Origin of the sequence: Caballeronia sp. LZ029, from assembly GCF_031451275.1 — a bacterium.
GTDB lineage: Bacteria > Pseudomonadota > Gammaproteobacteria > Burkholderiales > Burkholderiaceae > Caballeronia > Caballeronia jiangsuensis.
The window spans coordinates 672,660-729,878 of record NZ_JARUXO010000004.1 but is presented as its reverse complement, the minus strand read 5'-3'; the positions used below and the strand labels follow the sequence as shown (position 1 = coordinate 729,878).

Here is a 57,219-nt window from a genome sequence, read left to right as displayed (position 1 = left end):
GAACATGAACAGATCGGCCCATTCATGCGCCCAGCGCGCGAGCGGGTCGATTTCGTCGCATTCGCAGACGGCGACGCCCCAGATGGAACCGATCGCATGCCAGCGTCCCAGCAGCCTGATGCCCTCGGGCGGCGCGCCGCGCGTTTGCAGGAATCGTTCGGCCGCCTGTCGTTCGACCTCGGGCTGCGCAGTCCAGTTGACGATGAATAGCATGGCTCGATCCTCCTGTTGGAACGCCATGAAACGGCGCGGGGCGCCGGGTCGCCTCCGCATCGGCACATCGGGCCCGACGCGGTTCATCCAGTATAGGAGGCCGCGATCGAGCCAGCCGTGCATTGCATCGCGGCTCGTCGCGATCGATGCGCATGGCGGTCAATGCATCACGACGACCGGCGCCGCGAACACCGGCTGCGCATAGGTGATCCTGACGGCCGGCGCGACCGCATAAGGCGACACGACGACGACGGGCCTCGGAGGCGGAGGCGGAGGCACTGCGACCGCCACGGGCGCGACGACCACGGTGCGCGCGGGCACATAGTAATAAGTCGGCCTCGGCGGCGGCGCGTAGTAATACACGGGACGCGGCGGCGGCGCATAGACGACGGCGGGCGCGACATAGGAAACCTGCACGCTCGTTCCGGCCAACGCGGATTCCGCGCAGGTCAGGCTGATGGCGGCGACGGCGGAAACGCTGAGCAAACGGATGTTCATGGTGAAGTCCTCATGCATCGTGAGTCATGGATTTCGGCAGCGTGAACGAAACACATCTGCCGGCGATGAGAACGATAGCGAAGCGTCGCCCGGAACGTGAGCCATAACTTGTGTCGCCGCATGTCGTCGCAATCTCGCATGCAATCCGGCGACATGATTCGTAGCATTCACGAGATTGCGTTCGCCGCGCGGCTCAATAGAATGACATCACCGTCGACATTCATTCGTACCCGGACCAGGGAGAGAGCCATGCGAAAAATTCTTGTCATCCTTGCCGCATGCGCGGCGTGCGCCACGTCGGGCGGCGCGTTCGCGCAAACCGCCACGCAGCCGATGGGCGCGAGCCCGCGCGTCGAACACGCGCTCGGGCAGTTGCAGACGCGCTTCTCGAGCGCCAACACGACGCACGACGGCAAGCTCACTCGCGCGCAGGCATCGGCCGGCATGCCGATGGTGGCCAAGCACTTCGACCAGATCGACACGCAGAAGAACGGCTACGTGACGCTGCCGCAAATCGAAGCCTTCATGCGCGAGCACGCCGCGCAACGCTGATCCGGAGCATCCATGGAAATCCTGCCGAAGATCATCGTGCTCGACGACGAAGCCGAGTTGCGCAACATGCTGCAGCGTTTTCTGAGTTCGCAAGGTTTCGAGGTGCGCGTCGTCGAGAATGGCAAGCGGCTCGACCGCTACCTTCAGCGCGAGCCTTTCGATCTGCTCGTGCTCGACTGGATGATGGAGCCCGAAGACGGCCTCTCGGTCTGCAAGCGCCTGCGCGCCGAAGGCCAGACGCTGCCCATCCTCATGCTCACGGCCAAGGGCGATCCGGTCGACAAGGTGATCGGACTCGAAACCGGCGCCGACGATTACCTCGCCAAGCCCTTCCTGCCACAGGAACTGGTCGCTCGCGTGCGCGCGTTGCTGCGCCGCCAGAAGATCGCCGCCGGCGATCCGACGCACACGCAGCAGGTCGTCCGCTTCGGCGAATTCCGTCTCGATCTCGCCAAGCAGAAGCTCTATCGCAACGGCGAGCCGTTCGAAATGCATTCCGCGCAGATGCAATTGCTTCACGCGCTCGGCTCGTCGCCGAACCGCGCGGTGAGCCGCGACAACCTCATCGCACGCACGCGCGGCCGCGATCACGACGCGCTCGATCGCAGCATCGACGTGCAGGTGCTGCGGCTGCGTCAGATCATCGAGGAAGACTCGGGCAAGCCGCGCTTCATCAAGACCGTCTGGGGCGTCGGCTACATGCTGCTCGCCGAAATCGAATCGTGAGCGCCGCGCCTCGCGTACGCCCTGTGTCGCTCGTGCCGCGCTCGCTCTTCGCGCGCAATATCCTGCTGCTCGTCGCGCTCGTCGCGGTGAGCCAGGTGTGCGCGATCGCGGTGCTGCTGCACTTCATCCAGACGCCGCGCATCGAGCGGGCGGCCGCGACGTTCGCGAGCTATATCGTCACGCTCGACACGCTCCTGAAAACGACGCCGCCCGACGCCGCGCAAACCGTCGCCGCGCATCTCGACATTCACGCCGAGCTGCCCGCCGGCGCGCACGAGACGGCGCCGGGATCGCGCCTGCGCTTCTATCAAACGTATCAGCGGCAGACGTTCGTCGAGAGCTTGCGGCGGCATCTGCCCGCCGACATGCTCGTGCGCTGGCAAGGCAGCGACACGGCCGACGACGGCCAGCAGCGATTGTGGATCCGCGCGCATCTGTCGGGCGAGCCGCGCTGGCTTGCGCTGCCGGTGCCCGAAGCCGCGCACGACGACGGCCTCGTGACCGCCCTCCTTCTTTCGCTCGGACTCGGCGCGCTCGCGTTCGCGACGGCCTATGTGATCCAGCGTCACCTGAATCGCCCGCTCGCGCATCTCGCCGATGCCGCGCGGCTCGTTTCCGCGGGCGGCGAGCCCGGCGTCCTGCCGACGGACGGCCCGACCGAAATCGCGCAGGTGAGCGGCGCGTTCAATCGCATGACAGCGGCGCTGAAGGAAGCCGAAGCGACGCGCGCACTGATGCTCGCGGGCATCTCGCACGACATCCGCACGCCGATGACCAAGCTGCGCCTCGCCATGGCGATGTCCTCCATACCGTCGAAGGACGCGTCGTTCGCGGCATCGGCGGAGGGCTATCTCGACACCATCGACACGATTCTTCAGCAGTTCATGGACTACGCGGGCAGCGGCGCGAAGGAGACGCCCGTCGTCGGCGATCTCAACGCGCTCGTTGCCAATCTCGCCGCCGATTTCGCGGGACTGGGGCACGAGTTCGCGCTCGATCTCGGTGCTATCGAACCGTTCCCGTTCCGTCCCATCAGCATGATGCGCATACTCATGAACCTGATGCAGAACGCGGTGCTGTACGGCGTCGTCGGGCTGGAAGTGCGCACGTGGACGGACACGCAGGCGAAAGCCGCCTGCGTCGTGATCGCGGATCGCGGCAAGGGACTCGGCGGACAGGATCCGGAAGCGCTCAAGCAACCGTTCAAACGCGGCGGCGGCGAAGGCCAGCCGAAAGGCACGGGGCTGGGTCTCGCGATCGTCGAGCGCATCGCGCGGCTGCACGGCGGCACGCTCGAATTGCGCGCGCGCGAAGGCGGCGGCGCGGAAGCGCGCATCGTGCTGCCGCTTTCGGGTGTTGCGGCGAGCTAGCGCTACTCCGTTGCGTGAGCGTCGTCGGGATCGGCGATCGCCTGCTTGTCGCCGCCCTGCTGCGCCGCCTGCGCCTGTTCCTCGACGACCGTCGATTCGCGTGCGAGCGGCGCGATCGCCTGCAACGGGACCAGCGGTTGCGCACGCGCGTTGACGCCGGCCGGGCTCGGCTCGTTATCGTGGATCAACGCGCGGATGCGCGGATAAATCTGCCGCTCCCAGCGCTTGCCGTTGAACACGCCGTAGTGCCCGACGCCCGTCTGCACGTGATGCGCCTTCAGGTAAGGCCGCAGCTTGTCGCACAGATCCTGCGCGGCGAGCGTCTGGCCGACCGCGCAGATGTCGTCGCGCTCGCCCTCGACGGTAAAGAGCGCGGTGCGCCGGATCGCCGACGGATCGACCTTGCGGCCGCGCACTTCGAGCTGCTTCAACGGCAGCGCGTGCCGCTGAAAGATGGTATCGACGGTTTCCAGATAGAACTCCGCGGTGAGGTCCATCGTCGCGAAATATTCCTCGTAGAAAACGCGGATCGCGTCCGCCTGCGCGGGGTCGCCCTTCGCGCGCTGATAGTGCATCTCCTCGAACGATTCGAGGTGACGCGGGAGATTCATCGACATGAACGCGCCCAGTTGCACGAAGCCCGGATAGACGCGCCGCATCGCGCCCGCGAAGCCGAACGGCACCATGCCGATCAGATTGCGCTCGAACCATTCGATCGGTTTGCTCTTCGCGAGCTCGTTCACGCGCGTCGGATTCACGCGTGTGTCGATCGGACCGGCCATCAGCGTCATGCTGGCCGGCTCGGCGGGATGCCGGTCCTCGGCCATCAGCGCGACCGCCGAGAGCGCCGCGACGGTCGGCTGACACACCGCGAGCAGATGCGTCCCCGGCCCGATCGTTTCGATGAAGTCGATGAGGTGGTGCACATACTCGTCGAAGCCGAAACGGCCGTGCATCAGCGAGACGTCGCGTGGATTGCGCCAGTCGGTGATATAGACGTCGTGGTCCGCGAGCATGGTGCGCACGGTGCCGCGCAGCAGGGTCGCGAAGTGGCCGGACATCGGCGCGATGACGAGCACGCGCGGCTGCGCGACGGATACCTCGTCTTTGCGGAAATGCAGCAGGTCGCAGAACGGCGTGCGCGCGGCGACCTCTTCCACGACGCGCATCGGCTTGCCATCGACGTTCACTTCCGCGATATCGAAGGCCGGGCGAGTATGCGTGAGCCCGGACAGCTCGATCAGCTCGCAGATCGCCGTGAGGCCGCGGCCCTGCGGCGTCGCGCCGATCTCCTTCCAGACACGCAGCGCGCCCTCGACGAGCGCGGCGGCGTGGCGCATGGGCAGCATCGAATCGGACCAGGCCTGATAGCCCGCGTAAGCAAAGGGATTCATCTCTCTTGCACGCGGGCGGCGCATGCGTCGATATGGAGCGTCGAAATAAGGCAATAGCTATGCCAGTCGACCGAGGCGGCGGCTCACCCGACTGAACAATTGGCATACCCTTTGCACTGTTACCATTCACGAGCGCGTTTTGCCGCCTTTCGGTGCCAACACGCACCATGCTCGATCCGTCCTGGTGCACGACGTCCGAGGAGACGCTCATGGCGAACGCCACGCTCACCATCAGCAGCAAGAACTATTCGTCCTGGTCGCTGCGCGGCTGGCTGCTCACGAAGTTCAGCGGGCTGCCGTTCGATGAAGTCGTGATGCCCGCCGACGATCCCGGCGCGCGCGCCGAGCTCCTGCTGCTCTCGCCATCGATTCTCGTGCCCTGTCTCTTTCATGATGGCATCAAAGTCTGGGACACGCTCGCGATTGCGGAATATCTGAACGAAGTATGTCCCGATGCCGGACTGTTGCCGAAGGAACGCGCCGAGCGCGCGCATTGCCGGGCGATCTGCGGCGAGATGCATTCGGGCTTCGCCGCGCTGCGTTCCGCCCTGCCGATGAACCTCAAGGCGCACTTTCCCGGCTTCAAGGTGTGGGCACGCGCGCAGACCGATGTCGAGCGCATCGTGACCATCTGGCACGAGTGTCTCGCGCAATACGGCGGTCCGTATCTGTTCGGCGAACGTTCGTGCGCGGATGCGATGTTCGCGCCGGTCGTCACGCGCTTCGTCACCTACGACGTGAAGCTCGACCCCGATATCGTCGCGTATGGCGAGCGCATTCTCGCGATGCCGGAAATGCGCCAGTGGATTGCGGATGCACAGCAGGAAGCCGAAGAAATCGACGAGCTGGATATCGAATTCTGAACGCCGCACCGCGAACGCGCCGGGTTGTCCTTTCCTTCGTCCGTGAACCATACTGGGTTGTAGGAGGAAATTCCTCATGGAACCGTCTATCGATCCAGGCGCTTCGGCGAGGCGCGCCGCGCCGACGCTGCACGTGCGCTTCTCCGACGCCGACGCCATTCCGTTTCCGACGCGCACCGTCGAGCGCGGCGACGCGCTTTACTGCATGGGCGAGCCGCTGCGCAGCGTCTATACGGTGCAAAGCGGATGCTTCAAGACCGTCGCGACCTTTCCCAGCAGCAACGACGACAGCGCTCCGCACACGCAGGTCACGGGTTTCCACTTCGCGGACGAAACGCTCGGTCTCGACGGCGTGTGCACCGGCCGGCACGAAAGCGACGCCATCGCGCTCGAATCGAGTGTCGTGCGCATCATGCCGGTCGGCATACTCGAACCCTTGTGCCGCGAGTACGCGGCGATGCAGCACGAACTGCTCGCGATCATGAGCGCGGAAATCGTGCGCGCGTCGCGTCTCGCGCTGATGCTCGGCACGATGCCCGCGCGCGAACGCGTCGCCGCCTTCCTGCTCGACTTCTCAGAACGGCTCGACGCGCGCGCCTCGTCCGTTGGCGACCCGACGAACGAACTGATTCTGCCGATGACCCGCGCGGATATCGGCAGCTATCTGGGCCTGGAGCTGGAAACCGTGAGCCGCACGCTTTCGAAGCTGCAGCGCGAGGGCGCGATCGGGCTCAATGGGCGGCAGGTGCGCATCGTGGATCGCACGATGCTCGAACATCACTGACGAACGTTCGTCGACTTATCCGAACTAAGCGCGCACCGTGAGCACGGCCGCGCCCGTGAGCCTGCCTTCGCGCAGATCGGCAAGCGCGCGGTTCGCCTCGTCGAGCGGATAAGGCGTCGTGTGCAGATCCAGATGAAACTGCCCGGCGATGTCCATGAACGCGCGCCCATCCTCGCGCGTGAGATTCGCCACGGACATGACGCGGCGCTCGCCCCATAGCAGTTCGTACGGAAACGAAGGAATGTCGCTCATGTGGATGCCGCCGCACACCACGGCGCCGCCCTTCGCGACCGCCTTGAGCGCCGCGGGCACGAGCGCGCCGGCCGGCGCGAAGATGAGCGCGGCGTCGAGTTCGTCCGGCGGCGTCTCGTCGCTGCCGCCCGCCCAATGCGCCTTCAGATCGAGCGCGAGCCGTTGCGCGGCGGTATCGCCCGGACGCGTGAACGCGTAGACCGAACGCCCTTCATGGTTCGCCACCTGCGCGACGATATGCGCGGCCGCGCCGAAGCCATAGATGCCGATGCGCTGCGCATCGCCCGCCATCGCGAGCGTGCGATAGCCGATGAGTCCCGCGCACAGGAGCGGCGCCGCTTCGACATCGGAATAACGCTGCGGCAGATGCAGGCAATAGCGCGCATCGGCGACGACACGTTGCGCATAGCCGCCGTCGATCGTATAGCCCGTGAAGCCGGGCGTATCGCACAGATTCTCGCGGCCCGCCGCGCAGTAGCGGCACTGCCCGCATGTATGACCGAGCCACGGCACGCCCACGCGATCGCCGGGCGCGAAGTCCGTCACGCCAGCGCCGAGTTGCGCGACCGTTCCCACGATCTCGTGTCCCGGAATCACCGGCCGCTTCGGATGCGCGAGTTCGCCGTCGACCACATGCAGATCCGTGCGACACACGCCGCACGCACGAACGTCGATGAGCAGTTCGCCCGCGCGCGGCGCGGGATCGGGCATATCGAGCATCTGCAGAACGGGAGCGTTGCCGTCGAAAACCATTGCACGCATGAGTACGTCTCCTGAATTTTTCGATATTGCAGTGCAGCGCTTTGCGTTGCGAGCGGTGCGACACATCGTGCGCGTCAGCAATGCCGTGGGGCGCGCGAAGCCGGCGTGGTGCACGTATGCACGACCAGCGAGCGTCGATGTAACGTGACATCGCCCGATGATGCGCCGCGTTCATCGACCGTGGATCGCGCGTGCATGCGGCAATGTGCCTCCGATGCTTGTCTCCGAAGCGTCAGATTGTCGTACTAAACTAAAGCCATGCAGTTCAGAAGCGAAGCGGCATTTCGGCATCGGTCTTGCTTTACTGGTTCGACTGTCATCGCTGTTGCAGCGCGGCGCAATTCACGGTCGCATCGGCGATGGAACCCATTACATGCGCGGCGTTAAAACTTATCCGCCGCGCGCAGTTCGAACCTGTCATCGCGGTCCGTTTGGGCCGCGCAGTAACGCTTAACAATACGCGCGGCGCAAGCCGCCATTCATCGACGACGCTCATGGCCAGTGCGAAAGTGCTGAGCGTCTCGTCCATCGAATCGTTTCATGGAGGATGACATGCGTATCACGGTCAAGCTGGATGGTTTCGAAGGCGCTCAATCGGCGGCCTACGCCATCCTGTGGCTCGACAAGGAAACACGGCGCTGGTCGCGCGAGGGCCACCAGGCGGTCGAAGTGCCGGACTGGGGAGGCTTGCGCTCAGGTTCGAACGGCACGATGATCTGCGGCCAGCAGGTCGGCGAGCCGATCTGCGTGCTGGAGCGCCTCGACGTCGACGCACCCGACGGCCCGTGCGAAGGCCTCGCCGGACGCGTGCTGTGGTATGCGGACGGCACGGCGACGAAGAGTACTGGACGCTGGCACGTGCAGTGCATCGACCGCGAACAGATCAAGGCGGAGCACGGTGTCTTCGCCGGCGAGGAGGGAATCTGATCGACGTGCGGGAACGTCAGGGCTCGTCGCTCGGAAACGGTGTGAGCATCACGACGAACGACGCAGCCCCGACGAGAATCGCGAGCACGCCGTAATACATCACGGCCGTCTCGTCGAATAGCAGGCCGCGCAACGAAGCATGGATGCCGCCCAGCGTCACGAACACGGCGCCCAAGGCCGCGACGATGCGCCCTTCACCATTGATCATGATGTTCTCCCGAGCATCGGACGGCGCTGGCCGCTCGCGTGGTCGCTTCTCGCGGCCACATCGGGTTCTATGCCGATATCGCGCCGGCATGATTTCATGGTCGTTTGCGCGGCGCGGCATGCGTTGACCTGCATCAACCTGCTTCGCCGGCACGCTCCCCGGCGATAACGATCGCTCGTTCTGGTGTTTTCCCTTGCCCCATTTCCGGCGCTTATATTGGTAGTATCAGGTGCTCGTTGCGCGTTGGCATGATCTCGCGCGCACGGCGCATGCTGCCCGGGTCATCCTCGCCTTTGCCCGCAAGAATGGCTCGCATTCGACCGACAGAACCCTGGGGAGGCACGATGAATCAAAATTTCAGCGACCCGTTCAGCCAGTTTGCCGCCATGTTCCAGCAGTACCAGCTTCCGGGGTTCGACGTCACTGCGATCATGGAATCGCGGCGCAAGGATGTGGAAGCGCTCGCGGCGACCAACCGCGTCGCGTTCGGCGGCATGGAAGCGCTGCGCGACAAACAGGTCGAAATTCTGCGGCGTACCTTGAGCGATCTGGAAAACATCGCAAAGCAATTCGCCAATACGTCGACGCAACCCCCGTTCAACGCCAATGAAGTCGTGCAACGCGCGCTGCACAACGCGCTCGCCGACATGCAGGACATCGCGCGCACCACTCAGCAGACTCAGGCGGAAGCCTATGCGCTCGTCAGCAAGCGTATGGAAGACGCGCTGAAGGAACTGAAGGCGTCTATCGAGAAGCCCAAGAGCTAGCCTCGCGCGTCTCTGACGAGGGCCGGCGTCCGGTAACGGCGAGCCGGCCTTATTTCTTTCCCTGCGTCGTGATCTGGAAAATATCGACGGCCACGCGATCGCGGCCGTACTTGCCCGTCAGCGCGGCAAGGCGTTTCTCGACGGCACGCAGATATTCGGGCTTCGCCTCGCTGTCGGGGCGCGCCGAATCGAAGAGCGGCGCGGGCGTGACCGTCAGCACGATCATCTCCGAACCGAATGGCTTGCCGACGACCCAGTCGCCCATCGTGCCGATGGTCGCCGTGTAGTTCGCCGGCGCCTGGTTGTCACGCGAGCGCGTATTGGGCAGCAGATGCACGACGCTGCCATCGAGCATGAAGTAATCGACGTTGACGTAAGACTCGAACGCCGGCGTCATCAGATCGATGATCAGCGGATCGCCTTCGATGAGACGTGTCGCGCGCGAACGCGTGTGCACCGACGCGGGCCGGCCCGACTGCCGGTTGGCCGTCCAGAACGGGCCGTACACCTTGAGCAGATCGCACTTGTCGTCGGCGACCTGCTGCACGCCGAAGTTCGTCGTCTTCACGCCCGGCACGCGGCCGAGCGTTTCCTTCAGGCGCGCGAGACCGAACTTCTGCGACACGAAGCCCTGCACGTCGACGGTCTGATCGTGCACCGACGCGACGAGCGCCGAACACGGCACGCTCGCGAGCACGGGCGTGACGGCTGCCATCGTGAGTTCGGGAACGGGTGTCGGCGGCGCTGCGGGCGTGATCGCCACCGCGGAAGCCGGCGCCGCGTTCTCGGGCGCGTGCGTGGTGACCGCGCCTGTGGCGCTTCCTTCCGATGGACGCGACGGCGTTTCGCGCGCGCTTTCCTCGCCGCGTCCCGACTGATCGTAGAAGTAATAACCCGCTCCGGCGATCAACGCCGCCACGACCGCCGCCGCGCCGATCGCGAGTTTCGGCGCGCCGCCCTTTTTCTGCTTGCGGCCCGTGGCCGGCGCGGCGTGCTCCTCGGCGATCTCTTCGAGGAATTGCGCGACGGTCGGTGTGCGCGCCTCGCGCTCGAACGCGAGCGCGGCCTTCAACGCTTTCCACTGCCTGTTGCCGAGATGCTCGGGGCGCTGCGGCTTCATGCCCGCGCTCCTCGCCTGCAGCGCGGGCACGCGGTCGAACGGATGCTTGCCCGTCAGCAGTTCATACGTGATGCAGCCGAGCGCGTAGATATCGTCGCGCGGATCGGGTTCGCGATGCTCCATCATCTCCGGGCTCGCGTACGCGGGTGTCATCGCGCCGAGACTGCCGGGATCGAACACGGTGGCTTCGGATTCTTCCTCGGGCCGCTGAATGACGCGCGAAATGCCGAAATCGATCACCTTCACTTCCGACGTGTCCGTCAAAAACACGTTGGGCGGCTTGAAATCGCAGTGAACGAATCCGCGTTCGTGCGCGTAGGCGAGCGCGTTGGCCATGCCCTTGAAGATCGGAAAGACCTCGGAGAACGGCATGCCCTTGAAATTCGGGTTCCGAAGCAATCGGGACAGCGGCTGGCCGGAGAGATATTCCATCGTCAGATAGACGATCTGGCCGTCGCGGTCGAAGTCGTAAACAGTGACGATGTTCCGGTGCGCGAGCTGTTGCGCCTTGCGCGCCTCGCGTTGGAGCGCGATCAGCGATTTCGGATTGCCGCGGAACTGGAGATTGAGCACCTTGATCGCGACATACGGCCGCCGATCCGACGCTTCGAGCTTGCGCAGATCGAGCGCCTTGTACACGGTGCCCATTCCGCCGATGCCGAGACATTCCTCCAGCACGAAGCGGCTGTTGAGCGTGTCGCCGACGCCTTTCATCTGCTGATCGTGATCGACCATCACCTGCGTCGCCTGGCTGCCGGTGCCGCTGCTCGGATCGCGCGACTGCGGCGGCGCAAAGCCGGGTGAGGTCTGCAGGCGCGTCTCGTCGCGGCTCGCGGGGCCCGTGGGGGAATCGGCTTCCGGACGCATGCGCCCCGTATGCTCGATGCGGCGGCGGATGGCCGCATAGATGTCGGGAGGCAACGGTCGCGCCGCATGCTCCTCGTCGAGGATTTCCATGAGCCGCTTCGCCGGAGTCTGCTCGGTCGCCAATGCGCCGTCCACTCCCGCGAAGAACTCGTCGCGCGACCCGCCGTCGCCCCGAAAAGTACGAATCGCTTGCGCAAAACTTGTCATCTGTGCGTCGCGATGCGTCTCCAATCGATCGAAACTACTTGTAGTAACAAAACCCCGGTGCTCGTTCGATACTAGCCTTCACATGACGCTTTCGCAAATGGCGTTTTCGATCATGAGCGGCATCGCGCACATGTCGTTCGGATACCGACACATCGGTGGCGAGTGTCGGCGCGGCGGCGGCAGATCGCGCGCTGCATCATTGTTCCGATCATGGATGGCACCGGATAAAACGCTGGCAATTCATGGCCTTGCGCGATTTATCCGGGTTTGAACCGCGCCTTGGCACGGCTTTCGCAAGAGAAATAGCGAACGTCCTTGCGGCAAAAGGCATGCGCCTTTCGCCGCCATCGGCGTTTGCCGACCGAAGTATGGCGCGCCGGATCGTGGAGTCGGTCCGGCGCGGCAAGGCGGATTGTCTATACTCGACTACGACTCCCCATTCTGGAGGAAACATCCATGGCCGTCCTCAAAATCAGGGATCTCGCCGACAGCGTCGAACTCGACAGGCAGGCGATGCATACGATCGTCGGCGGCGCGCGCGAGGGCTCGCGGGCGTCGTTTCGCATCCGGCCCGCGTCGAACACGAATCGTGTCGTCGATTATCCGGGCGTGCCGGTGAAGGACGTGCCGGCCGCCCAAACCGGGCCGTTCACGACCAAGATCGTGACGAAGACGTAACACCATCAGCGAGGGATTGCATCTCTCGCTGCGTCAATGGCGCACCGGCACGCCGGTGCCCGTCATCCCGCTTCCGAACGACGTACCCAGCGAACGCGCCGAGCGCTTGACGAGCGCGAGGCGCACACGCTCGCGCCCTTCTCCTTCGACATCGCCGAAATAACGCGTCTTGCCGGCGACCACCGCGCCGACCGGCAGGCCGTCGAGATACAGCACGCGATTGCCCGCGAGCGCCGGCACCTTCTCGCCCGGCAGCAAGGTGCCGACGAGATTGAGCGGATCGACCGCCGATAGCGCGACGAACGCGCCGTCCTTCGGCCGCTTGCGCATGTCGCGCAGGAGCGGCACCGCGTCGGGCAGCGCGAACTGCTCGCCCGCCAGCCCGGCGACGAAGCGCCCGCCGCGAATCTCGCCACGCGCTTCCAGCCTGTGATAGACGCGCAGCAGGTCGCGCCACGGCGGCAGCCATTGCGCCTCGCGCTCCAGAAGCCGCCAGAACACGACCCCATAGCGCCGCAACAGCGTCAGCGCGACGTGCTCGATATCGGCTTCGTCGCGCGCATCGTCGGGCTTCGCGCGGCGCAGGAGCGCCCAGCGCCCCGCATCGTCCATTCCGCCGATGAGGAGGCCGCCGCGCCTCGGACGACGCGCGAACGCGTTGCGCTTCGCCGCGGGCGCGAGGAGCGCGCGCAGGCCCGCGAAGCTGTCGGCGTTGACGAGCCCGAGCGCGACGAGTTCGCCGAGCGCGTCTTCGAGCTCGGTGCGCAAGAGCCGCACGTCGTCGAGCAGTTCGTCGAAGAACATCGCGCCGTGGGCTTTCAGAGCGTCGAACACGCGTTCGGCGCGCGACGAAAGCTGCGGCGCTTCGTCCGGGCGCATGAGCCCGTTCCACGCATCGAGATGACGGCGCGGCAGCAGCACGATCGGCGTGCCGCGCACCGGGCCGCCCGACGCACGCGAACGGCCCGCCGGTCGCGTCCACACCAGCTTGCCCGCGCGGCAGAGGTCGTCGAGCCACATGCCGGAATAATCGGCGATGCGCGCCGGCAGGATTTCATCCTCCCATGCGACGGCGGGCGCCTCGAATCCTTCTAGCTGCTCCAGCACGGCGCCGAGCGCGTCGCGGCCCTCGCCACGCGCTTCGGGCGCGACGCGCTGCCACTCGAGCAGAAAGCGCATGAAATCCTGGCGCTCGACCGGCTCGATCTCGCGACGCAGCCGCCGCACCGTATAGCGATGAATCCGCGCGAGCAGATGACGCTCGCACCATTCCTCGGCCTGCGCGCCCGGCGTGAAACGTCCGCGCATCACGTAGCCCTGCGCTTCGAGCCGCGTCAATGCGAGCGCGATCGCCGATGCGGGCAGCGCGAGCGGACGCGCGATCTCCGGCACCGTCAGCGGTCCGAATCCTGACAATCGTGCGCGCACGATCTCGACGAGCGCATCGTCGGGCGCCCAGGCGTCGTCGAAACCGGGCGGCGGGTGCAGCGCGGGATGCATCGGCGCGTGCTCATAGACGGCGCGCACGCACGCGAGACGCTCGACGGGCGTCCACAACGCGTCGTGCTCCGCGATCCGCAAGCGCGTCGCGCGGCCGGAGCGAGCCAACGCGTCGAGCCATGCAAGCCATTGCGGGTCGCGTTGCGCTTCGGTCTCGGCGATGCAGGCGAGCGTCGTCAGCGCCTCGTGCATTTCGTCGGCGCTCGTGACGTCGGGCCACGCTTCGTCGCGCACGCTAGCGATCGCCTCGGGATCGAGCGCGCCGAGATCGTCCGCCGAGCGCGGATCGGTCCAGCGGCGCGCGAGCACGGCCTGCGTGCGGCGTTCCTCGATCGGCGCATCGTCGAGAAAAGCGTACGGACGCGCCGACAGAATCTCGGCGGCGAGCGGCGACGGCGCAGGCAGTTCGCGGGTGACGAGCCGCACATCGCCCGTTTCGATGCGCCGCAAGAGCGCGAGCCACGCGTCGCTGTCCATCGCGTCGTGCAGACAATCGTCGATGGTCTGCTCGACGAGCGGATGCGCCGGCACATCACGTTCGCCCGCGATGTTCTCCGCACACGCGACCTGATCCGGAAACACGGCCGCGAGCAGATCCTCGCTTTTCATGCGCTGCAGTTGCGGCGCGACCTTGCGCCCGCCGGTGTAGCGCGGCAGCGCGAGCGAATTGGTCGCGTTCCAGCGCCAGCGCACGCCGAACAGCGGCGCGTCGAGCAGCGCCTGGATCAGCACGTGTTCCGCCGTCGCCGATTTCAGATAGCGCCACACTTCGTCGAGCGCGAAGCTGTGGCTGCCCGTCAGCGACAGCACGATCGCGTCTTCGGTCGCCGCCGCCTGCAATTCGAAGTTGAACGTGCGGCAAAAGCGCTTGCGCAGCGCGAGACCCCACGCGCGATTCACGCGGCTGCCGAACGGCGCGTGGATGACGAGCTGCGTGCCGCCGGATTCGTCGAAGAAGCGCTCCATGACGAGCGTGTCCTGCGTCGGCAGCACGGTGAGCGCGGCACGCGAGCGCGCCAGATAATCGACGATCTGCCGCGCCGGCTCGTCACCGATGCCGCTTTCCCCCGCGAGCCACGCGACGGTGGAATCCACGCCGTCATCGAGTCGCGTGTCGATGTCGGCGCGCAGACGGGAAATCGCGTGCGAAAGCTCGTCGCTGCGCCCCGGCGCCTCGCCGAGCCAGAACGGGATGTTCGGCGGCTGGCCGTTGGCGTTTTCCACGCGCACGCGCCCGCCTTCCACGCGCATGATCCGGTACGACGTATTGCCGAGCTGGAAGATGTCGCCCGCGAGGCTCTCGACGGCGAAATCCTCGTTCACCGTGCCGATCTGCAAGCCCTGCGGTTCGAGGATCACGGAGAAATCGGCGTTGTCGGGAATGGCGCCGCCCGAAGTGACCGCCGTCAGCTTGCCGCCGCGCCGGCCGCGCAGCGTGCGCGAGACCGCATCGCGATGCACGTAAGCCGCGCGCACGCCCTGCCGGCCCGTATAGCCTTCCGCGAGCGTGCGCAGCACGGCCTCGTAATGTGCGCGGTCGAGCGTCGCGTACGGATACGCACGCGTGATGCGCTCGAAGAGTTCGTCTTCGCCCCATTCCCGGCATGCGACTTCGGCGGTGATCTGCTGCGCGAGCACGTCGAGCGGCGCGCGCGGAATCGTCAGCGCGTCGAGTTCGCCGCGCCGCACGCAATCGACGAGCGCCGCGCATTCGATCAGATCGTCGCGCGAGGTCGGAAAGAGCCGCCCTTTCGGCACGCCGCCGACGTGATGCCCCGAACGCCCGACGCGCTGCAAGAACGCGCCGATCGACCCCGGCGAACCGATCTGGCAGACGAGATCGACATCGCCGATATCGATGCCCAGTTCCAGCGACGCCGTCGCGATCAGCACCCGCAACTCGCCGCGCTTCAGCCGCTGTTCCGCGTCCAGCCGATGTTCCCGCGCGAGGCTGCCGTGATGCGCCGCGACCGCTTCCTTGCCGAGGCGCTCGGTCAGATGCCGCGCCGCGCGCTCGGCCATGCGGCGCGTGTTGACGAAGACGAGCGTCGTGCGATGCTGCCCGGCGAGTTCCGCGAGGCGGTCGTAGACGCGCTCCCACATATCGTTCGACATGATCGCTTCGAGCGGCATCGGCGGGATATCGAGCGCGAGATCGCGCGCGCGCACGTGACCCACATCGACGATCTCGCACGGCTCATTTTCGCCGACGAGAAACTTCGCGACGAGTTCGATCGGCTTTTGCGTCGCCGACAGACCGACGCGCACCGGCCGCTCGCCGCCCGCGTCCTCGCACAGCGCGTCGAGCCGGGCGAGCGACAGGCTCAGGTGCGAACCGCGCTTGCTGCCCGCCACCGCATGAATTTCATCGACGATCACCGTGCGCGTGGTCGAGAGCATCGCGCGGCCCGAATCGGACGAAAGCAGCACGTAGAGCGATTCGGGCGTCGTCACGAGAATATGCGGCGGACGCTTTTTCACCGCGTTGCGCTCCTGCTGCGTCGTGTCGCCGGTGCGCACGGCCGCGCGGATCTCGGGCGCGGCCACGCCGGATTCGCGCAGCGTCTGTGCGATGCCCGCGAGCGGCTCCTCCAGATTCACATGAATGTCGTTCGACAGCGCCTTCAGCGGCGACACGTACACCACACGCGTCTCGTCCGGCAGCGTCCCGCCGAGCGCGACGCCGTCGCGCACGAGTTCGTCGATGGCGGCGAGAAAGGCTGTGAGCGTCTTGCCCGAGCCCGTCGGCGCGGCGACGAGCGTCGAGCGGCGCGCGTGGACGAGCGGCCATGCGCGCGCCTGCGCGGCGGTCGGCGCGGGAAAACGCGAGCGGAACCAGCCGGCGACGGCCGGATGGAAGCCCTGCAAGGCGTCGGTCGCGGAAGCGGATTTTCGGATCATTCGGACATTCTATGAGTGCTTGAGAAATGCCGTGTTACATGCGGTTTTCGGATAGTTCCCATCCGGGCAAATCGGTCTTCAAGCGAAGCTAGATGGTTCGCTCATTCGAGCGGTTTCCAACGCGGCGCCGCACCGTGCGCCGAAGCGCAGTTCTCCATTCGCTTACAGCTTCCATGATCGTCATCAGCCTCCTTTTCGACCCCGCGCCGGCCGCGCTCGCCAACCATCGCCACTATGCGCGCGAGCACGGCTATCGCCACGTCGAGCTCGACTTCGCCGAACTGTCCGGCAGCAGCGACCACGCCCGCTGGCTCTATAAGTACGAAACGCTTCTGCGCCATCTCGCACAGGCCCAATCGAACGAAATCGTGCTGTTGCTGAGCGAGAACGCCGCCATCCTGCGCTCGATGCCCCTGCCGGAGATGATGGCGGGCCGCGACTGGCTCGTCGTTTGCACCGAATCCGAACTGCCGCAGACCGACGTCCTCATGTTCCGCAACACGGCGGACGTCCGCCAGAAGGTCGCGGAGCTCGTCGAGCGTTGCCGTTTCGGCGTCGTGCTGCCGGAACGCGAGGCCGAGTTGCTGAACGCGTTCACCTCATGCCCGTTCCAGCATCGCGTCGGCGACGATGTGCACTTCGTCACCCCGGCGGCGCCCAACCTCGAAAGCGTCTGGGCCAAATGGAAGACTTTCTCCATCAGCATCCGCGACGAGAAGCAGCATCGCCGCTTTCGCACGGCGCTCATCGAACACATCAACCACTGCCGCGCGCGCGGGCTGCCCTATATGACGCTCGGCGACACGGGCGTGCGCGAGACATCGACGCACAGCGTTTTTCAGCCGCACCGGCCGATTGCGCTCGTCATGCTCTATACGCCGAACGTCGCGCATTACGGAGGCATCGCGGAAGCGAACTTCAGGCGCTACTGCGAGCGTCACGGCTACACGCTCTACGTCCATCGCGACATTCCGGCGCAACTGAACGACGGCAAGACTTCCGCTAACTGGTTCAAGGCCGCGCTGCTGCGCGAGTACCTGCCGAATCATCAATGGGTGTTCTGGCTCGACGCCGACGTGCTCATCAACGACATGAATCAGCGGCTTGAACCCTTCACGTACGGACGCGAAACCGTGCTCGCGCGCGATGCGGGCACGTGGATATTCAACTCCGGCATCATGGGATTTCAGCGCAATCAGCAGAACTATGACGCGTTTGCACGTGTGATAGATGAGTGCGCGAAGCTGGAAGACAAGTCCAACGTCTACGCGAACATGGGCGATCAGCATCGATTCATTCAGGCGCTCGCGGAGCGGCCGGACTTGCAGGTGTCGTCGTTCATCGACATCAACACGCCGTGGATCTTTCGGCGTCCGGATAGCTTCATGGTCCATTACTTCGGCATGTGGGAAGACCATCGGGCGCTTCTGATGGACTACGACCTGCGTCTTGCCGCAATGTAAAAGCAAAACGCCCGGCGAACGAGCAACGTTCCACCGGGCGTTTTCACATTCGAGGCAGGCGCTGCGTCAGGCCTCGTGCTCCGAATGATCGCGCTGCCTGAGCGATTGCGGCAAGCCGAACAGCAGCAACAGCGCGCACAGTATGCTCATCGCGCCGATCGCGTACAACGCGGGCGTCGTGCTGCCCATCGTGTCGCGGATACGCCCGACCATCACCGGGCTCACGATGCCGCCGAGCTGTCCCAGCGTATTGATCAGCGCGATGCCGCCCGCCGCGCCCGCGCCGGTCAGAAGCTTCGGCGGCAGCGCCCAGAAGGCCGGGATCGAAGCGATCACGCCCGCGCCCATCACGCCCAACGCGGCGATGAGAAGCGTCGTCTGCTTGTCGAAGATGCCCGCAGCGAAGAAGCCTATCGCCGCCATCACGAGCAGTATGGCGACGAACTTGCGGCGCTCGCCCGAGCGATCCGACATGCGGCCGACCACGACCATGCAGATCGCGCCGCAGATGTACGGCACCGCGGTCAGAAGACCGATGACCGTCGGATTCTGCGTGCCCGCCGCGCGAATCAGGTGCGGCGCCCAGAAGTTGAGTCCATACGACGCGATCTGGATCAGGAAGTAGATCAGGCCGAGCATCAGGAAGCCAGGCGTCTTGATCGCGCCGAACAGCGAGTGGCCGGTGTCGGTGTGCTGGCTTTGCGTAGAAATCTGGCTCTTCAAATAGGTCTTCTCCGCGCTCGTGAGCCACGCGGCGTCATCGATGCGATCTTTCAGCACCTTCAGCACGAGCACACCGAGCAGCACGCACGGCAGGCCGCCGAGCAGGAACAGCCAGTGCCAGCCGGCAATGCCGAACACGCCGTTCATATGACCGAGCACGAGACCCGAAAGCGGCGCGCCCACCAGACCCGAAAACGCCGACGCGAGAAACAGCAGCGACGTGATGCGCCCGCGATAGCTCGCCGGGAACCACAGCGTCAGGTAGAACAGCACGCCCGGTGCGAAGCCCGCTTCCATCGCGCCGATGATGAAGCGCAATCCGTAGAACTGCCACTCCGTCTGCACGAACACCATCAGCGCGGTCGCGATGCCCCATGAAATCATGATGCGCGCGATCCAGCGCCGTGCGCCGACCTTGTAGAGCAGCATGTTGCTCGGCACTTCGAACAGCACATAGCCGATCACGAAAAGACTCGCGCCGAGGCCGTAAGCCGTGTCGGAGAAACCGAGCGTACTTTGTAGCTGAAACTTCGCGAAGCTGATGTTGATGCGGTCGAAGAACGCGAAGAGATAACACAGCATGATGAGCGGCATCAGCCGCCATGCCACCTTGCGGATGATGTCCGCGGTGTTTTCGGTTGTTTGCGGCTTGTCTGCCGCGCTTACGCTCAGATCGCTCATGATTGTCTCCAATATTGTTCTGGTCTTTTGAATCAGATTGCCCGCACGTACTCGGGCACCGGATGCAGATCGCAATTGCGTCCCGCCTTCGCGACTTGTCCCGACACCTCATGTCCGACGAGCGCGGGCAATGTGCGCGACAGCGCGATCAGCTTTTGCAGATCGATGCCTGTCGGAATGCCCATCTCGTCGCACATGTTCACGAGGTCTTCGGTGCAGATGTTTCCCGATGCGCCCGGCGCGAACGGACAGCCGCCGAGACCGCCGAGCGCGGCATCGAAACGGCGCGCGCCGGCGTCGTAGGCGGCGAGGACGTTGGCGAGGCCGAGGCCGCGCGTGTTGTGAAAGTGCAGCGTCAGGTCCGCGCCAGGCACGTCTTCGAGCACCCGCGTAACGAGCCGCGCGACCTGGCGCGGATTCGCCATGCCGGTCGTGTCGGCGAGCGTGATGCCGGCGATGCCCATTTCCCGATAGCTCCGCACGATCGACACGACGCGGTCCTCGTCGATGCGCCCTTCGAACGGACAGCCGAAGGCGGTGGCCACGGTGGCGTTCAATGAGACCTTCGAAGCAGCACCCTCGACGAGCCGCACGACATCGCCGAATCCGGCCAGCGACGACTCGCAGCTCATGCGCATGTTCGCGCGGTTGTGCGTCTGGCTCGCGGACATCACGAGATTGAGTTCATCGGCGCGGGCGGCGAGCGCGCGTTCCGCGCCCTTCACGTTCGGCACGAGCGCGACATAGACCACGCCCGCTTCACGCCGGATGCCGTTGAACACCGCGTCGCCGTCGCGCAGCGCGGGAATCGCCCTGGGCGACACGAACGAGCCCGCTTCGATACGCGTGAATCCGCACGCCGAAAGAGCATCGATCAGCGCGGTCTTGTCCTGGGTTTCGACCCATTGCTTTTCGATCTGCAAGCCGTCGCGCGGCGCGACTTCCTGAACGATCAGCGGTTCTTTGTATGCATGATTCATTGAACCGCTCCTTCGGCTCGCAGCCGCTGCACTTCATCGGCGTGAAAGCCGAGCGATTCCAGCACTGATTGCGTATGCTCGCCGAGCGCCGGGCCTTGCCAGCGCACTTCGCCCGGGGTGTCGGAGAGCTTCGGCACGATGCCGGGCATCTTCACCGATGCGCCGCCCGGCAAGTCCGCCTGCAAGAGCATGTCGCGCGCTCGATAATGCGCATCGTCGACGATGTCCGCGACCGAGTAGATGCGGCCCGACGGCACTTCCTCGCGTTCGAGCGTCGCGAGCACGTCGTCCATGGAGTGATGCGAGGTCCAGGCGGTGATCGCTTCGTCGAGCATCGCGCTTTGCTTCACGCGGCCGTCGTTGTGGGCGAGCGCGGGATCGTCGGCGAGATCGGCGCGGCCGATCACGTGCATCAGGCGCTTGTAGATCGGATCGCTATTGCCCGCGATCACGACGAAGCCGCCATCTTCCGTGCGATACGTATTCGACGGCGCGATGCCCGGCAGCGCCCCGCCGCTGCGTTCGCGCACATGACCGAGCAGGTCGTATTCGGGGACGAGGCTTTCCATCAGGTTGAAGACGCTTTCGACGAGCGAGACATCGACCACTTGTCCATCGCCCTGACCGGTCTTCACGCGCAACACCGACATCAGCGCGCCGATCACGCCGTGCAGCGACGCGAGCGAATCGCCGAGGCTCACGCCGACGCGCGCCGGCAGGCCTTCGGCGTCGCCCGTCGTGTAGCGGATGCCGCCCATCGCTTCGCCGATCGCGCCGAAGCCCGGCCGATCGCGATACGGGCCTGTCTGGCCGTAGCCGGAGATGCGGACCATCGTGAGCTTGGGGTTGATCGCGTGCAGCACGTCCCAGCCGAGGCCGAGCTTTTCGAGCGCGCCAGGGCGCATGTTTTCGATGACGATGTCGGTATCGGCGGCCAGTCGCTTGATGACGTCCGCGCCTTCGGACGACTTGAGATTCACGCACACCGATTTCTTGTTGCGCGACTGCAGATACCACCAGAGCGACGTGCCCTCGTGGAGTTTTCGCCATTTGCGAAGGGGATCGCCGCTGTTCGGCGCTTCGATCTTGATGACTTCCGCGCCGAACTCGGCCAGCATGCGCGCCGCGAAAGGCGCTGCGATCAGCGTGCCGATTTCGATGACGCGAATGCCTTGAAGGGGTCCGCTCATGGTGCCTGTCTCCTGATTTGTACTGTGGAGACAAGCTTATTGGCGAACGCTCATGGGCGTCCAACCGCATTTCGGCAAGGATCGTTCGTGGAATGCGAACGGTCGTTGGGGGCTTGGTTCGAAATGTTTTGGGTTTTCGCCGGATCCCGCGTTCGCGATGGTCTATTAGCACTGCCCCTGTGCGGGGCGGCAGTCACTTTCTTTGCTGCTGCAAAGAAAGTAACCAAAGAAACAGCTTCTCACCGCCCGCGGTCATACGCACGTTGGCTATGCTTGCCAGCCGCAGGCGGCACTCGCCTAAGTGTCGCCCTCGAAGGACTTACCGGGCTTGGCTCGCGCACGGTCTGTCACATCGCACCACACAACAAACTGGTTCAGCACGAAATGGCTCCGGCCCGCTTCGCGGCCGACCGGTCAATCGGGTCGGTGCGGGCTTCTTTGCTAACGCCGTTATCTCAATGCGCTGCGTACACCGATGGTTTCCCTTGCATAACCCAACGGCAGCGCGTAGCGCTGTGCCGAAGCTCTTTCGTGCTGAACCAGCGCGCTGAATCGTCTCGGGCGGCAGACCGTGCGCGAGCCAAGCCCGGTAAGTCCTTTGGGGGCGACACTTAGGCGAGGGCCACCGCGGGCTGGCAAGCATGGCCAAACTGCGTGTGACCGCGGGCGGTGAGAAGCTGCTTTCTTTGGTTACTTTCTTTGCAGCAGCAAAGAAAGTGACTGCCGCCCCGCACAGGGGCAGTGCTAATAGACCGACACGAAACCGGGATCCAACGAAAAACAACGAGCAAATGCGCCACCAACAACCCCTATCCCCGCGCTTCGACGGTCCGCAAATGCTCGAAGAGCAACCGACTAACAGGCGAGAGCGCGTCCGAATCCCGCACGACGATCACAAGACTACGCGCAGCCCATTCATCATCGAGCGGCACGGCCGCAAGCCCGAGCTGACGGCCCATCGCCTCGAACACCTGCAACGGCAGCACGCCGACTCCCATGCCGGCCTGCACCATGCGGCACACGGCATCGAAACCGGGCACATGGATGCGCAGCCGCAGCGCACGCCCCGCCTGTCGCGCCGCGAGATGTGTGCGCATATTGATGGAGCTCGCCGAATGCAGCCCGATGTGATCGAAATCCAGCGTCTCCGCGAACGCGACGCTCTCGCGCCGCGCCAGCGGATGATCGCCAGGCATGACGAGCGCCAGCCGATCGTGCCGGTAATGCGCGCTCTCAAGTCCGCGCGTGTCGGCATCGCCGGAACAGATACCGAGATCGACAAGACTGTCCGCCACGCCCTCCACGATGCCGCCGCTCGGCCGCTCTTCGAGATCGATCTTGATCTGATCGTGCACGGACGAAAACGCGCGCAAATCCTCCGGCAGGAATTCGACGATCGCGGACAGGTTCGCCATCATCCGCACATAGCCGCGCACGCCGCTCGCATGTTCGGCGAGTTCGATGCCGATGTTCTCGACATCGCGCAACACACGTCGCGCGTGATGAAGCAGCATTTCGCCCGCAGGCGTCAGTTGCATGCCGCGCGCCTTGCGCTCGAACAGCACGGCGCCCACGGCCTGCTCCAGTTCGAGCAGCCGCTTGCTCGCCGCCGACACCGCGATCGCCTCGCGCTCGGCCGCGCGCGTGAGCGTGCCCTCCTCGAACACCGCGAGAAAGAGCTGCAGCGTCGTGAGATCGAGGCGTCGGAGGAGATTTCGCGTGGCCATCGGCGGACGTGCCGGAATCAGCGGGCGTATTTGAACGTGCCTTGCGCGCTCGCGATCATCACGCGATCGTCGACCCACGCCTCGCCGCGCGCGAAGTACACGGAGCGCCCCTGCCGCTCGAGAAAACCCTTCGCGACGACCTTGTCGCCGATACCGCGATCGAGATAGTTCACGGTCAGCGAGAGCGTGAAGCCGTGCACGGGCACGTCGTCCGTCGTGAAAAGGCCCGCGTAGCCGCACGCCGCGTCGAGCAGCGTGGCGATCGCGCCGCCCTGAAGGATGCGCTGCCGGTTCAGATGGCCCGCCTGGATCGGCATCGTGAATTCGGCATAGCCCGCGCGCCATTCGGTGAAGGTCGCGCCGAGCGCTTCGAGAAACGGATTGTCCAGATCCAGATTCGCCACTTCTGCTCCTGATTGCGTGCATTTGCGAGCGATTGTGCCATCGCCGGGCGCGGACTGCCGAACGAAGCCAACACTTTGCAGAATGCGCCGTACATGAAAAAACCCGCACGCGGCGGGTTCTATTTACAAATCGACGATTATTTCCGTTTGACAACGCACACAAAATTCACCATGCCGGGTCGATTAAACCGGCATTATGCGTTTCATGAAGCTTCTTCATGAATAGCGCCGATGCGCATTTTCATGCGCTTTTATGTGCGCCGTGAAAAACCGTGTCACGCGCGCAACACCTTGCATTAAGTCGTCAGTTATATCCACGAATCACGCAGGAATTTTTTTCCTCTTCCGTCTTTGCGAAACGTCCGCAAATTTCGGCGACATATTCCGGCGCCGCGGATACCTGACTGGAACGATGCGACACAGTGACGCTCGTGTCCGGCGGCAGTTCGCCGTCGTCGATCCAGGCATAGAAATGCGCGCTCGTATTCGCTTCCATGTTTTGTCTCCTTTCTGTGAAGCGCGAAGAAAAAGCGTCTCGATGGTTCCAGAATGCGCTTATCGAAAGCCTGTGGCCCTAGTGGATTACGTTGATGGACTTCGCACGCAAGCGTGACGATGATGATAAGAATGCCCGTTCGAAACGCATCCCGGCCAGTTTTCTACCCGCTTGTCTATTTCGTAGCTAAAAAAATGCCCGGTGCAAAAGACCGGGCAGACTTAAATGATCCGTTATGGCAAGCGGCGTTTCCAGGTCATCTATCAGTTATACGACATTCTTTTCGATGATCGGCCGGCCTTCGAGCACGCGTGTCCAGTCCAGCGGCGATAAATCGAGCGTCTCGTAACGTCCGCGCAAAATCAGTTCGCTCACGCCACGTCCCGTCGCCGGGCCTTGTTGCAGGCCGTGGCCGCTGAATCCGTTCGCGAAAATGCAATTCTCCAGATCCGGGTGGAAACCGATGATCGCGTTCTGATCGAGCACGTTGTATTCGTAATAGCCGGACCAGCAGCGCTCCACTCGCAACGCCTCGAATTCCGGCACGCGATGCGCGAGCGTCGGCCAGATCACGTCGTCGAAGAGCGCGTGATCGACTTCGTCGAGCGGCAGATCGTCGGGATCGTTGTCCGCCGAGGGCGACGTGCCGCAGATATGCGTGCGCCCTTCCGGCCGGAAATAGACGCCGGTCGGATCGATCAGCAAGGGCGCGCGTTCGAGCTTCGCCGGCGACGACACGTTGAAGATGCTGCGCCGACGCGCGTACACCGGAATGTCGATGCCGAGCATGGCCGCGATCGCGCGCGACCACGCGCCCGCCGCATTGACGACGACATCGCACGGATACGTTTCGCCGTTGGCCGCGCGCACGGTGCTCGCGCGCCGCCCTTCGCGTTCGATGCCGACGACTTCCGTCGTCACATAGCGCGCGCCCAGCGACTGCGCCTTGCGCCGCAGCGCCTGCACGAGTCCGTAGCCATCGAACCAGCCTTCGCCGCTCTCGCCGAACGCGCCCGCGGCGAGATCGTCCGTGTTGAGCCACGGAAAGCGCGCATATAGTTGCGCGGCATCGAGCAGGCTGATGTCCGCGCCGAGTTCGCGTTGCAGCGCGTGGTTCTCGCGCAGCGTCGGCGCGCCCGCCGGCGTCGCGAGAAAGAGATAGCCGCCTTCGTGCAGATCGATCGACGGACGTTCGCCGTTCACTTCGAGCCGCTCGCCGATCGAGCGCAGGAAGTCGATGCCGAAGAGCGACATGCGCACCGAGAGCGGCGTCGAGAACTGCTGCCGGATCGATGCCGCCGACAACGCCGACGACGAGCGCGCGTAAGTCGGATCGCGCTCGATCACCGTCACCTGCACCGTCGGGTCCGATGCGCGCAGGAAGTACGCCACCGAACTGCCGATCACCCCGCCGCCCACGATGACAACGCTTGAACTCACATCGCCCTCAGCTCAGATTGAAGTCGATGCCCTGCGCGAGCGGCAATTCCGACGAGTAGTTGATCGTGTTGGTCGCGCGGCGCATATAGGCCTTCCACGCATCCGAGCCCGATTCGCGGCCGCCGCCGGTTTCCTTCTCGCCGCCGAATGCGCCGCCGATCTCCGCGCCGCTCGGCCCGATGTTCACGTTGGCGATGCCGCAATCGCTGCCCGACGCGGACAGGAAGCGCTCGGCCTCGCGCAGATCGGTCGTGAACGCGCACGACGACAGACCATGCGCGGCGGCGTTGTTCGCGGCGATGGCTTCATCGAATTCGGAATAGCGCATCACGTAGAGGATCGGCGCGAAGGTTTCCTTCAGCACGACATCCGTTTGCGACGGCATTTCGACGAGCGCCGGGCGCACGTAGTAGCCGTTTTCCTGGCCCTTCACGGTGACGCGCTCGCCGCCGGACACCTTGCCGCCCTCGCCCTTCGCCTGCTCCAGCGCGTCCTGCATGCGCGCGAACGCCTGCACGTCGATGAGCGGGCCCATCAGCACGCCCTGCTCCAGCGGATTGCCGACCGGCACCTTCGCGTAGAGATCTTTCAGGCGCGCGACGGTTTCGTCGTAGATGCTGTCGTGCACGAAGAGACGCCGCAGCGACGTGCAGCGCTGTCCCGCCGTGCCGACCGCCGAGAACAGGATGCCGCGCAGCGCGAGATCGCGATTGGCGGTCTGCGAGACGATGCCCGCGTTGTTGCCGCCCAGTTCGAGAATCGAGCGGCCGAAGCGCTGCGCCACCGCGACGCCGACCTTGCGGCCCATTTCGGTGCTGCCGGTCGCGCTGACGATATCGGAGCGCTTGTCCGCGACAAGCGCCGCGCCGACCTCGCGTCCGCCGATGATCACCGACGCAAGGCCCGCCGGCGCCGAGCCGAATTCCTCGATGGCGTCGCGCAGGATGCGATCGACGGCCAGCGCGGTGAGCGGCGTCTTCTCGGACGGCTTCCACACGACCGCATTGCCGCACACGAGCGCGAGCGCCGCGTTCCACGACCACACCGCGACCGGAAAATTGAATGCCGAGATGATCGTGCACACGCCGAACGGATGCCACGTCTCCGCCATCCGATGGCCTGGGCGCTCGGACGCGATCGTCAGGCCGTACAACTGGCGCGAGAGACCGACGGCGAAATCGCAGATGTCGATCATTTCCTGCACTTCGCCCAGGCCTTCCTGAAGAATCTTGCCCGCTTCGAGCGACACCAGGCGGCCGAGCGCCTCCTTCTTCTCGCGCAGGCGGTTGCCGAGCAGACGCACGAGCTCGCCGCGTCGCGGTGCGGGCACGTTGCGCCACGTGGCGAACGCGGTGCGCGCGGCGCCGAGCGCGGCGTCGACGTCGGCGGTGGTGTTCTGCTTCACCCGGCCGATGACTTCGCCCGTGATCGGTGAAGTCACGGCGATGTCGCCATCGGTGACGAGGCTCGCGATGCCGAGGTCGTAAAGAATCGATTGTGCGTTCACGGTGGGAGTCCTTTTGAAGCGATGCGTTCTTCAGATCGAAGTTTCTGATAAGAAACTTTCGTAAGTCCGGCCACTATACGCGCTGCCGCCGTCGCTCACAACAGCGGATAATATTGGGGTTGTCACCAATGCGTACGGCCTTTTGCGGCGGTAGATTCGGGTTGTTTCGCGGCGTCGCTCCGCATTCTGGCGGCGCTCGCGCGATGTTATGATCGGAAACAAAACGATTCTCCTATGCCCAGCCTCAGCACGAAAAATTCGCCCGAACAATCCGCATCCGATCTCGGACGCCGGGTGAAACGCGCACGGCTCGCGCATGATCTGACGCTCGAAACCGCGAGCCGGCTTTGCGGCGTATCGCGGTCGGCGCTGTCGAAGATCGAAAACGGCCTGATGTCGCCGACTTTCGACGTGCTCCAGAAAATCGTGCGCGGCCTGCAGATCGATCTTGCCGAACTGTTCGGCACCGCGCCCGCGCCGAACGCGAGCGGCCGGCGCGCGCTCACGCGCCGCGACGAGGGGCAGCGCCACGCGTATCGCGGCTATCAGATGGAATTGCTCGCAACCGAGCTCGCGCACAAGGCGATGCTGCCGTTTCGCATCCGCATTTCGGCGCATACGCTCGATGCATTCGACGACTGGGGCCGTCACGAAGGCGAGGAATTTCTCTACGTGATGAGCGGCAGCGTGTGCCTCTACTCCGAACTCTACGCGCCGACCCATCTGAATGCCGGCGACAGCATCTACTTCGACAGCCGCACCGGCCACGCGGCCATATCGACGAGTGAGGAAGACGCCGAAGTGCTGTGGATGGCGACGGGCGGCGGCGTACCGGCGCCATCGTCCGCCGCCGCCGATGCGGTGGACGCGGGCTGACGCCGTTATCGCAGGGCGAGACGCATCGGCATTGCGCTCGGGACCGCGGTGAACGTGCAAATTTCGCGGATATCGGCGGGATTCGTGGCAAGCTGGGCCGTGAAGTTCGCCGTCAGCATCGACACGACGAGGCGCATCTCCACCGCCGCCAGATGCCGCCCCGGACACACACGCGGCCCCGCGCCGAATTGCAGATAGGCGCGCGGTTCATGCGCGCCGCGCTGTGATGCGCTTTCATGCCGATGATCGTGCAGCCATCGGTCGGGATCGTAATGCTCAGGATCGGCGTAGTTGTTCGGGTCCATCATCGCGGGACGGTTGAGCATGAACATCTTCGTGCCCGCGGGCAAGCGCACGCCTTGCAGCCGCACTTCCTCGAGCGGTTCGAACGACAGATACGGCGCGACCGGATGCAGACGGCTCGCTTCCGTGCACACCGCTTCGCACAGATCGAGCTCGCGCATCGCGCCATAGCTCGGGCACACCGTCGAGCCGCCGAGCACACGCCGCGCGGATGTGGCGACGCGCGTCTGCAACGCATCGTCGGAGCCGAGGAAGAGCAGCGCCCACGCGATCGACGTCGCTGTCGTCTCCTCGCCCGCGACGAGCATCGTCAGCACGTTGGCGGCGACTTCGTCGTCAGTGATGCCGGACCCGGGCGCATCGCGCAGGGCGAGCATCGCTTCGAGCAGATTGCGCGGCGCATGGGCCGTGTCGCCGAGCGGCGTCGCGCACGCTTCGGCCGCCGCTTCCTCGCGCATGCGGGCGCGTGCTCTCGCCATCAGTTCGCGGATATGACGATGCACGTCGATCAGCGCTTGATCGAACTTGCGGTCGCGCGGGAACTTCACGTAGTGCCAGTAGGCGAAGGGCGCGTTCACGCGCGCCATCAGCATCGGCAGCAGCATCGCCAGTTGCTCCTGGATCAGCACGCGCTCGTTTTCCAGCGTGTTCGGGTCTTCGCCGAACGCGAGCGCGCTCGTGACATCGACCGTGAAGCGCTTCAGATCGTCGGTCATGTCGACCACGCGCGTCTCGCGCGCCGCGGCTTCCCAGCGCCGCCGCAACCGCTCGGTGATCGCGGCGAGCGTGGGGTAAAACGCCTTGATGTGCGGAATCGACAGCGCCTGCATCACGAGGCGACGCTGCGGCTCCCAGGCCGCGCCCTCGACCGAGAAAAGCCCGTTGCAGCCGAACTCTTTCAGGATATTTTCGATGGGCGCATAGCGGCGGTAACGATGCGGCCGCTCGCGCATCACGGCGTGGGACAGTTCGATGTCGTTCCAGACCGTGACGGGCGTCGTGCCGAAGCGGAATACGTAGGGCGTGCCGAGTTCGGCGGCCCAGCGTTCGAGCGTCAGATGGTGCGTGGCGGGCGGCAACTGGTGCAGGTTGCCCAGGAGCGGCAGGCCGCGCGGCGACGGCAGGTCATCGATTTCGCGCAGGGACGTGTTGATGGACGCCGCGTTCATGATCGGCCTCGTTAGGGCTTGATCTGTGGAGGATAGTGCAGGAGCGGGGGATGAGGTGTCTTATCCGTCAGCGTCAAGCGCTAACTCACTGCGACCGTCACTCATTCGAACGGATAGCACTGTCTTGCATGCAGCACATTCAGCACTTCGATGCGGTCTGTCATTACCGCGTAAACGACGATGTAATTCAGGTGAACGACGATCTCACGAGTGCCCAGAATACGACCATTGCGATACAGATAAGGTGCGATCGCAGCAGACTGCGGTGCTGCTTCAATCGCGCTCTTGATTGCTCGTGCAGCGGACGGGTTGCGTTCGGCGATATAACGGATGATCTGCAGGAGGTCGAGGCGCGCGGTTTGGGTCCATACAATCTGAAACGTCAAGCGGCCCTCGACTTGTGGCGTTTCTCGGCTTCCGTGATGATCTTTTCCACTTCGGCCATCACCTGGTCATGCGGCACGCGCGGCCGCGTATCCGCCATCGAACGTCTTACTTTCTCGCGAAACCACTGGTCATAAGCTTCCGCTTCCTCGACAGTGGCGAATTCAGAGACGATCGGATCGAGTGGAGTAGGCATTTCAAATTCTCGTTTCATAGTGAAAACGATGATAACGCAGGCGTTTCCCGCCCGTCACCTCGTCCGTCCGGCCGATTGCGTGTGGCATCAAATCGTGTTCACGCTCTTCTTTTTCACCTTCCCCACCGCAACCGCTTCCTCCGTCTTCACCACCGGCCGCTTGAAATAAGGCGAACTCAAGGTCGCCGCGCCCATGTCCGATGCCGCTTCCAGCAGCGCCGGCGCAAGCTCCTTCAGCCGTGCGTCGGGCAAACGGCTCGTCGGTCCGGCGAGACTCACGACCCCGACGACCACACCAGTCACCGGATGATGAATCGGCGCGGCCATCGACGTCATGCCGGCCTCGTACGTCTCGCTCGCGATTCCATAGCCGCGCTCGCGGGCCGCCTGCAGGTCCGCGAGAAATTGCGCAATCGTCTTCGGCGCCTTCGGACCGCCCGCGCCTGGCTTGCCCAGGCCGCCCTGCTTCGACACGAGTTCGAGCGCTTCCTCGTCCGTGAGCGACGACAGCCACGCCTGTCCGCTCGCCGTGCAATGCAGGGGCGGCTGGCTGCCCATGTCGGGGTCGTAGCGCAGCCCGGACTTCGCGCCCTGCGCCTTGCCGACGAACGTGATGTGATCGCCCTCGACCACGCCGAGGCGCGCCAGTTCGCCCGACTGCGCCGCGAGCCGGTCGAGCACCGGCTGCGACACGTCGAGCACGCCGCCGGTCGACAGATAGATGAGCGCGAGCGACACGAGCTTCAGCGCGAGCATGTACTCGCCGTGATCCTCGTCCTGCCGGACATAGCCTTCGTCGATCAGCATCGCGAGCAGGCGGTGCGTGCCGCTGCGCGGAATGTTGAGCGTATCGGCGATGGCGGCGAGCTGCATCCGCCCGCCGTTTTTCGCCAGCAACTCGATGATCGACAACGCCCGCTCAAGGTTTCCTGCCATCTTTCAGTCTCTCGAAGTTCCGATGCGGCATGAGTAGAACACGATTCCACCTCGGAATTCAACCGGCACGCATCAATGTTCGACGTAGGTCTCCTGAAGCACCGCGAGCGTCGCCTCACGCAGACGCTTCGCGCGAGTCAGCGCGTTCGCGGTCTTCGCCCATTGGTTCATCGGCACTTCGATGGAGAGCGGCAACCCGTCGGGCAACGCGCGCAGGATGCCCGCGAGATCGATTCCGCCCTCGCCCGGAATCATGCGCTCGGCGCGCGCCTGATAGAGCAGCGTGTCGAGATCGGCGGGACGCTCGGCGGGCGCATCGCAGAACTGCACGTAGCCGAACCATTCGCGCGGCAATTCGCGCAGCGTTTCCGTCGACGATCCCGCGCGGTCGAAATGAATCGGATCGACGATCAGGCCCGTGTTCGCGCGCCCTGCCGCCTTCACGATGCGCGCGCCCTGCACGATGTCTTTCGCGTCGGTCCAGGGCATCGGTTCGAGCGACGGGGACAAGCCATACGGTTTCGCGAGATCGCAGAGCGCCGCGAGCCGCTCGGCGGTGCGCGCCTCGTCGGGATCGTTGCCCGCGACGAGCACGTAGCGCGCCCCCAGCGCCGCGGCGGTTTCGAGCATCGGCTCGTAATCGGCGACGTTCGTGTCGGGCTTGAGGCGCAGGATTTCGGCATCGAGCACGCCGATTCCGGTGTCCTTCAACGCCGCGAGCGTTTCGCGCCGCAACGGCGTCGCGCCGACGATCTCATGGCGCACCTCGGTATCGGTCGCCGGCAAGAGCCGCAGGCCGACGAAATCGTAGCCCGCCTGCGCCGCGCACTCGACCATCTGGGGCGGCGTCAGTTCGAGGACCGTCAGCGCGGACAGAGACAGCTTGCGTCGTGACATCGATGTCTCCGGTTAGCGCAGCGGCGAGAACGGCGCGGGCATGTAGATGGTCGATTCCATCGTCGTCAGATGGGCCGGTCCGCCCTTCGGCGGCCAGATGCCGTCCTTCACGGCTTCCGCGCGAATGCGCGAGCGCTCGTCGACACTCTTGTACGGCCAGATGTTGAGAAAGCGCGGCACGGTGCCATCCAGCGCGTACATCGCGCCGATGAGCGGCGAGCGCGTCGTGCGCTCGGGCACGGCGTTCTTCCATGCATCGATCGTATGTTGCAGGCTCGCGAGCTTCGTGCCGTAGACACGCATCTCGTAGATGCCGCCGTGCACGGCAGGCTCGATCGGCGGCAGAAACGGAAAGAGCGCGTAGCTGCTCACTTCGACGTCGGTGATGAATTCGCCGCAGCCGAACGGATTGCCTTCGAGCAGCAGGCGCTGGCGTTCCCTGATCAGCGCCGCCTCCGATTCGAAGCCGCGCAGCACCATGACCTTGCCGAGCGCGCCGATATCCGAATACCAGCAGCCGAGCAGCTTCGAGCCGGGCGCATCGCCGCTCGCCTTGATGTTCTCGAAGACTTGCGCGTTCGCGCCGATCTTCACCGTCAACGTGACTGTGTCGTACAGAGTCATTGCAGTGTCCTTGCCTGTTTGAAGTTTGAGAGATTCGTGATGTCGATGCGTGCCGGTTCGGCCAGTTCGAGACCCGCGAGATAGCCGAAGGTCATCGCCGGTCCGAGCGTGATGCCGCCCGCGGGATAGTGGCCGCCCATCATGCTCGCGGCGTCGTTGCCGACCGCGTAGAGGCCGCGAATCGGCGCGCGCGATTCGTCGAGCACGCGCGAGCGCGCATCCGTCGAAAGTCCGGCGAAGGTGCCGAGGCTGCCCGGCACGAGCTTCACCGCGTGAAACGGGCCATCGGCGATCGGCGCGAGACACGGATTCGGCGTGTGCGATGCATCGCCCTGCACGCGGTTGTACGGCGTCGAACCTTTATGGAATTGCGGATCGAAGCCGTCTTTCGCGTAGCCGTTGTACGTGGCGACGGTATCGGCGAGGCCGCGCGCATCGATGCCGCATTGCTGCGCGAGCGCTTCGAGCGTCGGCGCGGATTTCAGATAGCCCGAGCGCTCGTACGGGCCGAGCGGGAACGGAAACGGCTTCGCGAAACCGAGGCCATATCTGCGCTGAAACCGATGATCGCAGACGAGCCACGCGCAGGCTTCCTCGCCCGGCGCCGTCGTGCCGATCAGCGCGGAGATGAAGTCGTAGTACGACGACGCCTCGTTCGTGAAGCGCCTGCCCGCGCGCGTCACCGCGATCACGCCCGGCTTGGCGCGCTCGATCAGATGCGGAAACGCGGCCGCATCGCCCTTGCCCTTCGGCACGAGCGACACGGGCGCCCACGCGGCGGGCGCTTCGAGCGACGCATCGAAATGCGCGCCGGCCGTTTCGCCGATACGAATGCCATCGCCGGTATTGCTCTTCGGCGCCGCCGACCAGTGCGGCGTATACGGAAACGTTTCGGCCTGACGCTTCGCGTCGTGCGGATAACCGCCGCACGCGAGCACGACGCCGCGCCGCGCGCGCACTTCATGCATCACGCCGTCGATCTCGACGCGCGCACCCGTCACGCGATCCTCCTCGCGCATGAGCGAAACGGCACGTGCGCGCGTGCGCAGATCGACACCGCGATCCGCCGCCGACTTCAACAGACGCGCGACGAGCGCATTGCCGTTCACGAGATGCATCGAACGGCGATAGCGCAGCATGTGCCACGCGAACGCGGCGAAGCGCTTGGTCACATGCCACGCCGATTTCGCGCTGCGCGTCGCGTTCAGAAAATGCGCGAGGTCCTGTCCCGACGCGATCGCCATGCCCTTGATCGTCACTTCGGCCAGCGGCGGACGAAGCTTGTCGATCAGCGGACCGAGCTCGCGCCCGTCGAACGGCATCGCGCAGACCGAGCGCCCGCCCGTGGCCGCGCCTTGCGTCGTGTGGAAATCGGGAATGCGATTGCCGTCGATGAAGCGCATCGACGTATTGCGCTCGAAGAATTCGATCATGCGCGGCCCGTGCTCGATGAGCGCATCGGCCTTCGCGGCGTCGAACTGCGCGCCGAGTTCGCTCTTCAGATACGTGCGCGGCACGCTCTCATCTTCGACGATGCCCGCGCGCGTCGCGAGCGGATTGCGCGGAATCCACATCCAGCCGCCCGACCACGCGGTCGTGCCGCCGAACACGTCTTCCTTTTCGCAGACGAGCACGGAAAGGCCCTGCGTCGCCGCTGTAACGGCCGTCGACAAACCGCCCGCGCCGGAACCCAGCACGAGGACGTCGCATTCGAGAATCGGTTCGAGCTTCATTTGGCGTGTGCGTGGAAATCGACAGGCAACGTGAGGGCCTCATCGCGTGCGTCCGTCAACGCCGCGTGCGATGACTTGCCGCGCGCCACCGCATGCCGCGCCGCCAGATAGCCGAACGCGAGACCCGGACCGAGCGTGATGCCGGGGCCGGGATAGACGCCGCCCATCACCGACTGCATGTCGTTGCCGCATGCGTACAGGCCGCCGATCGGTCGATCGTCGCGATCGAGCACGCGCGCGTGCGTGTCGGTGACGAGGCCGGTCGCCGCACCGATATCGCCGGGATAGAGCCGCACCGCATAGAACGGCGCCTGGCCGATCGGACCGAGACACTTGTTCGGGCCGTTCCAGTTGGCGTCGCCATTGGCGTTCTGATAATCGGTCGTGCCGCGCTGGAAATCCTCATCGACGCCGGTCTGCGCATAGCGATTCATGCGCGCGACGCTATCGGCGAGACCTGTCTTGTCGATGCCGAGCTTCGTCGCCAGTTCGTCGAGCGTCTTGCCTTCGACGAGATAGCCATCGGCGAGAAACGGCGCAAGCCCTTTGCCGCCCGGACGCACCATGCCGAGTCCGTACTTGCGCAATCCTTCGGAGTCCGTCACGAGATACGCGGGCACCGAAGGCGTCGTTTCGTTCGCCTTCTGCATCGCGATCCCGAAGAGGTGATACGACGTGTTTTCGTTGAGGAAGCGCTTGCCCGCCTTGTCGACGGTGATCATGCCCGGCTTGCCGCGATCCATGATGAAGTGCGGGAACACGGCGGTCGTGCCGTCGGCGCGCTTGCGCACGGAAACCGGCGCCCAGAACGCATTCGACAACGCACTCTCGCCGAAGCGCGCGCCAACGGCCAGCGCAAGATCCTGCGCGCTGCCGGTGTGGCCGGGCGCGCCGGGACACCACGACGGATCGGCGCCCGGCAACATCGTCCCGCGACGCGTCGGATGACGGTTGAAGCCGCCGCTCGCGAGAATCACGCCGCCTTTCACATTGACGCGACGCCGCTCGTTGACGTGGCTCAGCGTCACGGCTTCGATACCGTTCGGGCCGCTCTCCAACGCATCGACCTTCGTGTTCGTCAGCACCGTGACGCCGCGTTGAAGCAACGAATAGAGCAATCTTCCGATCAACGCGTTGCCCATCACGAGCCGCGTGCCGCGCGGCGCGCTCATACGGTCGCGCGCGTGACGCGCGAGCAGCTTCGCAGCGTGTCTGAACGACGCGAACGACTTCGTCATGTTGAGCAGGTGCCCGACGTCGTCGCGATCGACCATCATGCCGCCGAGCACGGTGAATTCGGGAATCGGCGGACGGATCAGCGAAAACGCGCGGCCGAGCTTGCGGCCGTCGAAGGGCAGCGGCTCGAGCGCGCGTCCGCGCAGCGTCGAGCCTTCGATCTCGGACAAATAATCCGGATGAAACGGGCGCGCGCGATATTTCACGTCGGAGTTCGCTTCGATATGCGCGACGGCTTTCGGGCCGGCATCGAGAAACGCGCGGCGCATCGCGACGCTGCTGCGCTCGCCGACCGCGCGATCCAGAAAGCCTTCGGCGTTCGCGGATGTATCGTCGCGATTGACGCTCGCCGCGTGCATCGACGCGGGAATCCAGGTCGTTCCCGCCGAGAAGGCCGTCGTGCCGCCGACGTATTCCGTGCTTTCGACGAGCAGCACGCGCGCCCCGTCGATGGCCGCGACGAGCGCCGCCGACATGCCCGCGCCTCCCGCGCCGACCACGATTACATCGAACGTTTCGTTCCGTTCCAGATTGTTCAGTGTCTCCACCATTCGTCCGCTCCGTCGCGCTGCAAATCGTCGTTCCGTCCGATGATCCGCAACGCGTGTTTTCAGTAGAACTCGCTTTGATAATGGAATACTATTCCAGAAACGCGGATGAAGCCAAGTTCTTTTTTGAGACGAACGGAGGAACGATATGCGAGTGCTGGTGACAGGCGGGAGCGGTTTTCTGGCGGCGTGGGTGATGCGGCGGCTGCTCGCCCGCGATATGAACGTGCGTGCGTTCGACGTGCGCGAGGACGCGCGGCTCCTGCGCGCGCTCGCGCCCGAACGCGCCGATGACGTGCAATGGCGGATCGGCGATATCGGCGACGCGCGCGATGTCGCGCTCGCGCTGGAAGGCTGCGACGCCGTCATCCATCTCGCCGGCGTGCTCACGCCCGCCTGCGCCGCCGATCCGGTGCGCGGCGCGCGCATCAATCTGATCGGCACGCTCAACGTGTTCGACGCGGCCATCGCGTGCGGCTTGCGCTCGGTGCTGTATGCGAGCAGCGCGGGCGTCTTCGGTCCCGACGACGGCGCGACGCCGTTCCCCACGACGCATTACGGCGCGTTCAAGCTCGCGTGCGAAGGCTCGGCGCGCGCGTACTGGCACGATCGCGGAATCGCGAGCATCGGATTCCGGCCGCTCGTCGTGTACGGCGCGGGGCGCGAAACGGGATCGAGCGCGGGCCCGAGCCTCGCCTGCCGCGCGGCTGCGCGCGGCGAGCCGTACACGATTCCCTTCACCGGCGCGACGGGACTCGTCTACGCCGACGACGTCGCCGCCGCCTACGAACGCGCGCTCACCCACACGTTCGACGGCGCGCACGCGTTCACGCTCGCGGGCGATATCACGCCGATGCAAAGCGTGATCGCGACGCTTTCGCAGATCGCGCCGGACGCGCGCATCGACGCGGCGGGCGCGCCCTTGCCCATCGCGACATCCTTTCCGGACGATCCCGCGCTCGCGCGAATGCTCCCCGGCCTTGCGAAGACGCCGCTCATCGACGGATTGCGGCAAACCGTGGCGTTCTATCGGTAGAGAAAGCAGGTCTTGGCACCGCCTGTTCCTTGGGGCACGATTCGCTACTTCAGGAACACGGTGCCACGCATGCAAGACACGACCCGAACGCCCCCGGCAAGTACGAAGCTGCTCAAAGGCATCCTCCCGATCAACCGCGCCGCCGCAATACGCGACGCGCTCGCCGGCATTTCGCTCGCGTCGATGGACATTCCGCAGGTGCTCGGCTATGCGCGCATCGCCGGCATGCCCGCGGTCACGGGCCTCTACACGGCGTTCCTGCCGCTCTTCGCGTTCGCGCTCTTCGGCGCATCGCGGCATCTCGTGGTGGCCGCCGACTCCGCGACGGCAACGATCTTCGCGAGCAGGCTCTCGTCGATGGCCGCCGCGGGTAGTCCGGAATACGTCGCGCTCGCGGGCATGGTCGCGCTGCAGACCGCCGCGCTCCTGCTGCTCGCGCGCCTCTTCAAGCTCGGCTTCCTCGCCGATTTTCTGTCGCGCACCGTGCTGACGGGCTTTCTCGCGGGCGTCGGCGTGCAGGTGTCGATCGCGATGCTCGGCGACCTCTTCGGCATGACGGTACCGTATCCGTCCTCGCGCAGCCTCGCGCAACTCGTCTACGTGATGGGGCACGTCATGCACGCGCACGGGCCGACGCTCCTGCTCGCGCTTGTCGTGATCGTCGCCATCCTGGGCAGCAAGCGCTTCGCGCCTCGTCTGCCGATACCGCTCGTCGCGGTGATCGGCAGCATCGTCGCGAGCAAGTTCTTCGACTTCGCGGCGCGCGGAATTTCGGTGCTCGGACCCATCGACGGCGGCTTGCCCCCGATCCGCTTTCCTCAGGTCACGTGGCAGCAATGTCTCGATATCGTGCCCGTCGCGGCGTCGTGCTTCGTGATGATCATCGCGCAGAGCGCGGCCGCCGCGCGCGTGTTCGCGCAGCAGTATCACGAGGATGTCGATACCAACAGCGACATTCTCGGCCTCGCCGCGGCGAACGCGGCGGCGTCGCTGAGCGGCACGTTCGTCGTCAACGGCAGCCCGACGCAGACCGCGATGGCCGAGCGCGCCGGCACGCGCAGCCAGTTCGGACAGCTCGTGTTCGCGGCGGTCGTCGCCGTCGTGCTGCTGTTTCTGAGCGGCTATCTGCGCTATCTGCCGCATTGCGTGCTGGCGGCCATCGTGTTCACGATCGCCATCGGCCTCGTCAACGTGCAGAGCCTGAAGGACATCCGCGCAGAAAGCCCGGGCGAATTCGCGCTCGCGCTCATCACGGCGGGCGCGGTGGTGCTGGCGGGCGTCGAGCGCGGCATTCTGCTCGCGGTCGCGCTCTCGCTGATGCGGCACGTGCGCCATAGCTATCATCCGCACACGATGGTGCTCACGCCCGTCGCGCCCGGCAAACCCTGGCAGTTCATGCCGACGAAGCCCGGCGCGATGACCGCGCCGCAACTGATCGTCTACCGCTTCGGCGCGGATCTGTTCTACGCGAACGATCATTTTTTCGCGGCCGAAGTGACGAAGCTCGTCGATACGGCATCCGACGGCTTGCGTCATCTCGTCGTCGATGCCGGCGCGATCACCGATCTCGACTACTCGGCGGCCCGCACGATCGGCGAGCTGATCGAATCGCTGAGGGCGCGCGGCGTCGCGGTGATCTTCGGCCGCGTGAACCGCTTCCTGCGCAACGATATGGATCGGCACGGGCTTACGCCGGTGCTCGGCGCGTCGAACGTGTTCGACACGCTGCACGAGGCGCTCGCGGTCGCCGGCGTGAATTCGGGCGCGCATGTGCCTGATGCGTTGTGAGGCGTTTCGACGCCGATCGAGTCAAGGCGGAACGCGCGATGATCAGGGCCAGCCCGCAATCTTGCCAGGCGCTTTTGTTTCGGTTGGTGCCTCTCCAATTTCATGACGTTGCGAATCGTCGACCGTTAGTTGCCTCGAACCTGAAACACGTTTTTGTTGAATGCTATTCCACATTCAACTAGTATTCACACAACGGGCAACCACAGATTTCGATCACGATTCAGGAGGCAGGCACGGCATGGCGCAGGACACTTCCTTTACCGCATCGCTCGATGCGGGCTTGAGCGGCGCGACGCGCGTCTATTTCATCGTCGGCGATCCGATCGCGCAGGTGCGCTCGCCCTCCGGCGTGACGGCGGCGCTGAGAGCGGCGGGCCGCGACGCGATCGTGATTCCGGCGCACGTCGCGCCCGGCGATCTCGACGCGTTCTTCGCGGGCATCGCGCCCTTGCAGAACTGCGATGGCGTCATCATCACCGTGCCGCACAAGTTCAGCGCGACGGCGCATTGCAAGTCGCTGACTGACGAAGGCGCGTTTCTCGGCGCGGTCAACATGCTCAAGCGCAACGCCGACGGCACCTGGCACGGCGGCGCATCGGACGGCATCGGCATGGTCGCCGCGTTGCGGGACGCGGGCTGCGAGCCGAAGGCCAAACGCGCGCTGCTGATCGGCGCGGGCGGCGCGGGCTCGGCGATCGGCCACGCGCTCGTCGATGCAGGCGTTGCGTCGCTCGCGATCCGCGATTTCGACGCCGGGCGCACGAGCGCCCTCGCCTCGCGGCTCGCCGCGCTGGGCCGCGGCGCGGTGAGCGTCGCCGACGATGCGCCCGCCGAAAGCTACGACCTCATCGTGAACGCGTCGCCGGCGGGTATGCGTCCCGGCGATGCGCTGCCGATCGACGTCTCGCGCCTGCCGCCGACGACCTTCGTCGGCGACGTGGTGACGAAGCCGCCGCTCACGCCCTTCATCGAAGCCGCTCGCGCGCGCGGCTGCACGACCGTCACCGGCACGCAGATGTTCGGCCGCGTGTGCGATGCGATCGTCGCGTATCTGTTGAAAGACTGACGACGCACAACATTCGCCGCGCAAGGAATCGGAGCAATCTGGTTCAATCGCGGCGCGCATTCGTTCAACATTCCGGCCGCGCATCGCGTCCCTCGCGATGCGCACCGGCCTGCTGGTTTCGAAGCGAATCGCAGACAAGCGCCGCCCTCCTTCGGGCGGCGTTTTTTTGCGCGACGTTTCGGACACGCCGGCGCGAGCGCACGTTTCCCATGAGACTCGCGCGTTCGCTTCGAGGGCCAATGAAACGCGTGCAGGCGCACGCAAGAGGCTGGAATGAAATTGAATCGAAAAGGAATTCGACGCGCGGCGCGTGCATGCTTCGCGGCCGTCGCATTCGCCACGCTCGCCGCGTGCGCGACCGGGCCGGGTGCATCGGCGCCGCTGCCGGCGGACAGCAAGCTCGCGATCGGGCGCGTCGTCGGCAAGCAATATCTGACGACCGTGTCGACGGGTGCGGCGCCGTCTTCCGGCCCATCGGTCGGCGTGGGTGCCGGTGGCATCGGCGGAAATGGCTGGAATGGCGTGGGCGGCGGCGCGGGCCTGAGCTTCGATCTGACGAGCCTGTTCGAGAAGGCGCCGGAACAGACCGCGAAGGTGTACCGCTACAGCGTGCAGATGAAGGACGGCTCGAAGCGCGATGTCGACAGCACGCTCGAACTCAACGAAGGCGCGTGCGTGACGACGATCGATTCCAGCCAGCCCGGCTATCCGAGGCTGACGGGCGCGGACGCCTGCTGATCTTCAGCGCAATCGCGCCGCTCACATTGCCATCGCCGGGATGATGCAGCGCGGGCCCATCGCTTGAATGTCGAAGATCGTGCGCGATGGACTCCGCGTGTTTCCCATCGGTTGGGACGACATGTGCGTGCGGACCACGCAGCGATAACGGATGCATCGAAATACATGAACGATCCAATCGATTCATTCGCATATCGAACAATCTACGCGATCGATCCTGAAACGCAGTAATTCGCGCCCGCGATTGTGCTTCGTGCAGGGCTTTGCGATACTGAATTGCCCCTCTCATGCGTCCGCTCTCGAAGTTCGAGCCCCCAAGCGGACGTATTCCCGCCGCCCGTTCAGGCGGCGTTTTTTTGCACGCGGCCTATTACCTTCGACGTAATTGCCCGCCCCCATCCCCTCCTGCGACGATGCAATCACACCGATCATCGACAAGGAGACGGACATGTCCGCGAATCATCATCGAGTTCACGCCGAAATCGCCCGCCCGAATTTCATCGCGACGAGCGGCGGCGTCGAGCTTTTCTATCGCGACTGGCAGCCCGAAGCCACGCATGGCAACGGCAAGACCATCGTGTTCGTCCCCAGCTATTCGCTGCCGGGCGACATGTGGGCGTATCAGATGCTGCCGCTCGCGGGTCAGGGCTTTCGCTGCATCGCCTACGACCGACGCGGCCACGGCCGCTCAAGCGATCCGGGCACCGGCTACGACTACGACACGCTTGCGGACGATCTCGCCGCCGTCATCAACGCGCTCGATCTTTCGAACGTCACGCTGGTCGGCTATTCGATGGGCGGCGCAGAAGCCGTGCGCTATCTGACGCGTCACGGCAGCGCGCGCGTCGCGCGGCTCGCGTTGATCGCATCGACGTTGCCGATGCTGGCGAAGACGCCGGACAATCCTGATGGCATCGACCGCGCATACGTCGACGTCTTCCAGCACGACTTGATGACGGACTATCCGAAGTGGCTCGCAGACAATGCGCGGCCGTTCGCCGGGCCGGGCGCTTCGCAGGCGATGATCGACTGGATCCGCGAAATGGCGTTGCGCACGTCGCATCAGGCGCTTTTCGCGTGCAACGAAACGGTAAGCAGCGGCGATTTCCGCGACGAACTGCGCGACATCGACGTGCCGACGATCATCGTGCAGGGCGATCGCGACGTGTCGAATCCGCTCGAACTGACCTCGCAACGCACGGCGCGGCTGATTCCGAACGCGCGGCTCGTCGTCTACGAAGGCGCGCCGCACGGCGTTTTTCTGAGCGATGCGGCGAGGTTGACCGCGGATATAGGGGCCTTTGCGTCGGCGTAGTGAAACGCGGTCTGTGGTAGTGGCTTAATACCAGCGCCGCGCCGGAACCCGATCCAGTATTTCATCAGCGTTTGTCGGATAAACGCTGAGTCCTGACGCGTTTGAAAACACTCATAACAATAGACTCTGGAAGAATCCCGGCACACCGTAGCACTGCGAATTGACATCACAGCGCGCGACATGAAAGCATCGCCGCGCAGTCCTGCCCACCTTCATCGGAGTCCACCGCGATGATCTTCCACGCATCCATTCCCGCCAACGATCCGAAGCACGTCGCGCATGTGCTTGCCGAACTGTGGGACGGCTTCGCCGCGCCCTTCTCGCCGTTTCCCGATGCGTGGATGGCGGTCGCGGGCGACGATCGCGGCAGCATCATCGAGGTCTATCCGAGCGACCAGGTTATCACGCCGGGCGGCGGCCACGAGGAAAGCGTCAGCTACGGCGCGAATACTTTGAAGCGTCCGCAGTACAGCGCGTTCCACATGGCGATCGCGACGAAGCTGAGCGCGGAAGACGTCATCGCGATCGGCGAGCGCGAAGGCTGGCGCGCGGTGCGCTGCACGCGCGGCGACAACTTCTTCCACGTAATCGAGTTCTGGATCGAAAACTCGACGATGCTCGAATTCCTCACGCCCGAGATGCAGGCCGAATATCTCGCTTTCGCCACGCCCGAAAACTTCAAGGCGATGGCCGCCGCCGCCGTGCCTCAGTAAGCGCTTCGCGGTGAGGACCGTTCGCCGCGCAGCCCGAACAGCAGCGCGGCGCCGCTCGCGAAGAGCAACATCGAAAGCAGGTGCACGGCGAGATCCATGCTGCCCGTCACGGTGCGGATCTGGCCGATCACCCACGGACTCACGATGCCGCTCGTGATCCCGATACTGCTGATGACCGCGATGCCCGCCGCCGCGCTCTTGCCCGGCAGATGGCTCGCGGGCACGGCCCAGAAAATCGGCAGCGCGGCGAAGATCAGGGTCGCGGCGAGCGAAAGAATCGCGAGCATCAGCGGGAAGCTCGGAAAGTGCAGCGTGAGGGCCGCGAGCGCGATGCCGCCGCCGATCGTGCAGCACGCGAAATGCTTGCGCCGCTCGGCGACGCGATCCGAATGGCGCGCGATCAGAATCAGTCCCACCGCGCCGATCGCGTTCGGCACGACGGTGTAGAGGCTGACGGACAACACATCGGTGATGCCGAAATCGCGGATCATCAGCGGCATCCAGAAGCTCAGCGTCAGCGATGCGCACGTCAGCGAAAAATAGATGAACGCGAACAGATAGAGGCGCGGGTTGCGCAACGCGTCGAGCAGGCCGCGGCGGTCGTGCGCATCGGCGCTGGCGGTCGTTTGCGGGCACAGCGCGGCCAGGCGCTCCTGTTCTCCCTGCGTGAGCCAGTGCGCATCGCGCGGCGTGTCCACCAGAATCCGCAACGCGACGAGGCCGAGCAGCACCGCGGGCGCGCCCTCGATCGCGAACATCCATTGCCAGCCGTGCAGGCCCATCACGCCCGCCATGTCGCGCATGATCCAGCCGGACACCAGTCCGCCGAACACGCCCGCCACCGCGACGCCCGCGAAGAATACCGACATCACCCCGGCGCGCCGCTTCGCCGGAAACCAGTACGTCAGATACAGCACGATGCCCGGAAAGAAGCCCGCCTCGAACACGCCGAGGAAAAAGCGCAGCAGATAGAAATGCCCGGGCGTCGCGACGAACATCATGCCGACCGATGCCGCGCCCCACAGGAGCATGATCCGCGTGAAGGTGCGGCGTGCGCCGAACTTCGCGAGCAGCAGGTTGCTCGGCACTTCGAAGAGCACATAGCCGACGTAGAACACGGCGGCGCCGAGGCCGTACATCGCATCGGAGAAACCGAGATCGTGCTTCATCTGCAACTGCGCGAAGCCGATATTGATACGGTCCAGAAACGACACCACGTAGCACAGAAACAAAAACGGGATGATGCGCCACGCGATCTTGCGAAACAGCGCATCGTCCGACAGGGCGTGTATTTCCGCGACGGAACTCGGGCTGAGGTCCGCCGTGCTGATCGACTTCGACATGTCTCGCTCCAGATGGGCGTGAGAAGGCCGGCGTCTTGAGCGCGCCTTTTTGCCTGAAGAGAAGGAAGAGCGGCGCGTTTCAGTACGCGCCGCGAGAGATGAGCGTCAGTCCTGCAAAGCGGCCCACATATCCTTGTCGCGCTGGGCGGTCCAGATACGCGGATGCTTGATGCCGCTCGCCTCGTCATAGGCGCGCGACACGTCGAACGGCAGGCAGTGTTCGTAGATGAAAACGTGGCCGAACTTCGGGTCCATCGCGCGGCGGGTGAGCGCCATCGAGCCCTTCAGATCGAGCTTGTCGGCGACGGCATCGCGGCCCGCCTGCAGCAGCGTCGTGACGAAATCCTTCGTGTAGTCGAGACCCTTGTCGACTTCCGCCGGCGACAGCAGCGCAGGACCGCGGCCCGGCACGAGCTTGTCCGCCTTCAGCGCGCGCAGCGCTTCGAGCGTCGTGGGCCATTCTTCGAGTTGCGCATCGCCGCAATAACAGGCGGCGTCGTACTCGACCAGATCGCCCGAAAAGAGCACCTTCTGCGACGGCAGCCAGACGACCGTGTCGCCCTTCGTATGGCCCGAGCCGAGATGGGCGATCTTCACTTCGAGCTTGCCGAGGAACAGCGTGATTTCCTTCTCGAAGACGAGCGTCGGCCACGTGAGGCCGGGCACCGTCTCGACGCCGGCGAACAGACGCGGAAAGCGCTCGATCTCCGACTTCATGTCCTGCTCGCCGCGCTCGACGATCATTTCATACGTGCCGCGGCTCGCGATGACCTGCTCTGCGCCTTCCGCGAAATACGCCGACGCGCCCAGCACGCGCACCGCGTGGTAATGCGACAGCACGACGTATTTGATCGGCTTGTCGGTGACGCTGCGGATTCTCGCGATGAGATCCTGCGCCATTGCCGGCGTGGCGGTCGTATCGACGATCAGAACGCCGTCGTCACCGATGATCACGCCCGAGTTCGGGTCGCCCTCGGCCGTGTACGCGTACGCGTTCTCGGAAAGCTGCGTGAAAGTGACCTTCTTCTCTTCCAGATCGGCCTGCGATGCGAATGCTTTTGCCATGATCGTGTCTCGATTCCATTCTCGTGGGGATGAATGGATGATCGTCCTGGCAATGATCTTTGTCAACAGCAAGTACGCTTGCTATTTGCAAATTACGGGTAAATACTGAATCGCTTCATTGGATGATTCCTGCTCGGCTAACATTTGCCATTCGTTCACTTTTATCGATCGCGGAGCGCTCTTGGTTCGTCCCACTCCTGCCACGCCTGACGCCGAAGCCGGCGAAGAAAAAAAACAGCGCGGCATTCAGAGCGTCGAAGTCGGCGCGCGTCTGCTCGATGCGCTCGCCGCACGGCGCGAGCCGCTCGCGTTGAGCGCGCTGGCCGATGCCGCCGGGCTCTCGACCGCGCAGGCGCACACCTATCTCGTGAGTCTCACGCGTCTCGGGCTCGTCAAGCGCGACGCGCTCACCGGCAACTACGAGCCGGGTCCGCTTTCGCTGCGTCTCGGCCTATTGAATCTGGAACATCAGCCGGCGTATCGCGCGGCCGCGTCGCGTGTTCCGGCGCTGGCGCTCGCGACCGGCATGAGCGTCGCGGTCAGCGTCGCCGGGCCGCAAGGGCCGACCATCGTGCGCTACGAGCGCGGCGGCTATCCGCTGCATGTCAATTTGCACGTCGGCACGGTGATGTCGCTGTCCGCGACGGCGACCGGACGCGTCTTCCGCGCTTTCGACGATGACGCCCGCGTCGCCGCGATGCTCGCGCATCAGGCCGAAGCCGATGCGCCTGAAATGAGCGCGCGCATCGGCGAAATCCGGACGCGCGGCATCGAACGCGGCGTCGATAAGCCGAGTCCGGGCGTCAGCAGTATGAGCGTGCCGGTATTCGACGGCGCGCAGAGGATGCAACTCGCGCTGACGGCGATCGGCCCGACCGGTCTGTGCGATGTCGATTGGGACGGCCCGCTGGCGCGCGCATTGAAAGACGCGGCTCGCGATATCACCGGATTGCTTTCATGACGACATTCGACGAAGACATCAAGCCGCAGCGCGGCATCAACGCACTCGACGCCACCGGCGATCTGTTGCGCGCACTGGTTGCAGTGGGCCAGCCGCTCACGCTGCGCGATCTTGCGGCCGCGGCCGGCATGCCGCCCGCGAAAGCGTTCGCACATCTGGTGAGTCTGGTGAAGGTCGGCCTGCTCGCGCGCGACGACGCCGGGCTCTTCCACGCGGGCCGCCTGAGCCGCGAGCTCGGGCTCATCGCGCTGCAACGCCTTTCGCCGATCCGCGACGCGGAAAGCGAAATCGTCGCGCTCGCCGCGAGCACGTCGATGACGGTCGCCGCCGCCGCGCTCGGCCCGCTCGGCCCGACCGTGATCCGGCTGGAAGAATCGGCGCGGCCACAGCATGTCAGCTTGAGAGTCGGCACGGCGATGTCGCTCGTCAACACGGCGATCGGGCGGGTCTACGCCGCGCATCTGCCCGCGGACATGCTTGCATCGTTGATGGAACAGGATCACATCCGCCTGGCGGGTTCGGCGGCGGATGCGGGACTGGACGCCGCGTATCGCGCGCGGCTCGACGGCATCCGGGAACGCGGCCTCGACACGGCGCACGGCGCGCCGGTGCCCGGCATTCATGCACTGGCCGCGCCGGTTTTCGATCACACCGGGAGCGTGTGTCTCGTGATTGCGCTGATCGGCTCGTCGGGCGGCTTCGACAGCGCTGCGGACGGTCCGCTCGCACGCGCCCTTCTCGCCGCGACGCGGCGTCTGTCGTGGCGTTTCGGCCTGATGGAAGCGAACGACAAGGCGACCTAGCGGCCCCTGGCTCGCTCAGTGCCGGTTACGCGGATCGCGGGAAAACGGTCGGTCGGCTTCGCGATCTCGTCCTGCGACGCGACGATTTCCAGCTCGTAGCGCCCTGCATCGTAAGTCGCCTTGACGACGGCGTTCACCGCCGCGAGCGTGTGCTCCAGCGCCGTGCGCAGCGAATCGCCCTGCAGGGTGCGCGCGACGAACACCGCGCTCGTCAGATCGCCGACGCCCACCGGCTGCCGCGCGAACGGATAGAGCGGGCGCTGCGCGAACCACGCTTCGGACGGCGACACGGCGAGCATGTTGAAGGTGTCGGCGCGGCTGTTGCGATCGAGCAGATGCTTCACCATCACGATGCGCGGGCCGCGCGCGATCACGTCGCGGCACGCGTCCACCGCTTCCTCCACCGTTTCGATGGGGCGTCCGACGAGCTTTTCCAGCTCGACGTGATTGGGGATGATCGCATCGGCGATTTCGGGCATCGTCGTGACGAGGAAATCCTCGATGCCCGGCGCGACCGTGCAGCCGCCCGTCTGCCCCATGACCGGATCGCAGAAATAGAGCGCGCGCGGGTTCACGGCCTTCACCATCTTCACGATTTCGACCACCGCGCGAGCCTGCTCAGGCGCGCCGAGATAGCCGGACAGCACCGCATTGCAGCGCGCGAGCACGCCGATCGCGCCGATGCCTTCGATCACGTTCTGAAGCTCGTCGGCGTCGAATGCGCTGCCGGTCCAGCGGCCATACTGCGTGTGATTGGAGAACTGCACGGTGTTGAGCGGCCAGACGTTGACGCCCAGACGCCGCATCGGGAAAACCGCAGCGCTGTTTCCCGCGTGGCCGAACACCACATGCGATTGAATGCTCAGGACGTTGTTCATGTTCTGCTTTCCCGATTGATCGTGTCCGGACTGGTGAAACGTTTGTCGCGCCGGTGGTCGTGCGGCGCAGCGCAAGAGCAACTTAACGAAGAACGCCCGTGGACGCCGTCTGCGGGCGTGCTAAGGCGACTCGATCTTCGTATTGTGCCGTGCCTCGACGCACTGCGGCATGGCCCGTTCGATATAAATCGCCAACACGCGTTTTATCAAGCGATCCGATCGATCAGAAGGCCAAAAGGTCGCGCGGCTGCAACACCATCATCGTTCGAAGACGCCGCGCAGCACGCCCGTGCTGCGTTCGGCACGCCGCTTGCTCTACTGATCCGATTGCCTCCGCAGTGCATCAACGCGAAAAAAACGAGCGACTTCAGCACACGGAGTTCAATGCGCGCCGGATAATGCTCCATCGACGCAACAGCGAAAGCACACGAGGACGAACACACGGCAAGACATCAATAGTCGCAGGTCAAATCAGGAGGCTGGCATGGAGACGCTGTCTAAGAATCGCACCGATTTGCAAAAGTCGACCCTCGCAATCGTTCTCGCCGGCGGGCGCGGCACCCGCCTCGGCCCGCTCACCGACAAGCGCGTGAAGCCAGCCGTCCACTTCGGCGGCAAGTACCGCATCGTCGATTTCGCGCTGTCCAACTGCCTCAATTCCGGCATCCGCCGCATCGCCGTCGTCACGCAATACAAGGCCCATTCGCTCATCCGGCACCTCCAGCGCGGCTGGGGTTTCCTGCGCGGCGAGTTCAACGAGTTCATCGATATCTGGCCGGCGCAGCAGCGCGTCGATTCGAGCTGGTATCGCGGCACGGCCGACGCCGTCTATCAGAACCTCGACATCGTCCGTTCGATCGGGCCGGAATTCGTCATCGTGCTGGCGGGCGATCACATCTACAAGATGGATTACACGCGCATGGTGCTCGACCATGTGGAGAGCGGCGCGGACTGCACGGTCGGCTGCATCGAGGTGCCACGCATGGACGCCGTCGCGTTCGGCGTGATGCACGTCGACGAGAACCGACGCGTCACGGACTTCCTCGAAAAGCCCGCCGATCCGCCCGCCATGCCGGGCAAGCCGGATATCGCGCTCGCGAGCATGGGCATCTACGTGTTCAGCGCGAAATATCTCTACGACATGCTGCAGGAGAACATCGAGACGTCGAACACGGATCACGACTTCGGCAAGGACATCATTCCGCGTGTCGTCACGACCGGCAAGGCGATCGCGCATCCGTTCGGCATGTCGTGCGTCACGTCGAGCACCGATCCCGAAGCGCCCGCCTACTGGCGCGATGTCGGCACGGTGGACGCGTACTGGTCGGCGAACCTCGATCTCGCCTCGACCATTCCCGAACTCGATCTCTACGACCGCAACTGGCCGATCTGGACCAATCAGGAACAGTTGCCGCCCGGCAAGTTCGTGCGCGACCTGAACGGCCAGCAAGGCGCGATTACGAATCTGCTCGTGTGCGGCGGCTGCGTGATATCGGGATCGCAGGTGTCGAAGTCGGTGTTTTCGTCGGCGGTGCGGGTGCACTCGTTCTGTAACATCAATGAGGCAGTCTTGTTGCCTCAGGTGACCATCGGGCCGAGTTGCAGATTGCAGCGCGTCGTGATCGATCGCGGTTGCACGGTGCCCGAAGGTCTCGTGGTCGGCGAGGACCCGGACGACGACGCCGCGCGTTTCTTCCGCACGGAGTCGGGCGTCACGCTCATCACGCGCGATGCGCTGGCGCGGCTGCCGCAAAGCTAGGCGCCGGCGCGCCGGACGACCACGACAACACGAATCCATTCGACGGGAGCGCCGATGACCGTATGCGTGCTGCATGCCGCAGCAGAAATGTTTCCGCTGTTGAAAACCGGCGGCCTCGCCGATGTAGTCGGCGCGCTGCCGCCCGCGCAGTCGCAACTGGGCACGGATGCGCGCGTCGTGCTGCCGGGCTTTCCCGCCGTGCTCGCGGGCCTCGACGACCTTCAGCCGGTCGCCGATCTGGGCGCCGCGTTCGGCGCGGGCAACGTGCGGCTCGAACGTGGCGTGCTGCAGCCGCACGGCGTGACGGTGTACGTCGTGCGCGCGGATCAGTTCTACGATCGCCCGGGCAATCCGTATCTCGACGCCGCGCATCGCTCATACGCCGACAACGACCGCCGCTTCGCGCTGCTCGGCTGGGCGGCGGCGCGCATCGCGACGGGCGCCGATCCGGCGTGGAAGCCGCATATCGTCCACGCGCACGACTGGCACGCGGGGCTCGCGCCCGCGTATCTGCGCGCATTCGAGCGCGACGGCGCGGCCAGGGTCGCGAGCGTGATGACCGTGCACAACCTCGCGTATCAGGGCACGTTCGCCGCGTCGGAATTCGGGGCGCTGCAGTTGCCCGCCGACTTTTACGCAGTGGACGGCGTGGAGTTCTACGGCCACGTCTCGTTCCTGAAGGCGGGACTCTACTACGCGGACCGCATCACGACGGTAAGCCCGACCTACGCACGCGAAATTCAGACGCAGACGCACGGCGCCGGGCTGCACGGCCTGCTGCAGACCCGCACCTACGACATCACCGGCATCCTGAACGGCGTCGATTATTCGATCTGGAGCCCGTCCGTCGATGAATCCATCGCGGCGAAGTACACCGCGTCGAAGCCATCGGCGAAATCGAAGTGCAAGGCGGCGCTGCAGGAACGCATGGGACTCGCGCGGGACGACGACGCCCTGCTGTTCGGCGTCGTCAGCCGGCTCACCGAGCAGAAAGGGCTCGATCTGCTGCTCTCGGCCGTGCCCGATATCGTGCAGCGCGGCGGCCAGCTCGCCGTGCTCGGCACGGGCGATCCGGCGCTCGAAACCGGCATGAAGAACGCGGCGGCGGCGCATCCGGGCGCGGTCGCGATCGAGCTGGGGTTCGACGAGACGCTGTCGCATTCGATCATCGCGGGCAGCGATGTGGTGATGGTGCCGTCGCGCTTCGAGCCGTGCGGCCTCACGCAGCTCTACGCGCTCGCCTACGGCTCGCTGCCGCTCGTGCATCGCGTTGGCGGGCTTGCCGACACCGTCGTCGACAGTTCGCTCGAAAATCTCGCCGACGACCTCGCGACCGGCTTCGTCTTCGATACCTTCGATCGCGCGGGCATCGTCGGCGCGATCCGGCGCGCGTTCGCACTGAAGGCGCGGCGCACGGACTGGAAGGCCGTCGTCAAGCGCGCGATGGGCCAGAGCTTCAGTTGGGAAGCGGCCGCGCTGAAATACGCCGACGTGTATGAGGAATTGACGAGCCGCTGACGCCTTCCTTCCGTGGGCGCGCGCCTTACTGCCGAGGAACGACTGACCATCACGGAACTGCACATGCACAAACCTCTGGCAGGCCAGATCGCGCTCGTGACGGGCGCGAGTTCGGGCATCGGTACGGGCGTCGCCACCGCGCTCGCCGATGCCGGCGCGCGCGTCGCCATCAACTATCACTCGCACGCGGAACCGGCCGAAGAACTCGCCGCCGCGATCACCGCGAAAGGCGGCGAAGCATTCGCCGTCGGCGCGGATGTGTCCGACGAAGCCCAGATCGACGCGATGTTCGATGCCGTCGTGAAGCGCTTCGGCACCATCGATATCGTGGTCGCAAATTCCGGGCTACAGAAGGACGCGAAGTTTTCCGCGCTCACGCTCGCGGACTGGAACACGGTCATCGAAACGAATCTCACCGGCCAGTTCCTGACCGCGCAGCGCGCCGTGCGCATCTTCGAGCGGCGCGGGATGCGCGACGTGTCGAAGGCGCTCGGCAAGATCATCTGCATGAGTTCGGTTCACGAGGTCATTCCGTGGGCGGGACACGTGAATTACGCGGCGTCTAAAGGCGGCATCCAGATGATGATGAAAACAATCGCGCAGGAAGTCGCGCCGCAGCGTATTCGCGTGAACGGCATCGCGCCCGGCGCGATCCGCACGCCGATTAACAAGGACGCATGGGATACGCAGGAGAAGCTCGACAAGCTCCTGACGCTGATTCCCTATGGGCGCGTCGGCGAAGTGGAGGATATAGGCCGTGCGGCGGTGTGGCTCGCGTCAGACGATAGCGATTACGTCGTCGGCACAACGCTTTTCGTCGATGGCGGCATGACCCTCTATCCGGGATTCGCGGATAACGGCTGATATCGCATCGACAAAAACACGGGGACGGAATGAACGAAATCAAGGTTGACGTCGCCGTGATCGGCGCAGGCACCGCGGGCATGGCCGCGTTGCGCGCGGCGCGGCTCGCGGGCGCGAACGCGGTGCTGATCGAGGGCGGCGAGTTCGGCACGACCTGCGCGCGCGTCGGCTGCATGCCGTCGAAGCTGCTGCTCGCGGCGGCGAATGGCTTGCACGATGCGCGTTCGCTGGCCGCGCGCGGCATCGAAGGCACGCACGCGCTGGAAGCGGACTACGCGCATGTGCTCGACTACGTGCGGCGCGAGCGCGATCACTTCGTCAAGGGCGTGCTCGAAGAAATCGACACGCTGCCCGGCGACATCGTGCTGCGCGGTGAGGCGCGCTTCGAAGCGCCGACGCAGCTGGTCGTCGGGGATCACACGCGCGTGGAGGCGAAGAGCGTCGTGATCGCGACGGGCGCGGCGCCGAGCGTGCCCGACGAACTGAGGGTGTTCGGCGACAAGCTCATCACGAGCGACGATCTTTTCGAGCTGCGCACGCTGCCCAAACGCATCGCCGTGTTCGGCGCGGGACCGATCGCGCTGGAGCTGGGACAGGCGCTCGCGCGTCTCGATATCGAAATCCTCATGTTCGGCAAGGGCGGCCGCGTGGCAGGGCTCACCGACAAACCCGTGCGCGATGTGCTCGCGGCCGCGCTCGCCGACGAATTCTATTTCGATCCCGACGCGAAGTTCGAAAAGATGTCGCTCGAAGACGGCGTGCCCACGCTGCGCTTCACGTCGCCGGATGGCGCGAGCCACGTCGAACGTGTCGATCTTGTGCTCGCAGCGACGGGCCGCAGACCGAATCTCGCGCCGCTCGCGCTCGAAAACGCGGGCATCGAATTGAACGAAAAAGGCGTGCCGCTGTTCGACGAAAGCACGATGCAATGCGGCACGAGCTCCATCTTCATCGCGGGCGATTGCGACGGCACGCGCCCCTGGCTTCACGACGCCGCCGACGAAGTCAAGCTCGCCGGCGACAACGCCGCGCACTTCCCGGACGTGCAGGCGGTCAAGCGCAAGGTGCCCTTCTCGATCGTGTTCAGCGAGCCGCAAGCGGTAATGGTCGGCGCGTCGTACGAGGAACTCGACAAGCAGATGACGGTGACCGGCGAGGTATCGTTCGAGAATCAGGGCAGAAGCCGCGTGATGCGGCAAAACCGCGGCCTGCTGCACGTCTACGCCGACGCGAAAACCGGCAAGCTTCGCGGCGCGCAAGGCTGCGGTCCGGCGATGGAGCATCTGGGGCATCTGCTCGCGTGGGCGCTGCAACTCGAGTTGACGCTCGATGAAACGCTCAAGCTGCCTTTCTATCATCCGGTGGTGGAAGAAGGCCTGCGCAGCGCGCTGAAGGATGCCGACAGAAAATGTTATGAAGAGCGTTCGGAGGCACCGCCGAATTTACCAAGCGCGGCAGGTTGTTAAGCGCCAAAACAAAACGCCGGCTGTTAAGAGCCGGCGTTTCGTCTTTCTAATCATGCAAGAGAGCCGTCAGCGATCAGCTTCCGCTCAGACCATATTGCAGTGCAAGATCGAAACCCAGCACCACTAGCGAACAGAACAGACCCAGCGACAAATTCGCCAGCCGGTGGCCGACATCCTTGTGCTTCGTCAGAACGGCGCCCGCGAGGAACGCGATTTCCACGATGACCTGCATACAGAACACGGCAATCATCAACGCGAACTCATAACCCATCGAGTTGAAGTTCATGAAGTTGAAGCCGTTCACTGCGACCCAAGAACCCACTCGCCAGGCTTCGTATGCCAATAGCAGCAACGGAAAGAAATAGCTGGCTACATAAGTCGGCACCGTGGCGTGCCGCAGTTCCATATTTAAGTGACGTGTTACTTGCATCGCGTACTCCTCATCTGATTGCCCGAAAATGACGGGCGTTCTACCTGCACCGTGGCGCAACCGGAGCGTTCTGACCGAACGGCAGACGGGCGTCGTGCTTTCAGAATAGGACAATTTTCGGGAAAGCGAATCATCGTATTCCCGATGATCACACCCAGTAAGGGATTACACGATGCATTGTGCAGTGCAACTGAACAACGTTGTTATTTATACCCTTGAATCCGGCACGCGCGTGCGCGCCGAACTCATATTTCGTTTGATCGCTTATTGGCCGTTTTGTTGCTTGCCGTATAGCTTGATAATCCCTGAAAAATCGAGTCCGCCGAGTCCCTGCTGGCTCATCGACTGATACAACTGTTGTGCCAGCGCGCCCATGAAAACCGGCTGCTTTGCGCTACGCGCCGCATCGACGGCAAGGCCCAGATCTTTCAACATCAGGTCCGCGCCGAAGCCGCCCGAATATCCGCGCGAGGCGGGCGCAGTTTCGACGATTCCCGGATAGGGATTACACGTATCCGAACTCCAGCAACGCCCGGTCGATGTATTGACGATGCTCGCCAGTTTCGTCGGATCGATGCCGAGCGTTTCGCCCAGCTTCATCGCTTCCGCGACGCCGATCATGGAAATCCCTAGCAGCAAGTTATTGCAAATCTTGGCGATCTGACCGGTGCCCGTTTCGCCGCAGCGCACCATGTTCTTGCCCATGCCGGACAGCACGGGGCGCAGCGTTTCGAAGAGCGCTTCGTCGGCGCCGACCATGAAGGTCAGCGTGCCCGCCTGCGCACCGACGACGCCGCCGGAAACGGGCGCATCCGCGAACGGATTGCCCTGCTTCGCCGCCGCCTCGCCGATAAGCTTCGCGGTGGCCGGATCGATCGTGCTGCTGTCGACGAGCGGCACGCCTTTCGCGACGCCCGCGAGCACGCCGTCATCGCCGAGATAGACCGACTTCACGTGCTGCGCTGCGGGAAGCATCGTGATGACGACTTCCGCGCCTTCGGCAGCCGCGCGCGGCGATGCGGCCAGGGTCGCGCCCGCCGCCTTCGCCGCGTCCAGCGCCTCGGGCACGAGATCGAATGCCGTCACCGCGTGTCCCGCTTTCAGGAGATTGGCGGCCATCGGGCCACCCATGTGCCCGAGGCCGATAAAGCCTATTTTCATCGCTGTCTCCTTTTCTTATCTCAGCGAGATGGTCGTGTTGACGCCGTCGTTCACCGTGGCGTCGTCGAACCAGCGCGAGGTGACCGTCTTGGTCTGCGTGTAGAACTGCACGACCTGCTTGCCGTACGGGCCGAGATCGCCCAGTTTCGAGCCGCGCGAGCCCGTGAAGCTGAACGCCGGCACCGGCACCGGAATCGGAATGTTGATGCCCACCTGGCCGATATCGATCTCGCTCTGGAACTTGCGCGCCGCCGCGCCGCTTTGCGTGAAGAGACCGACGCCGTTGCCCATCGGATTGCGATTGACGAGCGCGATCGCGTCATCGAGCGTGTCGGCCTCGACCACGCACAGCACCGGGCCGAAGATTTCGGTCTTGTAGATCGACATGTCGGTATCGACGTTCGTGAAGATCGTCGGTCCGATGAAATTGCCGCTCTCGTAGCCCTTCACATCGATACCGCGGCCATCGAGCGCGAGCGTCGCGCCCTCTTCCACGCCACGGCCGATCAGGCCGAGAATGCGCTCCTTCGCCGTTTTCGAGACGACCGGGCCGACATCCGTATTCGGTTCGATGCCCGCATTGACCTTGAGCGTCTTCGCGCGTTCGACAAGCTCCGGCACCCAGTCCTTCGACGCCCCGACGAACACCGCCACCGACGTCGCCATGCAGCGCTGACCCGCCGCGCCGAAGCCCGCGCCCGCGAGCGCGTTGAGCGTCTGTTCCTTGTTCGCGTCGGGCAGCACGACGGCGTGATTCTTCGCGCCCATCATCGACTGTACGCGCTTGCCGTGCTGGCTCCCGAGGTTGTAGACATGCGTGCCGACGGCCGTCGAACCGACGAACGAGATCGCCCTGATGTCGGGATGCGTGCAGATCGCATCCACCACTTCCTTGCCGCCATGCACGACGTTGAGCACGCCCGGCGGCACGCCTGCTTCGATCGCGAGCTCGACGAGCTCCATCGTCGAAAGCGGGTCCTGTTCGGACGGCTTCAGCACGAAGGTGTTGCCGCAGACGATCGCCATCGGGAACATCCACAGCGGGATCATCGCGGGGAAGTTGAACGGCGTGATGCCCGCGCAGACGCCGATCGGCTGGCGCAGCGTGTAGGTATCGACGCCGCCCGCGACATTCTCGGAGAATTCGCCTTGCTGCAAGGTGCTGATCGAGCACGCATGTTCGACGACTTCGAGACCGCGGAAGATGTCGCCCTCGGCATCGGCCAGCGTCTTGCCCTGCTCGGCCGTGAGCGTCTGCGCGATGCGTTTCTGGTTCTGGCGCACGAGATCCTGGAACTTCAGCATCAGTCGCATGCGCGCGCCGAGCGGCGTCGTGCGCCACGTCTGAAACGCCTTGTGCGCGGCGCCAACGGCGGCGTTCACCTCGTCCATCGTCGCGAAGGGCACGCGGCCGACCACCTCCTGTGTCGCGGGATTGACGATGTCGCGCCACTCGGTCGTCTTCGAATCGACGAACTGGCCGTCGATCAGCAGCTTGGCCGTACGGACGGACGTATTCTGCGCCGGATGTTCAGCAGCGATATTCACGAGTCACTCCTTGTCTGGAAAATTGCAAACGCGGGGGTTGGGATGAGCGGCGAAGACGCGCGGACGGGACGCCGGTGCGGCGCCGAAGGGAATGGCATGTCGTCTCCGTTTATAAGAAATCGGCCTGCACTGCTGCACGGTCGTTTCCTTGAGTATAGTTATGCAAAAGTCCATCATGGCACCATAAAAACACCCGATCGATATGCAAAAAAACGCCATGCAAACCGCCAAGTTCGACCTCGCCCGCCTCAACTGGGACGATCTGCGCTTCTTCCTCGAAGTCGCCCGCACGCAGCGCGCGAGCGGCGCGGCCAAGCGCCTGGGCGTCGATTACACGACGGTCGCGCGGCGCGTGCGCGCGCTCGAAGACGCGCTCGGCACCCTCCTGTTCGACAAGTCGCGCAGCGGCGGATTCATTCTGACCGCCGAGGGCCAGCGGCTGCTCGGCTTCGTCGATTCGATCGAGACGACGGTGCAGTCCGCCACCGAGCAGATCGCCAATACGGGCCACGCGCTGTCGGGACATGTGCGCGTCGGTTCGACGGAAGGTTTCGGCTGCTTTTTTCTCGCGCCGCAGCTCGCGCGCTTTCAGGACGCGCATCCGAACATTTCCATCGACCTGTTGCCGGTGCCGCATTTCGTGAGCCTGTCTAAGCGCGAGGCGG

53 protein-coding genes (2 of these 53 running past the window's edge) are annotated in these 57,219 nt (G+C 64.8%); 23 read left to right on the top strand and 30 right to left on the bottom strand.

From position 1 onward, the window contains the following. Positions 1 to 213 carry the 5' portion of a DUF3303 family protein gene (locus QCE73_RS29330; protein WP_309884685.1) on the bottom strand. Its footprint begins 69 nt before the window's first position, so the window shows 213 of its 282 coding nt (coding positions 1–213); its start codon is at positions 211 to 213; the stop codon falls past the left edge of the window. A gap of 159 nt (positions 214 to 372) precedes the next feature. Further along, entirely contained in the window at positions 373 to 711 is a 339-nt protein-coding gene (locus QCE73_RS29325) for a hypothetical protein (RefSeq protein WP_309884684.1), read from the bottom strand. 249 nt (positions 712 to 960) lie between these two features. Here QCE73_RS29325 and QCE73_RS29320 point away from each other — a divergent pair, with 249 nt between their 5' ends. The 3 genes from QCE73_RS29320 to QCE73_RS29310 are packed head-to-tail and all read left to right on the top strand — an operon-like array spanning position 961 to position 3,359. Continuing rightward, entirely contained in the window at positions 961 to 1,263 is a 303-nt protein-coding gene (locus tag QCE73_RS29320; protein WP_035501975.1) for an EF-hand domain-containing protein, read from the top strand. A 12-nt stretch (positions 1,264 to 1,275) separates the two neighbouring features. Continuing rightward, positions 1,276 to 1,989 carry a response regulator gene (locus QCE73_RS29315; RefSeq protein ID WP_035501976.1) on the top strand — a complete coding sequence of 238 codons (714 nt, stop codon included), beginning with the start codon at positions 1,276 to 1,278 and terminating at the stop codon, positions 1,987 to 1,989. Positions 1,990 to 2,012: 23 nt separating this feature from the next. Next, positions 2,013 to 3,359 (top strand): ATP-binding protein, encoded by a 1,347-nt coding sequence (locus QCE73_RS29310; protein WP_309885277.1) that lies wholly within the window; start codon positions 2,013 to 2,015, stop codon positions 3,357 to 3,359. A gap of 2 nt (positions 3,360 to 3,361) precedes the next feature. On the opposite strand, the gene QCE73_RS29305 is transcribed toward QCE73_RS29310, so the two are convergent. Further along, positions 3,362 to 4,753: a polyhydroxyalkanoate depolymerase gene (locus tag QCE73_RS29305; protein WP_309884683.1), complete on the bottom strand. Its 1,392-nt coding sequence runs from the start codon at positions 4,751 to 4,753 to the stop codon at positions 3,362 to 3,364. A gap of 209 nt (positions 4,754 to 4,962) precedes the next feature. On the opposite strand from QCE73_RS29305, the gene QCE73_RS29300 reads away from it, so the two are divergent. Further along, entirely contained in the window at positions 4,963 to 5,616 is a 654-nt protein-coding gene (locus tag QCE73_RS29300; protein ID WP_187606366.1) for a glutathione S-transferase family protein, read from the top strand. Between the two features lie 76 nt (positions 5,617 to 5,692). Beyond that, positions 5,693 to 6,400: a helix-turn-helix domain-containing protein gene (locus QCE73_RS29295; RefSeq protein ID WP_309884682.1), complete on the top strand. Its 708-nt coding sequence runs from the start codon at positions 5,693 to 5,695 to the stop codon at positions 6,398 to 6,400. A gap of 24 nt (positions 6,401 to 6,424) precedes the next feature. Here QCE73_RS29295 and QCE73_RS29290 read toward each other — a convergent pair whose 3' ends face one another. Continuing rightward, on the bottom strand, positions 6,425 to 7,414 hold the full coding sequence (locus QCE73_RS29290) for a zinc-dependent alcohol dehydrogenase family protein (protein WP_309884681.1): 990 nt from the start codon (positions 7,412 to 7,414) through the stop codon (positions 6,425 to 6,427). Positions 7,415 to 7,730: 316 nt separating this feature from the next. Continuing rightward, entirely contained in the window at positions 7,731 to 7,943 is a 213-nt protein-coding gene (locus QCE73_RS29285) for a hypothetical protein (RefSeq protein WP_309884680.1), read from the bottom strand. 23 nt (positions 7,944 to 7,966) lie between these two features. On the opposite strand from QCE73_RS29285, the gene QCE73_RS29280 reads away from it, so the two are divergent. Further along, positions 7,967 to 8,341 (top strand): DUF3564 family protein, encoded by a 375-nt coding sequence (locus QCE73_RS29280; RefSeq protein WP_035502024.1) that lies wholly within the window; start codon positions 7,967 to 7,969, stop codon positions 8,339 to 8,341. Positions 8,342 to 8,357: 16 nt separating this feature from the next. On the opposite strand, the gene QCE73_RS29275 is transcribed toward QCE73_RS29280, so the two are convergent. Next, positions 8,358 to 8,549, bottom strand: coding sequence for a DUF2964 family protein (locus QCE73_RS29275; protein WP_035501982.1), 192 nt, complete (start codon positions 8,547 to 8,549; stop codon positions 8,358 to 8,360). Positions 8,550 to 8,797: 248 nt separating this feature from the next. Here QCE73_RS29275 and QCE73_RS29270 point away from each other — a divergent pair, with 248 nt between their 5' ends. After that, a complete protein-coding gene (locus tag QCE73_RS29270; RefSeq protein ID WP_309884679.1) occupies positions 8,798 to 9,316 on the top strand; it encodes a phasin family protein in 519 nt (172 codons plus the stop codon). 49 nt (positions 9,317 to 9,365) lie between these two features. Here the strand turns inward: QCE73_RS29270 and QCE73_RS29265 are convergent, their stop codons facing one another. Then, the gene (locus QCE73_RS29265) at positions 9,366 to 11,510 is read right to left on the bottom strand and encodes a protein kinase domain-containing protein (protein WP_309884678.1); all 2,145 of its coding nucleotides are present in this window, start codon (positions 11,508 to 11,510) and stop codon (positions 9,366 to 9,368) included. Positions 11,511 to 11,966: 456 nt separating this feature from the next. Between QCE73_RS29265 and QCE73_RS29260 the strand changes: the two genes are divergently transcribed. After that, complete coding sequence (locus tag QCE73_RS29260) at positions 11,967 to 12,188, top strand: hypothetical protein (RefSeq protein ID WP_309884677.1); 222 nt, start codon at positions 11,967 to 11,969, stop codon at positions 12,186 to 12,188. A 33-nt stretch (positions 12,189 to 12,221) separates the two neighbouring features. Here the strand turns inward: QCE73_RS29260 and QCE73_RS29255 are convergent, their stop codons facing one another. Next, a complete protein-coding gene (locus QCE73_RS29255) occupies positions 12,222 to 16,589 on the bottom strand; it encodes a DEAD/DEAH box helicase (protein ID WP_309884676.1) in 4,368 nt (1,455 codons plus the stop codon). 173 nt (positions 16,590 to 16,762) lie between these two features. Here QCE73_RS29255 and QCE73_RS29250 point away from each other — a divergent pair, with 173 nt between their 5' ends. Then, complete coding sequence (locus QCE73_RS29250; protein ID WP_309884675.1) at positions 16,763 to 18,052, top strand: hypothetical protein; 1,290 nt, start codon at positions 16,763 to 16,765, stop codon at positions 18,050 to 18,052. Between the two features lie 66 nt (positions 18,053 to 18,118). Here the strand turns inward: QCE73_RS29250 and QCE73_RS29245 are convergent, their stop codons facing one another. From QCE73_RS29245 to QCE73_RS29210, 8 genes are all read right to left on the bottom strand, one after another. Continuing rightward, positions 18,119 to 19,456: an MFS transporter gene (locus QCE73_RS29245; protein WP_309884674.1), complete on the bottom strand. Its 1,338-nt coding sequence runs from the start codon at positions 19,454 to 19,456 to the stop codon at positions 18,119 to 18,121. A gap of 32 nt (positions 19,457 to 19,488) precedes the next feature. After that, positions 19,489 to 20,436 (bottom strand): hydroxymethylglutaryl-CoA lyase, encoded by a 948-nt coding sequence (locus QCE73_RS29240; RefSeq protein ID WP_309884673.1) that lies wholly within the window; start codon positions 20,434 to 20,436, stop codon positions 19,489 to 19,491. Then, positions 20,433 to 21,626 carry a CaiB/BaiF CoA-transferase family protein gene (locus tag QCE73_RS29235; protein WP_309884672.1) on the bottom strand — a complete coding sequence of 398 codons (1,194 nt, stop codon included), beginning with the start codon at positions 21,624 to 21,626 and terminating at the stop codon, positions 20,433 to 20,435. The genes QCE73_RS29240 and QCE73_RS29235 overlap by 4 nt, the downstream gene beginning before the upstream one ends. 809 nt (positions 21,627 to 22,435) lie before the next feature. Further along, positions 22,436 to 23,353 carry a LysR family transcriptional regulator gene (locus QCE73_RS29230; protein WP_309884671.1) on the bottom strand — a complete coding sequence of 306 codons (918 nt, stop codon included), beginning with the start codon at positions 23,351 to 23,353 and terminating at the stop codon, positions 22,436 to 22,438. 17 nt (positions 23,354 to 23,370) lie between these two features. Next, complete coding sequence (locus tag QCE73_RS29225) at positions 23,371 to 23,757, bottom strand: PaaI family thioesterase (RefSeq protein ID WP_035507391.1); 387 nt, start codon at positions 23,755 to 23,757, stop codon at positions 23,371 to 23,373. A gap of 304 nt (positions 23,758 to 24,061) precedes the next feature. Further along, positions 24,062 to 24,253, bottom strand: a complete 192-nt coding sequence (locus tag QCE73_RS29220; RefSeq protein WP_035507395.1) for a hypothetical protein — start codon at positions 24,251 to 24,253, stop codon at positions 24,062 to 24,064. 267 nt (positions 24,254 to 24,520) lie between these two features. Then, complete coding sequence (locus QCE73_RS29215) at positions 24,521 to 25,693, bottom strand: FAD-binding oxidoreductase (RefSeq protein ID WP_309884670.1); 1,173 nt, start codon at positions 25,691 to 25,693, stop codon at positions 24,521 to 24,523. Between the two features lie 7 nt (positions 25,694 to 25,700). Continuing rightward, positions 25,701 to 27,200 (bottom strand): aldehyde dehydrogenase family protein, encoded by a 1,500-nt coding sequence (locus QCE73_RS29210; protein WP_309884669.1) that lies wholly within the window; start codon positions 27,198 to 27,200, stop codon positions 25,701 to 25,703. 234 nt (positions 27,201 to 27,434) lie between these two features. Here QCE73_RS29210 and QCE73_RS29205 point away from each other — a divergent pair, with 234 nt between their 5' ends. Further along, positions 27,435 to 28,076, top strand: a complete 642-nt coding sequence (locus tag QCE73_RS29205; RefSeq protein WP_309884668.1) for an XRE family transcriptional regulator — start codon at positions 27,435 to 27,437, stop codon at positions 28,074 to 28,076. A gap of 5 nt (positions 28,077 to 28,081) precedes the next feature. Here QCE73_RS29205 and QCE73_RS29200 read toward each other — a convergent pair whose 3' ends face one another. From QCE73_RS29200 to QCE73_RS29165, 8 genes are all read right to left on the bottom strand, one after another. Next, positions 28,082 to 29,548: a cytochrome P450 gene (locus tag QCE73_RS29200; RefSeq protein ID WP_309884667.1), complete on the bottom strand. Its 1,467-nt coding sequence runs from the start codon at positions 29,546 to 29,548 to the stop codon at positions 28,082 to 28,084. 101 nt (positions 29,549 to 29,649) lie between these two features. Continuing rightward, positions 29,650 to 29,934, bottom strand: coding sequence for a type II toxin-antitoxin system RelE/ParE family toxin (locus QCE73_RS29195; RefSeq protein ID WP_309884666.1), 285 nt, complete (start codon positions 29,932 to 29,934; stop codon positions 29,650 to 29,652). After that, on the bottom strand, positions 29,931 to 30,128 hold the full coding sequence (locus QCE73_RS29190) for a stability determinant (RefSeq protein WP_187606631.1): 198 nt from the start codon (positions 30,126 to 30,128) through the stop codon (positions 29,931 to 29,933). The genes QCE73_RS29195 and QCE73_RS29190 overlap by 4 nt, the downstream gene beginning before the upstream one ends. A gap of 87 nt (positions 30,129 to 30,215) precedes the next feature. After that, entirely contained in the window at positions 30,216 to 31,064 is an 849-nt protein-coding gene (locus QCE73_RS29185) for an IclR family transcriptional regulator (protein ID WP_309884665.1), read from the bottom strand. Positions 31,065 to 31,136: 72 nt separating this feature from the next. Then, positions 31,137 to 31,961 carry a sugar phosphate isomerase/epimerase family protein gene (locus QCE73_RS29180; protein WP_309884663.1) on the bottom strand — a complete coding sequence of 275 codons (825 nt, stop codon included), beginning with the start codon at positions 31,959 to 31,961 and terminating at the stop codon, positions 31,137 to 31,139. Between the two features lie 12 nt (positions 31,962 to 31,973). After that, positions 31,974 to 32,585: an NIPSNAP family protein gene (locus QCE73_RS29175; protein WP_309884661.1), complete on the bottom strand. Its 612-nt coding sequence runs from the start codon at positions 32,583 to 32,585 to the stop codon at positions 31,974 to 31,976. Then, positions 32,582 to 34,318, bottom strand: a complete 1,737-nt coding sequence (locus QCE73_RS29170; protein WP_309884659.1) for an FAD-dependent oxidoreductase — start codon at positions 34,316 to 34,318, stop codon at positions 32,582 to 32,584. Before QCE73_RS29170 ends, QCE73_RS29175 begins: the two co-directional genes overlap by 4 nt. Then, positions 34,315 to 36,105 carry an FAD-dependent oxidoreductase gene (locus QCE73_RS29165; protein WP_309884658.1) on the bottom strand — a complete coding sequence of 597 codons (1,791 nt, stop codon included), beginning with the start codon at positions 36,103 to 36,105 and terminating at the stop codon, positions 34,315 to 34,317. The genes QCE73_RS29170 and QCE73_RS29165 overlap by 4 nt, the downstream gene beginning before the upstream one ends. A gap of 145 nt (positions 36,106 to 36,250) precedes the next feature. On the opposite strand from QCE73_RS29165, the gene QCE73_RS29160 reads away from it, so the two are divergent. The 6 genes from QCE73_RS29160 to QCE73_RS29135 all read left to right on the top strand — a co-directional run bounded on the left by QCE73_RS29160 (position 36,251) and on the right by QCE73_RS29135 (position 42,758). Beyond that, complete coding sequence (locus QCE73_RS29160; RefSeq protein ID WP_309884657.1) at positions 36,251 to 37,138, top strand: NAD(P)-dependent oxidoreductase; 888 nt, start codon at positions 36,251 to 36,253, stop codon at positions 37,136 to 37,138. Positions 37,139 to 37,207: 69 nt separating this feature from the next. Then, positions 37,208 to 38,926 (top strand): SulP family inorganic anion transporter, encoded by a 1,719-nt coding sequence (locus QCE73_RS29155; protein WP_309884656.1) that lies wholly within the window; start codon positions 37,208 to 37,210, stop codon positions 38,924 to 38,926. A 238-nt stretch (positions 38,927 to 39,164) separates the two neighbouring features. Next, positions 39,165 to 39,992, top strand: a complete 828-nt coding sequence (locus QCE73_RS29150; protein ID WP_035507425.1) for a shikimate dehydrogenase — start codon at positions 39,165 to 39,167, stop codon at positions 39,990 to 39,992. Positions 39,993 to 40,265: 273 nt separating this feature from the next. Further along, positions 40,266 to 40,730, top strand: a complete 465-nt coding sequence (locus QCE73_RS29145; protein WP_309884655.1) for a hypothetical protein — start codon at positions 40,266 to 40,268, stop codon at positions 40,728 to 40,730. A 448-nt stretch (positions 40,731 to 41,178) separates the two neighbouring features. Next, positions 41,179 to 42,045, top strand: a complete 867-nt coding sequence (locus QCE73_RS29140; protein WP_309884654.1) for an alpha/beta hydrolase — start codon at positions 41,179 to 41,181, stop codon at positions 42,043 to 42,045. A 230-nt stretch (positions 42,046 to 42,275) separates the two neighbouring features. Beyond that, complete coding sequence (locus QCE73_RS29135; RefSeq protein WP_309884653.1) at positions 42,276 to 42,758, top strand: hypothetical protein; 483 nt, start codon at positions 42,276 to 42,278, stop codon at positions 42,756 to 42,758. Here QCE73_RS29135 and QCE73_RS29130 read toward each other — a convergent pair. Further along, positions 42,752 to 44,101: an MFS transporter gene (locus tag QCE73_RS29130; protein ID WP_309884652.1), complete on the bottom strand. Its 1,350-nt coding sequence runs from the start codon at positions 44,099 to 44,101 to the stop codon at positions 42,752 to 42,754. The two genes, QCE73_RS29135 and QCE73_RS29130, sit on opposite strands and share 7 nt — an antisense overlap. A gap of 105 nt (positions 44,102 to 44,206) precedes the next feature. Next, positions 44,207 to 45,166, bottom strand: coding sequence for an MBL fold metallo-hydrolase (locus tag QCE73_RS29125; protein ID WP_035507432.1), 960 nt, complete (start codon positions 45,164 to 45,166; stop codon positions 44,207 to 44,209). 181 nt (positions 45,167 to 45,347) lie between these two features. Here QCE73_RS29125 and QCE73_RS29120 point away from each other — a divergent pair, with 181 nt between their 5' ends. Continuing rightward, positions 45,348 to 46,127, top strand: coding sequence for a helix-turn-helix domain-containing protein (locus tag QCE73_RS29120; protein ID WP_309884651.1), 780 nt, complete (start codon positions 45,348 to 45,350; stop codon positions 46,125 to 46,127). Continuing rightward, a complete protein-coding gene (locus QCE73_RS29115) occupies positions 46,124 to 46,930 on the top strand; it encodes an IclR family transcriptional regulator (protein ID WP_309884649.1) in 807 nt (268 codons plus the stop codon). Before QCE73_RS29120 ends, QCE73_RS29115 begins: the two co-directional genes overlap by 4 nt. On the opposite strand, the gene pdxY is transcribed toward QCE73_RS29115, so the two are convergent. Next, entirely contained in the window at positions 46,927 to 47,808 is an 882-nt protein-coding gene (pdxY, locus tag QCE73_RS29110) for a pyridoxal kinase PdxY (protein ID WP_035507571.1), read from the bottom strand. The two genes, QCE73_RS29115 and pdxY, sit on opposite strands and share 4 nt — an antisense overlap. 484 nt (positions 47,809 to 48,292) lie before the next feature. Here pdxY and glgC point away from each other — a divergent pair, with 484 nt between their 5' ends. The 4 genes from glgC (at position 48,293) to QCE73_RS29090 (ending at position 53,415) form a co-directional block, all read left to right on the top strand. Next, positions 48,293 to 49,567 (top strand): glucose-1-phosphate adenylyltransferase, encoded by a 1,275-nt coding sequence (gene glgC, locus QCE73_RS29105; RefSeq protein WP_035507443.1) that lies wholly within the window; start codon positions 48,293 to 48,295, stop codon positions 49,565 to 49,567. A 54-nt stretch (positions 49,568 to 49,621) separates the two neighbouring features. Then, positions 49,622 to 51,085, top strand: a complete 1,464-nt coding sequence (glgA, locus tag QCE73_RS29100; protein ID WP_309884648.1) for a glycogen synthase GlgA — start codon at positions 49,622 to 49,624, stop codon at positions 51,083 to 51,085. 63 nt (positions 51,086 to 51,148) lie between these two features. Beyond that, a complete protein-coding gene (locus tag QCE73_RS29095) occupies positions 51,149 to 51,949 on the top strand; it encodes an SDR family oxidoreductase (RefSeq protein WP_309884647.1) in 801 nt (266 codons plus the stop codon). A 29-nt stretch (positions 51,950 to 51,978) separates the two neighbouring features. Continuing rightward, positions 51,979 to 53,415 carry a dihydrolipoyl dehydrogenase gene (locus QCE73_RS29090; protein WP_309884645.1) on the top strand — a complete coding sequence of 479 codons (1,437 nt, stop codon included), beginning with the start codon at positions 51,979 to 51,981 and terminating at the stop codon, positions 53,413 to 53,415. Positions 53,416 to 53,488: 73 nt separating this feature from the next. On the opposite strand, the gene QCE73_RS29085 is transcribed toward QCE73_RS29090, so the two are convergent. The 3 genes from QCE73_RS29085 to QCE73_RS29075 form a co-directional block, all read right to left on the bottom strand. Continuing rightward, positions 53,489 to 53,845: a hypothetical protein gene (locus QCE73_RS29085; RefSeq protein WP_035507454.1), complete on the bottom strand. Its 357-nt coding sequence runs from the start codon at positions 53,843 to 53,845 to the stop codon at positions 53,489 to 53,491. A 264-nt stretch (positions 53,846 to 54,109) separates the two neighbouring features. Then, on the bottom strand, positions 54,110 to 55,006 hold the full coding sequence (gene mmsB, locus QCE73_RS29080) for a 3-hydroxyisobutyrate dehydrogenase (protein ID WP_309884643.1): 897 nt from the start codon (positions 55,004 to 55,006) through the stop codon (positions 54,110 to 54,112). 15 nt (positions 55,007 to 55,021) lie between these two features. Then, positions 55,022 to 56,554 (bottom strand): CoA-acylating methylmalonate-semialdehyde dehydrogenase, encoded by a 1,533-nt coding sequence (locus QCE73_RS29075; protein ID WP_309884642.1) that lies wholly within the window; start codon positions 56,552 to 56,554, stop codon positions 55,022 to 55,024. A 202-nt stretch (positions 56,555 to 56,756) separates the two neighbouring features. Here QCE73_RS29075 and QCE73_RS29070 point away from each other — a divergent pair, with 202 nt between their 5' ends. Next, positions 56,757 to 57,219 carry the 5' end (the start) of a LysR family transcriptional regulator gene (locus tag QCE73_RS29070; RefSeq protein WP_404989822.1) on the top strand. 512 nt of this gene lie beyond the right edge of the window, so the window shows 463 of its 975 coding nt (coding positions 1–463); its start codon is at positions 56,757 to 56,759; the stop codon falls past the right edge of the window.

Coding starts and splice junctions, on each gene's coding strand:
- QCE73_RS29325 (WP_309884684.1), bottom strand. CDS start 711: ATGAACATCCGTTTGCTCAGCGTTTCCGCCGTCGCCGCCATCAGCCTG.
- QCE73_RS29320 (WP_035501975.1), top strand. CDS start 961: ATGCGAAAAATTCTTGTCATCCTTGCCGCATGCGCGGCGTGCGCCACG.
- QCE73_RS29315 (WP_035501976.1), top strand. CDS start 1,276: ATGGAAATCCTGCCGAAGATCATCGTGCTCGACGACGAAGCCGAGTTG.
- QCE73_RS29305 (WP_309884683.1), bottom strand. CDS start 4,753: ATGAATCCCTTTGCTTACGCGGGCTATCAGGCCTGGTCCGATTCGATG.
- QCE73_RS29300 (WP_187606366.1), top strand. CDS start 4,963: ATGGCGAACGCCACGCTCACCATCAGCAGCAAGAACTATTCGTCCTGG.
- QCE73_RS29295 (WP_309884682.1), top strand. CDS start 5,693: ATGGAACCGTCTATCGATCCAGGCGCTTCGGCGAGGCGCGCCGCGCCG.
- QCE73_RS29290 (WP_309884681.1), bottom strand. CDS start 7,414: ATGCGTGCAATGGTTTTCGACGGCAACGCTCCCGTTCTGCAGATGCTC.
- QCE73_RS29285 (WP_309884680.1), bottom strand. CDS start 7,943: ATGGACGAGACGCTCAGCACTTTCGCACTGGCCATGAGCGTCGTCGAT.
- QCE73_RS29280 (WP_035502024.1), top strand. CDS start 7,967: ATGCGTATCACGGTCAAGCTGGATGGTTTCGAAGGCGCTCAATCGGCG.
- QCE73_RS29275 (WP_035501982.1), bottom strand. CDS start 8,549: ATGATCAATGGTGAAGGGCGCATCGTCGCGGCCTTGGGCGCCGTGTTC.
- QCE73_RS29270 (WP_309884679.1), top strand. CDS start 8,798: ATGATCTCGCGCGCACGGCGCATGCTGCCCGGGTCATCCTCGCCTTTG.
- QCE73_RS29265 (WP_309884678.1), bottom strand. CDS start 11,510: ATGACAAGTTTTGCGCAAGCGATTCGTACTTTTCGGGGCGACGGCGGG.
- QCE73_RS29260 (WP_309884677.1), top strand. CDS start 11,967: ATGGCCGTCCTCAAAATCAGGGATCTCGCCGACAGCGTCGAACTCGAC.
- QCE73_RS29255 (WP_309884676.1), bottom strand. CDS start 16,589: ATGATCCGAAAATCCGCTTCCGCGACCGACGCCTTGCAGGGCTTCCAT.
- QCE73_RS29250 (WP_309884675.1), top strand. CDS start 16,763: ATGATCGTCATCAGCCTCCTTTTCGACCCCGCGCCGGCCGCGCTCGCC.
- QCE73_RS29245 (WP_309884674.1), bottom strand. CDS start 19,456: ATGAGCGATCTGAGCGTAAGCGCGGCAGACAAGCCGCAAACAACCGAA.
- QCE73_RS29240 (WP_309884673.1), bottom strand. CDS start 20,436: ATGAATCATGCATACAAAGAACCGCTGATCGTTCAGGAAGTCGCGCCG.
- QCE73_RS29235 (WP_309884672.1), bottom strand. CDS start 21,626: ATGAGCGGACCCCTTCAAGGCATTCGCGTCATCGAAATCGGCACGCTG.
- QCE73_RS29230 (WP_309884671.1), bottom strand. CDS start 23,353: ATGGCCACGCGAAATCTCCTCCGACGCCTCGATCTCACGACGCTGCAG.
- QCE73_RS29220 (WP_035507395.1), bottom strand. CDS start 24,253: ATGGAAGCGAATACGAGCGCGCATTTCTATGCCTGGATCGACGACGGC.
- QCE73_RS29205 (WP_309884668.1), top strand. CDS start 27,435: ATGCCCAGCCTCAGCACGAAAAATTCGCCCGAACAATCCGCATCCGAT.
- QCE73_RS29200 (WP_309884667.1), bottom strand. CDS start 29,548: ATGAACGCGGCGTCCATCAACACGTCCCTGCGCGAAATCGATGACCTG.
- QCE73_RS29190 (WP_187606631.1), bottom strand. CDS start 30,128: ATGCCTACTCCACTCGATCCGATCGTCTCTGAATTCGCCACTGTCGAG.
- QCE73_RS29185 (WP_309884665.1), bottom strand. CDS start 31,064: ATGGCAGGAAACCTTGAGCGGGCGTTGTCGATCATCGAGTTGCTGGCG.
- QCE73_RS29180 (WP_309884663.1), bottom strand. CDS start 31,961: ATGTCACGACGCAAGCTGTCTCTGTCCGCGCTGACGGTCCTCGAACTG.
- QCE73_RS29175 (WP_309884661.1), bottom strand. CDS start 32,585: ATGACTCTGTACGACACAGTCACGTTGACGGTGAAGATCGGCGCGAAC.
- QCE73_RS29170 (WP_309884659.1), bottom strand. CDS start 34,318: ATGAAGCTCGAACCGATTCTCGAATGCGACGTCCTCGTGCTGGGTTCC.
- QCE73_RS29165 (WP_309884658.1), bottom strand. CDS start 36,105: ATGGTGGAGACACTGAACAATCTGGAACGGAACGAAACGTTCGATGTA.
- QCE73_RS29160 (WP_309884657.1), top strand. CDS start 36,251: ATGCGAGTGCTGGTGACAGGCGGGAGCGGTTTTCTGGCGGCGTGGGTG.
- QCE73_RS29155 (WP_309884656.1), top strand. CDS start 37,208: ATGCAAGACACGACCCGAACGCCCCCGGCAAGTACGAAGCTGCTCAAA.
- QCE73_RS29150 (WP_035507425.1), top strand. CDS start 39,165: ATGGCGCAGGACACTTCCTTTACCGCATCGCTCGATGCGGGCTTGAGC.
- QCE73_RS29145 (WP_309884655.1), top strand. CDS start 40,266: ATGAAATTGAATCGAAAAGGAATTCGACGCGCGGCGCGTGCATGCTTC.
- QCE73_RS29140 (WP_309884654.1), top strand. CDS start 41,179: ATGTCCGCGAATCATCATCGAGTTCACGCCGAAATCGCCCGCCCGAAT.
- QCE73_RS29135 (WP_309884653.1), top strand. CDS start 42,276: ATGATCTTCCACGCATCCATTCCCGCCAACGATCCGAAGCACGTCGCG.
- QCE73_RS29130 (WP_309884652.1), bottom strand. CDS start 44,101: ATGTCGAAGTCGATCAGCACGGCGGACCTCAGCCCGAGTTCCGTCGCG.
- QCE73_RS29125 (WP_035507432.1), bottom strand. CDS start 45,166: ATGGCAAAAGCATTCGCATCGCAGGCCGATCTGGAAGAGAAGAAGGTC.
- QCE73_RS29115 (WP_309884649.1), top strand. CDS start 46,124: ATGACGACATTCGACGAAGACATCAAGCCGCAGCGCGGCATCAACGCA.
- pdxY (WP_035507571.1), bottom strand. CDS start 47,808: ATGAACAACGTCCTGAGCATTCAATCGCATGTGGTGTTCGGCCACGCG.
- glgC (WP_035507443.1), top strand. CDS start 48,293: ATGGAGACGCTGTCTAAGAATCGCACCGATTTGCAAAAGTCGACCCTC.
- glgA (WP_309884648.1), top strand. CDS start 49,622: ATGACCGTATGCGTGCTGCATGCCGCAGCAGAAATGTTTCCGCTGTTG.
- QCE73_RS29095 (WP_309884647.1), top strand. CDS start 51,149: ATGCACAAACCTCTGGCAGGCCAGATCGCGCTCGTGACGGGCGCGAGT.
- QCE73_RS29090 (WP_309884645.1), top strand. CDS start 51,979: ATGAACGAAATCAAGGTTGACGTCGCCGTGATCGGCGCAGGCACCGCG.
- QCE73_RS29085 (WP_035507454.1), bottom strand. CDS start 53,845: ATGCAAGTAACACGTCACTTAAATATGGAACTGCGGCACGCCACGGTG.
- mmsB (WP_309884643.1), bottom strand. CDS start 55,006: ATGAAAATAGGCTTTATCGGCCTCGGGCACATGGGTGGCCCGATGGCC.